The organism is Pseudomonas sp. C321, assembly GCF_055407105.1.
The window spans coordinates 170351-225929 of the sequence record NZ_JBUZRB010000007.1; the positions used below are offsets into that span (position 1 = coordinate 170351).

General features: G+C 59.1%; 55 protein-coding genes and 2 pseudogenes (2 of these 57 cut by a window edge). 17 read left to right on the forward strand and 40 right to left on the reverse strand.

Features of this window, described 5'->3' with window-relative positions; translation table 11 throughout:
• The 3 genes and pseudogenes from ACZRJ6_RS20825 to ACZRJ6_RS20835 all read right to left on the reverse strand — a co-directional run.
• A pseudogene (locus ACZRJ6_RS20825) lies at window positions 1–307 on the reverse strand (MCP four helix bundle domain-containing protein) (its annotated part extends 464 nt beyond the left edge of the window); the annotation flags it as partial.
• Between the two features lie 138 nt (window positions 308–445).
• On the reverse strand, window positions 446–910 hold the full coding sequence (locus ACZRJ6_RS20830; RefSeq protein WP_463969687.1) for a DUF3859 domain-containing protein: 465 nt from the start codon (window positions 908–910) through the stop codon (window positions 446–448).
• Between the two features lie 79 nt (window positions 911–989).
• Window positions 990–2054, reverse strand: coding sequence for an amidohydrolase family protein (locus ACZRJ6_RS20835; RefSeq protein WP_463969686.1), 1065 nt, complete (start codon window positions 2052–2054; stop codon window positions 990–992).
• 92 nt (window positions 2055–2146) lie between these two features.
• Here ACZRJ6_RS20835 and ACZRJ6_RS20840 point away from each other — a divergent pair, with 92 nt between their 5' ends.
• Window positions 2147–2575, forward strand: coding sequence for an OsmC family protein (locus ACZRJ6_RS20840; RefSeq protein WP_463969685.1), 429 nt, complete (start codon window positions 2147–2149; stop codon window positions 2573–2575).
• Window positions 2576–2639: 64 nt separating this feature from the next.
• On the forward strand, window positions 2640–3512 hold the full coding sequence (locus tag ACZRJ6_RS20845) for a pirin family protein (protein WP_463969684.1): 873 nt from the start codon (window positions 2640–2642) through the stop codon (window positions 3510–3512).
• Window positions 3513–3639: 127 nt separating this feature from the next.
• On the opposite strand, the gene ACZRJ6_RS20850 is transcribed toward ACZRJ6_RS20845, so the two are convergent.
• From ACZRJ6_RS20850 to ACZRJ6_RS20865, 4 genes are all read right to left on the reverse strand, one after another.
• Entirely contained in the window at window positions 3640–4368 is a 729-nt protein-coding gene (locus tag ACZRJ6_RS20850; RefSeq protein WP_463969683.1) for a dienelactone hydrolase family protein, read from the reverse strand.
• Window positions 4369–4434: 66 nt separating this feature from the next.
• Complete coding sequence (gene htpG / locus ACZRJ6_RS20855) at window positions 4435–6339, reverse strand: molecular chaperone HtpG (protein WP_463969682.1); 1905 nt, start codon at window positions 6337–6339, stop codon at window positions 4435–4437.
• Window positions 6340–6429: 90 nt separating this feature from the next.
• Window positions 6430–6894, reverse strand: coding sequence for a PaaI family thioesterase (locus ACZRJ6_RS20860; RefSeq protein ID WP_463969681.1), 465 nt, complete (start codon window positions 6892–6894; stop codon window positions 6430–6432).
• Window positions 6891–7367 carry a PaaI family thioesterase gene (locus ACZRJ6_RS20865; protein WP_463969680.1) on the reverse strand — a complete coding sequence of 159 codons (477 nt, stop codon included), beginning with the start codon at window positions 7365–7367 and terminating at the stop codon, window positions 6891–6893. The genes ACZRJ6_RS20860 and ACZRJ6_RS20865 overlap by 4 nt, the downstream gene beginning before the upstream one ends.
• Before the next feature lie 157 nt (window positions 7368–7524).
• Here ACZRJ6_RS20865 and ACZRJ6_RS20870 point away from each other — a divergent pair, with 157 nt between their 5' ends.
• Window positions 7525–7776, forward strand: coding sequence for a hypothetical protein (locus ACZRJ6_RS20870; protein ID WP_133099059.1), 252 nt, complete (start codon window positions 7525–7527; stop codon window positions 7774–7776).
• A gap of 91 nt (window positions 7777–7867) precedes the next feature.
• Here the strand turns inward: ACZRJ6_RS20870 and ACZRJ6_RS20875 are convergent, their stop codons facing one another.
• The 12 genes from ACZRJ6_RS20875 to sdhC form a co-directional block, all read right to left on the reverse strand.
• Window positions 7868–8269, reverse strand: a complete 402-nt coding sequence (locus tag ACZRJ6_RS20875; protein ID WP_463969679.1) for an MAPEG family protein — start codon at window positions 8267–8269, stop codon at window positions 7868–7870.
• Window positions 8266–9006, reverse strand: coding sequence for a DUF599 domain-containing protein (locus tag ACZRJ6_RS20880; protein ID WP_463969678.1), 741 nt, complete (start codon window positions 9004–9006; stop codon window positions 8266–8268). The genes ACZRJ6_RS20875 and ACZRJ6_RS20880 overlap by 4 nt, the downstream gene beginning before the upstream one ends.
• 144 nt (window positions 9007–9150) lie before the next feature.
• Entirely contained in the window at window positions 9151–10464 is a 1314-nt protein-coding gene (gene brnQ / locus ACZRJ6_RS20885; protein WP_463969677.1) for a branched-chain amino acid transport system II carrier protein, read from the reverse strand.
• A gap of 354 nt (window positions 10465–10818) precedes the next feature.
• Window positions 10819–11700 (reverse strand): succinate--CoA ligase subunit alpha, encoded by an 882-nt coding sequence (gene sucD / locus ACZRJ6_RS20890; RefSeq protein WP_463969676.1) that lies wholly within the window; start codon window positions 11698–11700, stop codon window positions 10819–10821.
• Window positions 11700–12866, reverse strand: a complete 1167-nt coding sequence (gene sucC, locus ACZRJ6_RS20895; protein ID WP_133099064.1) for an ADP-forming succinate--CoA ligase subunit beta — start codon at window positions 12864–12866, stop codon at window positions 11700–11702. The genes sucD and sucC overlap by 1 nt, the downstream gene beginning before the upstream one ends.
• 201 nt (window positions 12867–13067) lie before the next feature.
• Window positions 13068–14504: a dihydrolipoyl dehydrogenase gene (gene lpdA, locus ACZRJ6_RS20900; RefSeq protein ID WP_149411451.1), complete on the reverse strand. Its 1437-nt coding sequence runs from the start codon at window positions 14502–14504 to the stop codon at window positions 13068–13070.
• A gap of 100 nt (window positions 14505–14604) precedes the next feature.
• Window positions 14605–15822, reverse strand: coding sequence for a 2-oxoglutarate dehydrogenase complex dihydrolipoyllysine-residue succinyltransferase (gene odhB / locus ACZRJ6_RS20905; RefSeq protein WP_463969675.1), 1218 nt, complete (start codon window positions 15820–15822; stop codon window positions 14605–14607).
• 44 nt (window positions 15823–15866) lie between these two features.
• Complete coding sequence (locus ACZRJ6_RS20910; protein WP_463969674.1) at window positions 15867–18698, reverse strand: 2-oxoglutarate dehydrogenase E1 component; 2832 nt, start codon at window positions 18696–18698, stop codon at window positions 15867–15869.
• Between the two features lie 260 nt (window positions 18699–18958).
• A complete protein-coding gene (locus tag ACZRJ6_RS20915; protein ID WP_133099068.1) occupies window positions 18959–19663 on the reverse strand; it encodes a succinate dehydrogenase iron-sulfur subunit in 705 nt (234 codons plus the stop codon).
• 11 nt (window positions 19664–19674) lie between these two features.
• Complete coding sequence (gene sdhA / locus ACZRJ6_RS20920; protein ID WP_463969673.1) at window positions 19675–21450, reverse strand: succinate dehydrogenase flavoprotein subunit; 1776 nt, start codon at window positions 21448–21450, stop codon at window positions 19675–19677.
• Window positions 21451–21453: 3 nt separating this feature from the next.
• Entirely contained in the window at window positions 21454–21822 is a 369-nt protein-coding gene (gene sdhD, locus ACZRJ6_RS20925) for a succinate dehydrogenase, hydrophobic membrane anchor protein (RefSeq protein ID WP_084381144.1), read from the reverse strand.
• On the reverse strand, window positions 21816–22190 hold the full coding sequence (gene sdhC / locus ACZRJ6_RS20930) for a succinate dehydrogenase, cytochrome b556 subunit (protein ID WP_133099071.1): 375 nt from the start codon (window positions 22188–22190) through the stop codon (window positions 21816–21818). Before sdhC ends, sdhD begins: the two co-directional genes overlap by 7 nt.
• Before the next feature lie 364 nt (window positions 22191–22554).
• Here sdhC and gltA point away from each other — a divergent pair, with 364 nt between their 5' ends.
• Window positions 22555–23844: a citrate synthase gene (gene gltA / locus ACZRJ6_RS20935; RefSeq protein WP_133099072.1), complete on the forward strand. Its 1290-nt coding sequence runs from the start codon at window positions 22555–22557 to the stop codon at window positions 23842–23844.
• A gap of 211 nt (window positions 23845–24055) precedes the next feature.
• Here the strand turns inward: gltA and ACZRJ6_RS20940 are convergent, their stop codons facing one another.
• The 3 genes from ACZRJ6_RS20940 to ACZRJ6_RS20950 form a co-directional block, all read right to left on the reverse strand.
• Window positions 24056–25714, reverse strand: a complete 1659-nt coding sequence (locus tag ACZRJ6_RS20940; RefSeq protein ID WP_463969672.1) for a cation acetate symporter — start codon at window positions 25712–25714, stop codon at window positions 24056–24058.
• Window positions 25711–26022, reverse strand: coding sequence for a DUF485 domain-containing protein (locus ACZRJ6_RS20945; protein ID WP_463969671.1), 312 nt, complete (start codon window positions 26020–26022; stop codon window positions 25711–25713). Before ACZRJ6_RS20945 ends, ACZRJ6_RS20940 begins: the two co-directional genes overlap by 4 nt.
• 237 nt (window positions 26023–26259) lie before the next feature.
• Window positions 26260–27111, reverse strand: coding sequence for a glycine betaine ABC transporter substrate-binding protein (locus tag ACZRJ6_RS20950; protein ID WP_463969670.1), 852 nt, complete (start codon window positions 27109–27111; stop codon window positions 26260–26262).
• Between the two features lie 331 nt (window positions 27112–27442).
• Here ACZRJ6_RS20950 and ACZRJ6_RS20955 point away from each other — a divergent pair, with 331 nt between their 5' ends.
• Window positions 27443–28993: a glycoside hydrolase family 17 protein gene (locus ACZRJ6_RS20955; protein ID WP_463969669.1), complete on the forward strand. Its 1551-nt coding sequence runs from the start codon at window positions 27443–27445 to the stop codon at window positions 28991–28993.
• Between the two features lie 37 nt (window positions 28994–29030).
• Here ACZRJ6_RS20955 and ACZRJ6_RS20960 read toward each other — a convergent pair whose 3' ends face one another.
• Entirely contained in the window at window positions 29031–29402 is a 372-nt protein-coding gene (locus ACZRJ6_RS20960) for a hypothetical protein (protein ID WP_463969668.1), read from the reverse strand.
• Between the two features lie 235 nt (window positions 29403–29637).
• On the opposite strand from ACZRJ6_RS20960, the gene ACZRJ6_RS20965 reads away from it, so the two are divergent.
• Both ACZRJ6_RS20965 and ACZRJ6_RS20970 read left to right on the forward strand, forming a co-directional pair.
• Window positions 29638–30936, forward strand: a complete 1299-nt coding sequence (locus ACZRJ6_RS20965) for a serine/threonine protein kinase (RefSeq protein WP_463993556.1) — start codon at window positions 29638–29640, stop codon at window positions 30934–30936.
• Window positions 30929–31717 (forward strand): MlaA family lipoprotein, encoded by a 789-nt coding sequence (locus tag ACZRJ6_RS20970; protein ID WP_463969666.1) that lies wholly within the window; start codon window positions 30929–30931, stop codon window positions 31715–31717. The genes ACZRJ6_RS20965 and ACZRJ6_RS20970 overlap by 8 nt, the downstream gene beginning before the upstream one ends.
• A 60-nt stretch (window positions 31718–31777) precedes the next feature.
• Here the strand turns inward: ACZRJ6_RS20970 and ACZRJ6_RS20975 are convergent, their stop codons facing one another.
• Window positions 31778–32692 carry a DUF808 domain-containing protein gene (locus tag ACZRJ6_RS20975; protein WP_463969665.1) on the reverse strand — a complete coding sequence of 305 codons (915 nt, stop codon included), beginning with the start codon at window positions 32690–32692 and terminating at the stop codon, window positions 31778–31780.
• 134 nt (window positions 32693–32826) lie between these two features.
• Between ACZRJ6_RS20975 and ACZRJ6_RS20980 the strand changes: the two genes are divergently transcribed.
• Window positions 32827–33432, forward strand: coding sequence for a TetR/AcrR family transcriptional regulator (locus ACZRJ6_RS20980; RefSeq protein WP_463969664.1), 606 nt, complete (start codon window positions 32827–32829; stop codon window positions 33430–33432).
• Window positions 33433–33484: 52 nt separating this feature from the next.
• Here the strand turns inward: ACZRJ6_RS20980 and ACZRJ6_RS20985 are convergent, their stop codons facing one another.
• On the reverse strand, window positions 33485–33925 hold the full coding sequence (locus ACZRJ6_RS20985; RefSeq protein WP_463969663.1) for a GlcG/HbpS family heme-binding protein: 441 nt from the start codon (window positions 33923–33925) through the stop codon (window positions 33485–33487).
• Between the two features lie 267 nt (window positions 33926–34192).
• On the opposite strand from ACZRJ6_RS20985, the gene gcl reads away from it, so the two are divergent.
• The 8 genes from gcl (at window position 34193) to ACZRJ6_RS21025 (ending at window position 43668) form a co-directional block, all read left to right on the forward strand.
• The gene (gene gcl / locus ACZRJ6_RS20990; RefSeq protein WP_463969662.1) at window positions 34193–35968 is read left to right on the forward strand and encodes a glyoxylate carboligase; all 1776 of its coding nucleotides are present in this window, start codon (window positions 34193–34195) and stop codon (window positions 35966–35968) included.
• Between the two features lie 56 nt (window positions 35969–36024).
• Complete coding sequence (gene hyi, locus ACZRJ6_RS20995; protein WP_463969661.1) at window positions 36025–36807, forward strand: hydroxypyruvate isomerase; 783 nt, start codon at window positions 36025–36027, stop codon at window positions 36805–36807.
• Window positions 36808–36867: 60 nt separating this feature from the next.
• Window positions 36868–37755: a 2-hydroxy-3-oxopropionate reductase gene (locus ACZRJ6_RS21000; protein ID WP_463969660.1), complete on the forward strand. Its 888-nt coding sequence runs from the start codon at window positions 36868–36870 to the stop codon at window positions 37753–37755.
• Between the two features lie 172 nt (window positions 37756–37927).
• Window positions 37928–39223 carry a glycerate kinase type-2 family protein gene (locus ACZRJ6_RS21005; RefSeq protein ID WP_463969659.1) on the forward strand — a complete coding sequence of 432 codons (1296 nt, stop codon included), beginning with the start codon at window positions 37928–37930 and terminating at the stop codon, window positions 39221–39223.
• The gene (pyk, locus tag ACZRJ6_RS21010) at window positions 39213–40628 is read left to right on the forward strand and encodes a pyruvate kinase (RefSeq protein ID WP_463969658.1); all 1416 of its coding nucleotides are present in this window, start codon (window positions 39213–39215) and stop codon (window positions 40626–40628) included. The genes ACZRJ6_RS21005 and pyk overlap by 11 nt, the downstream gene beginning before the upstream one ends.
• Window positions 40629–40813: 185 nt before the next feature.
• Window positions 40814–41692 carry an urea transporter gene (locus ACZRJ6_RS21015; RefSeq protein WP_463969657.1) on the forward strand — a complete coding sequence of 293 codons (879 nt, stop codon included), beginning with the start codon at window positions 40814–40816 and terminating at the stop codon, window positions 41690–41692.
• A gap of 31 nt (window positions 41693–41723) precedes the next feature.
• The gene (locus ACZRJ6_RS21020; protein ID WP_463969656.1) at window positions 41724–42548 is read left to right on the forward strand and encodes an ion transporter; all 825 of its coding nucleotides are present in this window, start codon (window positions 41724–41726) and stop codon (window positions 42546–42548) included.
• Between the two features lie 106 nt (window positions 42549–42654).
• A complete protein-coding gene (locus tag ACZRJ6_RS21025) occupies window positions 42655–43668 on the forward strand; it encodes a sulfate ABC transporter substrate-binding protein (protein WP_463969655.1) in 1014 nt (337 codons plus the stop codon).
• Window positions 43669–43741: 73 nt separating this feature from the next.
• On the opposite strand, the pseudogene ACZRJ6_RS21030 reads toward ACZRJ6_RS21025, so the two are convergent.
• Window positions 43742–43948: pseudogene (locus tag ACZRJ6_RS21030) on the reverse strand (hypothetical protein); the annotation flags it as partial.
• Between the two features lie 225 nt (window positions 43949–44173).
• On the opposite strand from ACZRJ6_RS21030, the gene ACZRJ6_RS21035 reads away from it, so the two are divergent.
• Complete coding sequence (locus ACZRJ6_RS21035; protein WP_463969804.1) at window positions 44174–45328, forward strand: MFS transporter; 1155 nt, start codon at window positions 44174–44176, stop codon at window positions 45326–45328.
• Between the two features lie 4 nt (window positions 45329–45332).
• On the opposite strand, the gene ACZRJ6_RS21040 is transcribed toward ACZRJ6_RS21035, so the two are convergent.
• From ACZRJ6_RS21040 to phnD, 14 genes are all read right to left on the reverse strand, one after another.
• Window positions 45333–45737: a type II toxin-antitoxin system HicB family antitoxin gene (locus ACZRJ6_RS21040; protein WP_133099095.1), complete on the reverse strand. Its 405-nt coding sequence runs from the start codon at window positions 45735–45737 to the stop codon at window positions 45333–45335.
• Between the two features lie 23 nt (window positions 45738–45760).
• Window positions 45761–45949: a type II toxin-antitoxin system HicA family toxin gene (locus ACZRJ6_RS21045; protein ID WP_463969654.1), complete on the reverse strand. Its 189-nt coding sequence runs from the start codon at window positions 45947–45949 to the stop codon at window positions 45761–45763.
• 177 nt (window positions 45950–46126) lie between these two features.
• The gene (gene phnP / locus ACZRJ6_RS21050; RefSeq protein ID WP_133099097.1) at window positions 46127–46876 is read right to left on the reverse strand and encodes a phosphonate metabolism protein PhnP; all 750 of its coding nucleotides are present in this window, start codon (window positions 46874–46876) and stop codon (window positions 46127–46129) included.
• Entirely contained in the window at window positions 46867–47430 is a 564-nt protein-coding gene (gene phnN, locus ACZRJ6_RS21055) for a phosphonate metabolism protein/1,5-bisphosphokinase (PRPP-forming) PhnN (protein ID WP_463969653.1), read from the reverse strand. The genes phnP and phnN overlap by 10 nt, the downstream gene beginning before the upstream one ends.
• Window positions 47430–48575 carry an alpha-D-ribose 1-methylphosphonate 5-triphosphate diphosphatase gene (locus tag ACZRJ6_RS21060; RefSeq protein ID WP_149411424.1) on the reverse strand — a complete coding sequence of 382 codons (1146 nt, stop codon included), beginning with the start codon at window positions 48573–48575 and terminating at the stop codon, window positions 47430–47432. Before ACZRJ6_RS21060 ends, phnN begins: the two co-directional genes overlap by 1 nt.
• Window positions 48565–49284 carry a phosphonate C-P lyase system protein PhnL gene (gene phnL, locus ACZRJ6_RS21065; protein ID WP_463969803.1) on the reverse strand — a complete coding sequence of 240 codons (720 nt, stop codon included), beginning with the start codon at window positions 49282–49284 and terminating at the stop codon, window positions 48565–48567. Before phnL ends, ACZRJ6_RS21060 begins: the two co-directional genes overlap by 11 nt.
• Window positions 49284–50099 carry a phosphonate C-P lyase system protein PhnK gene (phnK, locus tag ACZRJ6_RS21070; RefSeq protein ID WP_463969652.1) on the reverse strand — a complete coding sequence of 272 codons (816 nt, stop codon included), beginning with the start codon at window positions 50097–50099 and terminating at the stop codon, window positions 49284–49286. Before phnK ends, phnL begins: the two co-directional genes overlap by 1 nt.
• Window positions 50096–50962 carry an alpha-D-ribose 1-methylphosphonate 5-phosphate C-P-lyase PhnJ gene (locus ACZRJ6_RS21075; protein WP_463969651.1) on the reverse strand — a complete coding sequence of 289 codons (867 nt, stop codon included), beginning with the start codon at window positions 50960–50962 and terminating at the stop codon, window positions 50096–50098. The genes phnK and ACZRJ6_RS21075 overlap by 4 nt, the downstream gene beginning before the upstream one ends.
• Window positions 50955–52031 (reverse strand): carbon-phosphorus lyase complex subunit, encoded by a 1077-nt coding sequence (locus tag ACZRJ6_RS21080; RefSeq protein WP_350615240.1) that lies wholly within the window; start codon window positions 52029–52031, stop codon window positions 50955–50957. Before ACZRJ6_RS21080 ends, ACZRJ6_RS21075 begins: the two co-directional genes overlap by 8 nt.
• A complete protein-coding gene (phnH, locus tag ACZRJ6_RS21085; RefSeq protein WP_463969650.1) occupies window positions 52031–52621 on the reverse strand; it encodes a phosphonate C-P lyase system protein PhnH in 591 nt (196 codons plus the stop codon). The genes ACZRJ6_RS21080 and phnH overlap by 1 nt, the downstream gene beginning before the upstream one ends.
• On the reverse strand, window positions 52621–53058 hold the full coding sequence (gene phnG, locus ACZRJ6_RS21090; protein WP_463969649.1) for a phosphonate C-P lyase system protein PhnG: 438 nt from the start codon (window positions 53056–53058) through the stop codon (window positions 52621–52623). Before phnG ends, phnH begins: the two co-directional genes overlap by 1 nt.
• 11 nt (window positions 53059–53069) lie before the next feature.
• Window positions 53070–53774, reverse strand: coding sequence for a phosphonate metabolism transcriptional regulator PhnF (gene phnF, locus ACZRJ6_RS21095; RefSeq protein WP_178114422.1), 705 nt, complete (start codon window positions 53772–53774; stop codon window positions 53070–53072).
• 36 nt (window positions 53775–53810) lie between these two features.
• Entirely contained in the window at window positions 53811–54593 is a 783-nt protein-coding gene (phnE, locus tag ACZRJ6_RS21100; RefSeq protein WP_463969648.1) for a phosphonate ABC transporter, permease protein PhnE, read from the reverse strand.
• A gap of 52 nt (window positions 54594–54645) precedes the next feature.
• Window positions 54646–55579, reverse strand: partial view of a phosphonate ABC transporter substrate-binding protein gene (gene phnD, locus ACZRJ6_RS21105; RefSeq protein ID WP_463969647.1) — the 3' portion only. It continues 68 nt past the right edge of the window; only the last 934 of its 1002 coding nucleotides appear in the window; its start codon lies off the right edge, out of view; its stop codon occupies window positions 54646–54648.

Consider the following 55579-nt stretch of genomic DNA (forward strand, 5'->3'; position numbering starts at 1 on the left):
GATACAGCGACTGAGCAGTGTGCAGGCCGTTTTTAATGTCGATGAGTTTTTGTTCATTTTGCGCCAGCGCCAGGGGGTCTCGATTGACCAGCAAGCGCAAGGTCAAGGCCCGCACCCGCAGCAGGTCCTGACTCATTTCCCCGACCGCCATCACACTGGGCAGCCAGTTGGTTTCCACCTGATCCGACTGTTCACGCATATTGGCCATCTGCTGCAAGGCGAATCCGCCCAGGGCAAATACCATTAACGCCAGCAAACCAAACCCCAGTCCTGCACGGGGGGCGATATTCAGACTTCTGACACTCATGTTTTGGTTCCTTCCAAAAGCGCTGCAGCCACCTGCTGCGGGTTGCTCTTGAAAGGTATCGGCGCCTTGTGAACTTTGCGTAAGACGAAAACGCGATATCAAAACGCCTTAGCCGCTTGCGGCCAAAGCTGTAGCGATTCAGCGGACGGTAAAGCTCTTTTGCGTCAGCAGGCGATCACCCTGGAACACCATGAAACGCCATTCTCCCGGCACCACTTCGTGGCTCTCGGTGAACTCGTAGGCCATCACATCCTGAGGCGCGCCGGGCACCAGCTTCTGCGTGATTTCAAACTTGTCATGGCGAACACCGTCGGGCGTACGGATGCCGGGGGTAAAGTAGAGCAGGGTCAGCGGCGTGTCTTCAGCCACTTTGCCGACCAACTGATAGCGCAGGCCGAACTTGGTGCCCAGCTTGGCGGGGACCACTTCGGTGGATTGGATCTGTTCGTTGCTGCGGCGCAACACGCGCTCCCCCGATTGCAGTGCGGCTTTTGGGCCGTCAAACACGCCATATTCCACCGGGCCTTCGATACGGACTTCGGCACTGGCCAGGCTGCTAATCATCATCAGCGCCGCCAGGGCGCTTGTACGGGTGAAATGCATGGTGCGCTCCTTAATTAAGATGGCGGGAGCTTATGACACGGGTGTGACGGGAAGATGACCGCAGGAGCTGTCAGCCTCGCTAAGGCTCGACAGCTCCCACATTGGGCAAAATCGCCAGAAAGTTATCTCGGGCGACTTTTCTCGCAACGTCTTCAGGCAATGCATCAAGAAACGGATCAAAGCTGCGCATCTTCTTACCCAGTTTGCTGAAACGCCCTACCACGTCGGAACCCAGCATAAAGCGCTCAGGGAAGCGCTCCACCAGCTTTACCCACTCGGGACGAGGCTTTCCCGCGCCATCCAGCAAGTAAGGCGTGAGCACGCTCCAGGACAGGTCAATGTACAGGTTGGGATACGCCTCCAGCATCCGCGTCAGGGTCGGCAGGAGGAACTCCAACTGCGTCTGGTGGCGATGGATCTCCATGCTGGTGCCAGCGTGGGCCCAGATAAACCGTGTATGGGGGTGATTGCGCAGCGGTTCTTCCATTTCCGCCAGGTACAGCGGATTGCGCTCACGCTTGGAAGTGATATTGGAATGCAGCATCACTGGCAGATCATTTTCGGCGGCCAAATGATAAATCCGAGTCATGGCTTCGTTGTTGGCCCGTGGGGTATCGCCCGATGTCAGGGCGGTCAGGTCATCGTGGCGAGTGAAGACTTCCCCAATGCCCTGCCACAGGCCGGGATTGAGGTCGAGCATGCGCTGGATATGGGAGGCGGAATTCTTGTCGTTGGGGTTGAAACCTGTAAGGAACGGGTGGAAATGCTGGCGTTGTTCGAGTGTCAGTTTATTCACTGCCGCCGCGACGATTACATCCGTGGCGCTGTACCAGTAGGCATCGGCGTCGTCACCAGCGTAGTAGCGCGGACGTTTGGGCTCGTCTTCGTGCCATTTCTTTGCCACTGGGACGCCGGAAAGCATCACATGCTCAATGCGATTCTCAGCCATGGCCTTGAGCAACTTGTCCATGCCTGCCGTCTCCTGGAAGAAATCGACGTAATGCAGGTGCGCGTCGCTGTAGCTGTAGTCGCGCGCTTGGGTGGCAACGCTGATGGTGACCAGCAACAGGGTAATACTCAAGCGGGTCCAAGGCACGGGGAAACCTCGATAAGGACGAATACAGGTAGACCCCTGGCCGCCCATCCGGGTTCAGCGACAAAAAAGCAGGGAACACCCAGGTGCCAGCATGCTCTATAACTGCATGACCTTCATCCTGCCACCTAATGAGGTTCGCCATGCCTGTTACCGTGAATACCGAATCCGACAAAGGCTTTCGCCACAGCATCGAGATTGCTGATGGCAATGAAAAGCATGAGCTGTTTACCGACCTGCCCAAGAGCCTGGGCGGCGAAGACTCCGCGCCCTCCCCTCATGACTACTTCGACGCGGCCCTCGGCGCCTGCAAGGCCTTGACCCTCAAGCTCTATGCGCAAAAAAAGGACATCCCGCTGACCGGAGTCACCGTCGAAGTCACCCACGACAGCAGCGAAGAGCAAAAGGGCAAATACAAACTCAACGTCAAGCTGACCCTCAAGGGCGTGCTGACCGACGACCAACGTGACGAACTGCATCGCGTGGCCGATCGCTGCCCGGTACACAAGCTGATGACCACTACCGAAGTCATCATCGAGACCAAGCTCTCGGAAGGCGCCTTCAGCCAATAGCACCAACATCCCATCGAGCGGGTTATGCTCAGCCTCATCAACCCCGCTCAGATTGGGACGTACCATGACCACTGTGACTGTGATTCGCCCTCGCGCCGAGGATGTCGAGGGCCAACCGATCCTGCGCCCGTTGCCTTCAAGGCAATGCCGCAGCGTCGGACCTTTCGTGTTCTTTGACCATATGCTGGAAACCCGCTACGCACCGGGCAGCGGCATGAATATTCGGCAGCATCCCCATATTGGTCTCTCCACCCTCACCTACCTGTTTGAAGGCGAACTCCTGCACAAGGACAGCCTGGGTTCCGATCAAGTGGTCAAGGCCGGAGATGTCAGCTGGATGACTGCCGGCAGCGCCATTGCCCACGTTGAGCGAACGCCTGAAGCCCTCAAGGCCAGAGGTTTCAGCCTGCATGGGTTACAGGTGTGGCTGGCCTCTCCCAAGGAACACGAACAAGGGCCGGGGCATTACAGCCATCACTCGGCCGCCAGCCTGCCCATGAGTGACAACCTTGGGGTAAAAATCCGCCTGATTGCCGGCAGCGGCTTCTGCCTGGAGTCGCCGGTGCCGGTGTTGTCGCCAACCCTGTACGCCGAGGTGCAGATGCAGACGGCCACGACCTTGCTGATCCCCCATGAGCATGAGGAGCGGGCGGTGTATGTGCTGGAGGGTGAGGCGCAGCTTGATGACGAGGCCTTGGAGGTCCATAGCCTGGTGGTTTTACCGGCAGGCGAAACAATGGCGCTGTTTGCCGAAACTGATTGCCATCTCGTGGTATTCGGTGGCGCGCCGCTGGATGGGCCGAGGCGAATCAATTGGAATTTTGTCGCCAGTGATCCGGCGCTGATCGAACAGGCTCGGCAGCGTTGGGCGGCCGGGGATTGGCCGACGGTGCCGGGGGAAAGTGAGCGGATTGAGTTGCCTGGGAACAAGGCTTGAAAAATTTGTGGGCTGCTGATGGGCTGGGTACATATCCGTTATTTCGGTCAGGGCGTAACTCTAATCCGCCGTTACCGCAGAAGCGGATATGTACTCAATCGCGCCTCTAAAACCGCCCCCCAAGCGATCAGCCCTTGAACACTTCATCCAGCAAGTTATGCATCGACAAAAACGCGCGGCCAGCCGTCTTGGCGTCATACATCATCTTGCCCGGCACATTCGCATCGGGATCGGTAAAGGAATGCACCGCCCCACCGTAGCTCAGCAGTTGCCAATCCACACCCGCAGCGTTCATTTCATCTTCAAACGCCGGCAGTTGCTCTTTGGGCACCAAAGGATCGGATGCACCATGCAGTACCAGCACCGAGCCCTTGATGTTCTTCGCATCGGCTGGATTCGGCGTGTCGAGGGTGCCGTGGAACGAAACGGCAGCCTTCAACGACGCGCCGGTACGGGCCAGCTCCAGGGAGCAGCACCCACCAAAGCAGAAGCCAAACGTCGCCAGCCTTGAGGTATCGACCGCCGCTTCCGTCTGCCCTTGCAACTGCTCAAGGGCCGCCTGCATACGTTTGTTCAGCAATGCCCGGTCATTTTTCAACGGCATCATCGCGGCACCCGCTTCATCGCCGCTTGAAGGGCGAACGCTTTGCCCGTACAGATCTGCGATCAGCACCACGTAGCCCTTGCCGGCCACGGTCTTGGCGATATCCTCGGCACCCGCACTGACGCCCATCCAGTTCGGTGCCATCAACAGGCCCGGTAGCGGCCCCTTGTGGCTGGCATCAAAGGCCAGACGGCTTTCATAAGACTGGCCATCAATCTGATAGACCACGGAACGCACGGTGACTTGGCTCATCATTTACTCCAGTTGAGATCACTAGAACGAAAAACCCCGCCGAAGCGGGGTTTTCTAACAGCGGTGTTAAACCGACAGTTCAACCAACAACTTGTTCAGTCGGCGCACATAGGCGGCCGGGTCTTTCAAGCTGTCCCCCGCAGCCAGGGCTGCCTGGTCGAAGAGGATGTGCGACAGGTCGCCAAAACGCTCTTCGCTCTGCTCGGCATCGAGCTTCTCGATCAGCGGGTGCGCCGGGTTGAATTCGAAGATCGGCTTGGAATCCGGAACCTTCTGACCGCTGGCTTCCAGGATCTGACGCATCTGCATGCCCAGGTCCTGCTCGCCAATGGCCAGGATCGCCGGAGAATCGGTCAGACGATGGGAAACCCGCACTTCGCTGACGGCATCGCCCAGGGCGGCCTTGATTCGTTCAACCAGACCTTCTTTGGTCTTGGCGACTTCCTCGGCGGCCTTCTTGTCTTCTTCCGAATCCAGGTTACCCAAGTCCAGGTCGCCACGGGCCACGTCGACAAAACTCTTGCCGTCGAAATCGCTGAGGTAGCTCATCAGCCACTCGTCGATACGGTCAGTGAGCAGCAGCACTTCGATGCCTTTCTTGCGGAAGACTTCCAGGTGCGGGCTGTTCTTGACCTGGGCATAGGTTTCGCCGCTCAGGTAGTAAATCTTGTCCTGGCCTTCCTTGGCGCGTGCCAAGTACTCGGCCAAGGAAACGTTCTGCTCGCCGTCGTCGCCCTGGGTGGAGGCAAAACGCAGCAGACCGGCGATTTTTTCCTTGTTGGCGAAATCCTCTGCTGGGCCTTCTTTCATGACCTGGCCGAAGTTTTTCCAGAAGCCCTGGTATTGCTCAGGCTCGTTCTTCGCCAGTTTTTCCAGCATGTCGAGCACGCGCTTGGTCAGCGCCGACTTCATGGAGTCGATGATCGGGTCTTTCTGCAAAATCTCACGCGACACGTTCAGCGACAGGTCGTTGGAATCAACCACGCCTTTGATAAAGCGCAGGTACAGCGGCAGGAAGGATTCCGCCTGATCCATGACAAACACGCGCTGTACGTACAGCTTCAGGCCTTTCGGCGCTTCGCGTTGGTACAGGTCAAACGGAGCACGGGCCGGTACGTAGAGCAGCGAGCTGTATTCCAGCTTGCCTTCGACCTTGTTGTGGCTCCAGCTCAGCGGGTTCTCGTAGTCATGAGCGATGTGCTTGTAGAACTCCTGGTATTCCTCGTCTTTGACTTCGGTACGAGGACGGGTCCACAGGGCACTGGCGCGGTTGACGACTTCCCATTCCTGGGCAGGAGCCTCTTCACCTTCGGCCGCCGCTTGTTCTTTCGGCAACTCAATCGGCAGGGCGATGTGGTCGGAGTACTTCTTGATGATGTTGCGCAGACGCCAGCCATCGGCGAATTCGTCTTCACCGGATTTCAGGTGCAGGACAATGCGAGTCCCACGGTCAGCCTTTTCGACGGTGGCGACTTCAAACTCGCCCTCGCCCTTGGAAGACCAGTGCACGCCTTCGCTGGCAGCGAGCCCGGCACGGCGGCTGAACACTTCAACCTCGTCAGCAACGATGAAGGCCGAGTAGAAGCCCACGCCGAATTGGCCGATCAGGTGCGAATCTTTCTTCTGGTCGCCCGACAGGTTCTTCATGAAGTCAGCGGTGCCGGATTTGGCGATGGTCCCCAAGTGGGTGATCACATCGTCGCGGCTCATGCCGATACCGTTGTCTTCGAGGGTGACGGTTTTCGCGTCTTTGTCGTAGCTCACACGGATTTTCAGTTCCGCGCCGCCTTCCAGCAATTCTGGCTTGGACAGGGCTTCGAAACGTAATTTGTCGACAGCGTCAGAGGCGTTCGAGATCAATTCGCGAAGGAAGATTTCCTTGTTGGAATACAGCGAATGGATCATGAGGTGCAGCAGTTGCTTCACCTCGGTCTGGAAGCCCAGGGTTTCCTTTTGAGTTTCCACACTCATGGTCATCAAACTCCAACTTGGATGGCAGTGGCCGCGCCCTTGAGGGTTGGCGGCGGGTTGTCATCAAAGTTGGGGGCTAAGAGCAGGATTTCAAGGGCTATCATGCTCCTGGATCTTGAAATGGGCCCGAGCGGTGGCGATAGGTTCTGCCTGGGTGCTTTGCCAAGCGGTAATCGCCACATTGGCCACCCGTCGGCCCTGACGCCACACCTGGCATTTGGCGTAGGTGTCGCGAAACTGCCCGGCACGCAGGTAATCGAGGGAAAAGTCGATGATTTTCGGCATGCTTTTTTCAAGCCCGGGCGCACCGGTAAATACCAGCAAATGCAGCGCCGCCGACAGCTCCATAAAGCCTGCGATTACGCCGCCATGGATCGCTGGCAATATCGGGTTACCAATGTTGTCCTTGTTGGCGGGCATGCGGAACAGCAACTCGTCCCCCAAGCGGGTGCATTCAATGCCGATCAGCTTGGCGTAGGGAATCAGGTTGAGTAACGCCTCGTAGTCGCCGCGATTGTGGGCCTGTTCCATCCGGGTCCTGAATCGGTGGGTCATGCCTGTTCTCCCTTGATGGTGCTACCGAGACCTTGCGTGCCTTTGAGTCGCTTGCCCATGCGCATGAAGGTGCCCACCACATGGGCAATCGGTTGCTGCGGGTCATCCTGGTAGGCAAAACCACGGGTGAAGATCACGTCGGTGGTCACCCGGTAACATTGGGCAAAGCCGAAAACCGGTTGGTGGGGCTCAGCCGGGTGCATGTAGTCGATGCGCAAGTCCAGGGTCGGACACACCTCGAACTCCGCAAGAACGCACAAAGTGGCCATGCCACAGGCCGTGTCCATCAAGGATGTGAGGGCACCACCATGGATCACCCCGGTTTGTGGGTCCCCGACGATATGCGCGCTGTACGGCAGAAGCAGGGTCATGCCGTCCGCGCTGGCGTCATGAACCTCGATACCCAGCACCTGACAATGGCGCAAGGCTGAAACAAAGCGTACCGCACGCTCTAAAATAGGGTTGTCGGTCATTCGATAGAGACTCTTATTAGTGTTGATCCGGCGGAGTTTGTCCCCCCGAAGAAAGTTCCTTTGCGACGCGGCTTATATATCTGTGGGATTAAAGGAACTAATACGCGCACCTTAGGCTCGAAAGGCCAGTAGATATCTTCACTAAGGAGAAACACCCATGCGCAAGACTTTAGCTGTTTCCTTGATGTTGGCCGCTGCCCTTGGCCTCGCTGCCTGCGATAAAAAATCCGAGGACAAAGCTCAGGATGCCAACCAACATGCTGAACAAGCTCAAGAAAAAATGAGCGAAGCTCAGAATAAAGTGAACGACGCTGCAAAAGAAAACGCTGAAGCTGCCAAAGCCAAAGCTGAATCTGACGCAGCAGCGGTCAAAGAAAGTGCTCCTGCTACGCCTGCAACCGGTTCTTGAGTCTGACGACTTGAATACCGTGGTTTGAAAAGCCATGTTGCAAAGTAAAGCCCGCCTTAGAGCGGGCTTTACTTTGCCTGGTGCTTTTTTCTCAGAGGAGAAAAGTACGAAAGGTCGGACTAAGCATCAGTAATAGCGAACAGAGTAAACCGACGAACCAGACCAGGCTGCGCTGCCACGCCAGATCAGCCCAATAGCACAGTAAATAAACCACTCGCGCGACCACAAAGATGATCGCCAGCCAGTCAATCAGGTAGCCCTGGGTCTGAGTGGTATGGGCCATCAACACCCCCACCGCAAACAACATGAACGCTTCAAAGCTGTTTTGATGAGCGGCCACTGCCCGCGCACCAAACCCGGTCAATTGCGCCTGCTGACGACGCGGTTCGCGATTGTCGTAACCGCCCTGCTCTTTCATGGCCCTGGCCACGGGCATGCGCGCCACGAAGATCAGCAGCGCGCTGATAAACACACACCAGAACGGAATGTTCACAACGTCGCCTCCTTGGAGGATTCAGGCAAAGGTGCCTCTGTAGGGGTATAGACCATGACTTCCAATACGTCGGAATGAAATTCCCGGCGGTACAGCACCAACACCACTCCAGTGCTCATCAGCATGAACAGCCACGGACTGACGAACCACGCCAGCATGGTCATGCCGAAGTAGTAGGAGCGCAGGCCCAAGTTGAACTGGTTGGCCGCCATCGAAATCACCCGAGCTGCCCTCAAGGCAAACGCCTTGCGCTCCTGCTCGGAGACATACCGCTCGCCGACCATGGGGGCCGAACCGATCAGGATCGCCGCAAAGTTGTACTGGCGCATGCACCAACTAAAGGTGAAGAAGGCGTAGACAAACGCCAGGGCCAGGCACAACAGTTTGATCTCCGACATGCCCTGGGACGCTTGCTGGATCATGGGAATATCCGCCAGCAACGAGACCGCCCGCTCCGATGCGCCAAGCACAGTCAGAATACCGGCGAGGATAATCAGGGTGCTGGAAGCAAAAAACGAGGCGTTGCGCTCAAGGTTGCCGATCACGCTGGCGTCAGCGATACGATTGTCCCGCAACAGCATGCGGCGCATCCAGTCTTCGCGATACAGGTGCAGGACACTGGCCAGACAGGCCGTATCACGGCCTTTCCAACTGGCGTAACGAGTATAACCACCCCAGCAAATGGCAAACCAGAGCGCGGCAAGCAGATGGATCAAGTTGGCTTCGACGAACGACATGCGGGTCCTTGTAAGACATTGGCGAAAAGTGCTTTGTGCCTGTTCGACGTTAGCTCACGGAAAAAGACACTGCCTGACGCCCATAAAAAATGCCCCGGATCGTTTGATACGGGGCATTTCGATTTCAGCGTGTAACAAAGCGTTTTAGGCGATGGCTTCGCTGCGCTTGCCCAGCAGACGGTCAATCACCACCGCGACCACCAGGGTCATCACCGACGGCACCAGCCACGCCAGGCCCTGCTCGCTCAGCGGCAGATTGGCAAGTTGCGACGGCAGCCAGTCCGCCAGCCCCGCACCTTTCAAAGCGTCGATAGTGCCGAAGATGAACGACACCAGCATCACTGGGCCGACGATCCGGCCCTGTTCCTGCCAGAAGCCCTTGCAGAAGCTCAGCGCGACCAAGACGATGCACGGCGGGTAGATCGCGGTCAGTACCGGAATCGAGAAGGCAATCAGATTGGTCAGGCCCAGGTTCGACACCAGCAGCGAAAACGCGGCAAGGATGACCACCAGGGTTTTGTAGGACAGCGGCAGTACTCGGCTGAAATACTCCGCGCAGGCACAGGTCAGGCCTACTGCGGTCACCAGGCACGCCAGGGAAATCAGCACCGCAAGGAAGCCGCTGCCCAGGGAACCGAAGGTATGTTGAACGTAGGCGTGCAACACCGCGGCACCGTTGGCGGCACCAGCAGCCACTTCATGGCTGCCCGAACCGAGGCGGAACAGGCTGATGTACACCAACGCCAGGCCCACGCCGGCAATCAGCCCGGCAATGATCGCGTAACGGGTAATCAACTGTGGCGACTCGACGCCACGGGAACGAATGGCGTTGACGATAACGATGCCAAATACCAGGGCGCCCAGGGTATCCATGGTCAGGTAACCATTGATAAAGCCCTGGGAGAACGGCGCGGCGGCGTACTCAGGCGTGGCGACACCGACATCTCCGGCGGGCAAGGCAAAGGCGGCGATGCCCAGTGCCGCGAGGGCGATGATCTTCAGCGGCGCGAGGAAACGGCCAACGGTGTCCAGCAGACGCCCTGGATACAGGGAGATGAAGAACACCAGCAGGAAATACACCGAGCTATAGAGGAACAACGCCAGCGGGCTTTCACCGGTCAGTGGCGCCAGGCCGACTTCGAAGGACACCGTCGCGGTACGTGGCGTGGCGAACAAAGGACCCACTGCCAGGTAGCACGCCGCGGCCAGGATGCCACCGGCGACCTTGCCGATGGGGCTGCTCAACGCGTCCATAGCACCACCGACCTTGGCCAGGGCGATGACGGTGACCACTGGCAGTCCTACTGCGGTAATCAGGAAGCCCAGCGCCGCCATCCAGACATGAGGCCCGGACTGCAAACCAACAATAGGCGGAAATATGATGTTACCGGCGCCCACGAACAGGGCAAAAGTCATAAAGCCCAACGCCAGGATATCCTGGCTTTTCAACACTTTCATTTGAGGAAATACCACACTACTGAATCGGAATTTAGAGAGGGGCTTCCCTATGGATGAGGGAAATGCTATCAGCCCGGATGGGGACCGACCGGTCTAGCGCGGAACTTCCTTGTGGGGAGCGGACGCATAAAGAGGCAGCTAGCCTAACGAATTTGTCTGACAAACGCACTATTGCAGGGCGAACTGTCCGATAAGCGACATTTATATGTCGCATCCGTATATCTAAATATTGAAATGCAATCAAGTGTAGGAGCGGGCTTTCTCCCACATTTTTGATCTTCACCAACCTCCAGAATGCACAAAGGCCACCCGAAGGTGGCCTTTGCGTGGTGAAGCGTCAGTTAAGCGCGAGGCTTACTTGACAGCCCAACCGGTCAGCTCGGACAAAGCCTTGCCGATGTCTGCCAGCGAACGCACGGTTTTCACGCCTGCGTCTTCCAGGGCCGCAAACTTCTCGTCTGCTGTGCCCTTGCCGCCAGAGATGATTGCGCCAGCATGGCCCATGCGCTTGCCTGCAGGGGCAGTCACACCAGCGATGTAGGAAACAACCGGCTTGGTCACGTGTGCCTTGATGTAGGCAGCCGCTTCTTCTTCAGCCGAACCGCCGATCTCACCGATCATGACGATCGCTTCGGTCTTCGGGTCTTCCTGGAACAACTTCAGGATGTCGATGAAGTTGGAACCCGGGATCGGGTCACCGCCGATGCCGACGCAAGTCGACTGACCGAAACCGGCGTCAGTGGTCTGCTTAACAGCTTCGTAGGTCAGGGTGCCGGAACGGGAAACGATACCGACTTTGCCTGGCAAGTGAATGTGACCGGGCATGATGCCGATCTTGCATTCGCCTGGAGTGATCACGCCTGGGCAGTTAGGGCCAATCAGGACCACACCCAGTTCGTCGCACTTAACTTTAGCGTCGAGCATGTCCAGGGTAGGAATGCCTTCAGTGATGCAAACGATCAGCTTGATGCCGCCGAACGCTGCTTCAAGGATGGAATCCTTGCAGAAAGGAGCTGGAACGTAGATGACGCTAGCGGTGGCGCCAGTGACTTCTACGGCTTCTTTCACAGTGTTGAAAACAGGCAGGTCCAGGTGAGTGGTGCCGCCTTTGCCTGGAGTTACGCCGCCAACCATCTTGGTGCCGTACTCGATGGCTTGCTGGGTGTGGAAACTACCTTGCGAACCGGTAATACCCTGGCAGATAACTTTGGTGTCTTTATTGATCAGGACGCTCATTATTTGCCCTCCGCAGCTTTGACAACTTGTTGAGCAGCGTCGGTCAGGCTGGTAGCAGCGATGATGTTCAAACCGCTTTCTGCCAGTACTTTAGCGCCCAGTTCCGCGTTGTTGCCTTCAAGGCGAACAACAACCGGGATTTTAACGCCGACTTCTTTCACTGCACCAATGATGCCTTCGGCAATCATGTCGCAACGAACGATGCCGCCGAAGATGTTGACCAATACTGCAGCGACGTTGGAGTCGGACAGGATGATCTTGAACGCTTCGGTAACGCGTTCCTTGGTAGCACCGCCGCCCACGTCGAGGAAGTTGGCTGGTTTGCCGCCATGCAGATTGACGATGTCCATGGTACCCATGGCCAGGCCAGCACCGTTGACCATGCAACCGATGTTACCTTCCAGGGCTACGTAGTTCAGTTCGAACTTGGCAGCGTGCGCTTCACGCGGATCGTCTTGCGACGGATCGTGGAAAGTCTTCAGCTTAGGCTGACGGTACATGGCGTTGGCGTCGATGTTGATCTTGGCATCGAGGCAATGCAGATCGCCGTCAGCCTTAATCACCAGCGGGTTCACTTCCAGCAGGGCCAGGTCGTGATCCTTGAACAGCTTGGCCAGACCTACGAAGATCTTGGCGAACTGAGCAACTTGCTTACCTTCCAGACCCAACTGGAATGCCAGCTCGCGACCCTGGAATGGCTGAGCGCCAACCAGTGGATCGATAGTGGCCTTCAGAATTTTTTCTGGGGTTTCGTGAGCGATCTTCTCGATGTCCACACCACCTTCGGTGGAAGCCATGAACACGATGCGACGGCTCGAACGGTCAACGACAGCGCCCAGGTACAGCTCTTTAGCGATATCAGTGCACGATTCAACCAGGATCTTGGTGACTGGCTGGCCATTGGCATCAGTCTGGTAAGTCACCAGACGCTTGCCCAACCACTGTTGAGCGAAGGCCTTGGCGTCTTCTTTGCTGCGAACCAGCTTCACGCCGCCCGCTTTACCGCGACCACCAGCGTGGACCTGGGCTTTGACAACCCACTCGGTGCCGCCGATTTTGTCGCAAGCTTCTGCTGCTGCTTCCGGGGTGTCTACTGCGTAACCCTTGGATACTGGCAGGCCGTACTCAGCGAACAGCTGCTTACCCTGATACTCATGAAGATTCATGCTTATTACCGTCTTCGTTAGGTACTGCGCATTCGGTGCTGCACTAGTGTTAGTGCCGCACCACCTGTGACTGCTGCTTGCCCAGCTTCGCAGCCCTTAGGCTTGCAAAGCTGCGCAAGACTGCGTCCAGCGGATATTCCGCGGTGAGTCTTGCGCACAAGGCTCACGACGGGCAACCGCCGTGGTTTCTTATTATCTTGCTTAGCGCTTCTTCTTGTTGGCGATGTGGATGGCATGGCCATTCACTGCCAACGCAGCTTCGTGCAGCGCTTCGGACAGGGTCGGATGGGAGAAGACCATCATACCGATATCCTCGGCGCTGGTGCCGAATTCCATACCGATTGCGCCCTGCTGAACCAGTTCTGCTGCGCCTGGGCCAATCACGTGGACGCCCAATACGCGGTCAGTCTTGGCATCAGCGATGACTTTGACGAAACCACCGGTGTCGTTGGCTGCCATGGCACGGCCAGAAGCGGCAAACGGGAAAGTGCCGACGTTAACTTCAACGCCTTCAGCTTTCAACTGCTGTTCGTTCTTGCCGACCCATGCAATCTCTGGATGGGTGTAGATAACCGACGGGATCAGGTCGTAGTTCATCTGAGTCTTGTGACCCTTGATGCGCTCGACAACCATGATGCCCTCTTCGGAAGCCTTGTGCGCCAGCATCATGCCGCGAACCACGTCGCCAATGGCGAAAACGCCCGGTACGGTGGTGGCGCAGTGATCGTCAACGTGCACAAAACCGCGCTCGTCGAGGTTCACACCGCTGTCGGCAGCCAGCAGATCAGTGGTCACCGGACGGCGACCAACGGCTACGATCAGCTTGTCGAAAGTGATGGTCTGTTCGCCATTCTTGTCGGTGTAGGTCACAACGACTTCTTCGCCGTTGACCTTGGAACCGGTCACACGAGCGCCCAGCTTGATGTCCAGACCTTGTTTGGTCAGGGTCTTCAAGGCTTCTTTGGACACAGCGCTGTCGGCAGCCAGCAGGAACGTGTCCAGGGCTTCCAGGACGGTCACTTGCGAACCCAGACGCGACCAGACCGAACCCAGTTCCAGACCGATCACGCCAGCGCCGATCACGCCCAGACGTTTTGGAACTGATTGGAACTCCAGGGCGCCGGTCGAATCAACGATCACGTTCTGGTCAACTGGAGCAGGTGGAATGTCGATTGGACGCGAACCTGGAGCCAGGATCACGTTCTCGGCTTCGATGATTTCGACCGAACCGTCAGGCTTGGTGATTTCAACTTTCTTGCCGGCCAGCAGTTTGCCATGACCTTGCAGGGAAGTGACGCCATTGGCCTTGAACAGGGTTGCAACGCCGGAAGTCAGGCCTTTAACAATGTTGGCCTTGCGGCCGACCATTGCTGGTACGTCCATGGTCACGCCAGCGTGGTTGATGCCGTGGATGGCAAAACCAACTTGGGCTTCGTGGAATTTCCAGGAGCTGTCCAGCAGCGCCTTGGAGGGAATGCAACCGACGTTCAGGCAAGTACCGCCCAGGGCCAGTTTGCCTTCCTTGTCGGTGTATTTTTCGATGCAAGCAGTCGAGAGGCCCAGTTGCGCGGCCTTGATGGCGGCAACATAGCCGCCAGGGCCTGCACCAATCACTACAACGTCAAATTTCTGAGACATGAAAATAGATCCTCTATTTAGCGACAAGCTTCAAGCGTCAAGCTGTAAGCCAAGCTGCTTTTACTTGCAGCTTGCAGCTCGCAACTTGACGCTGCTTCTATCAGATATCCAGGAGCAGACGAGCCGGGTCTTCCAGCAGGTTCTTGATGGTCACCAGGAAAGTCACGGCTTCTTTACCATCGATCAGGCGGTGATCGTAGGACAGCGCCAAGTACATCATCGGACGGATGACCACTTGACCGTTGATCGCCATAGGACGCTGCAGAATGTTGTGCATGCCCAGGATCGCAGCTTGTGGTGGGTTGACGATCGGGGTCGACATCATCGAGCCGAAAGTACCACCGTTGGTGATGGTGAAGGTACCACCGGTCATCTCATCGATGGTCAGCTTGCCGTCACGAGCCTTCTTGCCGAAGGTGGCGATGCCGCCTTCGATTTCAGCCAGGCTCATCAGTTCGGCGTTACGCAGAACCGGCACCACCAGCCCACGCTCGCTGGAGACAGCAACACCGACGTCAGCGTAGCCGTGGTAAACGATGTCGGCGCCGTCGATGGAAGCGTTGACTGCCGGGAAGCGTTTCAGCGCTTCGGTAGCCGCTTTTACGAAGAACGACATGAAGCCCAGGCGCACACCGTTATGGCTCTTCTCAAAGAGATCCTTGTACTTCGAACGCAATGCCATGACTTCGGTCATGTCGACTTCGTTGAAGGTAGTCAGCATCGCCATGTTCGACTGGGCTTCAACCAGACGCTTGGCCACGGTGGCACGTACGCGGGTCATCGGCACGCGTTTCTCGGTGCGATCGCCTGCCGCGAACACAGGAGCGGCAGCAGCAGGTGCAGCAGCCTTGGCAGGCGCGGCAGCCGGAGCGGCTTTCTTGGTAGCAACAGCAGCGACTACGTCTTCCTTGGTCACACGACCGCCTTTGCCAGTACCGGCAACGGAAGCGATGTTGATGCCGTTTTCTTCAGCCAGCTTGCGAGCAGCCGGTGCAGCAACAGGATCGTCTTCGCCAGCGTCGGCTGGAGCAGCAGCTTGTGCGGCAGCCGGAGCAGCAGCGGCTGGAGCGGCAGCAGCGCTACCCTCTTCGATCGAGCCCAGTACCTGGTTGGACAGAACGGTGTCGCCTTCATTGGCAACGATGGCGCCCAGGACGCCGTCGGCTTCGGCCAACACTTCCAGCACAACCTTGTCGGTTTCGATGTCAACGATCAAGTCGTCACGCTTGACAGCGTCACCTGGTTTCTTGTGCCAGGTGGCAACGGTGCCATCGGCAACCGATTCCGGGAATGACGGGGCTTTGATTTCGATAGCCATTATCTGTGGGTCCTTAAAATTCGGTTTCAGTCAGCGCGAAGGCGTTAAACAGTGAAAGCATCTTGCAGCAGTTTTGCCTGCTGCTCGGCGTGCATCGATGCATAACCACAAGCAGGTGCAGCAGAAGCGTCACGGCCCGCGTACTCAAGTACGAGCGACTTGTCGTGACCGCCAATGATGCGGCGCATGTGATGCTGGCTGCAGTACCAGGCACCCTGGTTCATCGGCTCTTCCTGACACCAAACGATATGTTTGAGGTTGGAGTAACGAGCCAGGACTTCAATCAAGTCGTCCTCAGGGAATGGGTACAGCTGCTCAAGACGCACGATGGCGATGTCGTCACGACCTTCGGCACGGCGTTTTTCCAGCAGGTCGTAGTAGACCTTGCCGCTCGCCAGTACGATACGCGTGACCTTTTTCGGGTCATGGGCATCGATTTCCGGAATAACGGTCTGGAACGAACCTTCGGCCAGATCTTCCAGGGTCGAGATGGCCAATTTATGACGCAACAGCGACTTTGGAGTCAGGACTACCAGTGGTTTACGCAGGGGACGAATCACCTGGCGTCGCAGCAAGTGGTAGATCTGAGCCGGCGTAGTGGGTACGCACACCTGAATGTTGTGCTCGGCGCACATCTGCAGGTAACGCTCCAGGCGAGCCGAAGAGTGCTCCGGACCCTGACCTTCATAACCGTGCGGCAGCAGCATGGTCAGACCGCAGAGACGGCCCCATTTGTGCTCGCCGCTGGTGATGAACTGGTCGATAACCACCTGGGCACCGTTGGCGAAATCGCCGAACTGGGCTTCCCAGATCACCAGCGCCTCAGGCGTGGTGGTCGAGTAACCGTATTCGAAGGCCAGTACTGCTTCTTCGGACAGGAACGAATCGTACAGGTCGAAACGTGGCTGGCCCTTGTACAGGTTTTGCAGCGGGATGTAGGTACCCGCGTCTTTCTGGTTGTGCAACACAGCGTGACGGTGCGAGAACGTACCACGGCCGATGTCCTGGCCGGTCATGCGAATCGGGTGGCCTTCAAACGCCAGGGTCGCGTATGCCATGGTTTCGGCATAACCCCAGTTGATCGGCAGGCCGCCGGCTTGCATTTTCTGACGGTCTTCGTAGATCTTCGATACTTGACGCTGAACTACAAAGCCATCCGGGATTTCCAGCAGCTTGGCGGACAATTCCTGCAAGGTCTTCAGATCAAAAGTGGTGTCGTGACGCGCAGTCCAGGCGTGACCCAGGTACGGACGCCAGTCAACGAACAGTTCTTTGTTCGGTTCCTTGACCAGGCTTTTTACAACATGCAGACCGTTGTCCAACGCGTTGCGGTACTCGTCGATCTTGCCTTGAACACGCGCATCATCTACCACACCGGCCAGGGTCAGGCGCTCGGCGTACAGCTCACGGGTGGTGCGCTGCTTGGCGATTTGCTGGTACATCAACGGCTGGGTGCCGCTCGGCTCATCCGCTTCGTTGTGACCGCGGCGGCGGTAGCAAACCAGGTCGATTACCACGTCACGCTTGAACTGCATGCGGTAGTCGATGGCCAACTGGGTCACAAACAATACGGCTTCCGGATCATCACCATTTACATGGAGGATCGGCGCCTGGATCATTTTCGCAACGTCAGTAGCGTACTCGGTGGAACGCGAGTCTTCCGGGTTGCTGATGGTGAAGCCAACCTGGTTGTTGATGACGATGTGAACGGTACCGCCAGTCTTGAAGCCGCGGGTCTGCGACATCTGGAAGGTTTCCATGACCACGCCTTGACCGGCGAATGCCGCATCACCGTGGATGGAAATAGGCAGGACCTTTTCACCGGTCGGATCGTTACGACGATCCTGACGGGCACGCACCGAACCCTCGACCACTGGCGAAACAATTTCCAGGTGGGAGGGGTTGAATGCCATGGCCAGGTGGACTTCGCCGCCTGTGGTCATCACGTTGGACGAGAAGCCCTGGTGGTATTTAACGTCACCGGAACCCAGCTCGACCTTCTTCTTGCCTTCGAACTCATCGAACAGATCGCGCGGATTCTTGCCGAAAGTGTTAACCAACACGTTCAGACGACCACGGTGGGCCATGCCGATGACGATTTCCTTGGTGCCGTAGGAACCGGAACGCTGGATCAACTCGTCGAGCATCGGAATCAGGCTCTCGCCGCCTTCCAAACCGAAACGCTTGGTACCCGGGTATTTGGTACCCAGGTATTTTTCCAGGCCTTCAGCTGCAGTGACGCGCTCAAGCAGGTGGCTCTTGAGGTCGGCGGAGATCACCGGACGGCTGCGCACGCTTTCCAGACGCTGCTGGAACCAGTGGCGCTGCTCGGTATCGACGATATGCGTAAACTCAGCACCAATGGTGCGGCAATATGTCTGCTGCAACGCTTCGTGAATTTCGCGTAGGCTCGCCTCCTCCTTGCCGAGAAACAGATCGCCGGCACGGAAGGTCGTATCAAGATCGGCATTGGTCAAGCCGTAATGATTGATCGACAGGTCTGCAGGTGCAGGACGCTGCCACAGCCCCAGCGGGTCAAGCTGGGCTGCTTGGTGGCCACGCATACGGTAGGCCTGGATCAGTCGCAATACTTCAACTTGCTTCTTCTCATGCTCACTGCTCACGCTTGCGGCGGAAACCGGCTGGGCGCGGCGCTGGTTCTTTGCCAGCAGCACGAAATGATCGCGAATCGTCGAGTGCGATACATCGGTGGCAGCGTTGCCGTCAGCGGGCAACGTCTGAAATTTGGTGCGCCATTCTTCTGGCACAGCGTTAGGGTCGTGCAGGTAGAGCTCATAAAGCTCTTCCACATAGGCAGCGTTACCACCTGAAAGATAGCCGCTGTTCCACATGCGCTGCATCACGCTTTCTTGCATGCTTGGTCACCCTCGGTTAGGGGACACCACCGGCGAAGACACCGAGTCTGCTTGCAAAGTCCGAGTGCAGCGACCAAAACAAGCCACTTAGGATCACGCTGATAGTCCGGGTACCAACCCGGATGCCCCTGCTTGTCTCATTTCTTCAAAATAAGAGCCGCGCTTTGTAAGTCGCTGCTCAGGTTAAGACTACGGCGCCGGTTGAAGCCTGCGCCGCAGCATCTACGGGCACAACGGTCCTGCTTTTACTACAACGTCAGTTACACGCCGCTTTGCAGCAACATGCTACGTACGTGACCAATGGCCTTAGTCGGGTTCAGGCCTTTAGGACATACGTTGACGCAGTTCATGATCCCACGGCAGCGGAATACGCTGAACGGGTCATCCAGTGAAGCCAGACGCTCGGACGTTTGGGTGTCACGGCTATCTGCCAGGAAGCGATACGCTTGCAGCAGTGCAGCCGGGCCCAGGAACTTGTCCGGGTTCCACCAGAAGGACGGGCAGGAAGTCGAGCAGCAAGCGCACAGGATGCACTCGTACAGACCGTCCAGCTTCTCGCGCTCTTGCGGGGTCTGCAGACGTTCGATGGCCGGAGCCGGCGTGTCGTTCTGCAGGAATGGCTTAACCTTCTCGTATTGCTTGTAGAAGATGCTCATATCGACGACCAGGTCACGGATTACCGGCAAACCTGGCAGTGGACGAACGATCAGCTTGTTGCCTTTGACGACAGCGGACAGCGGCGTGATGCACGCCAGGCCGTTTTTGCCGTTGATGTTCATGCCGTCGGAACCGCAGACACCTTCACGGCAAGAGCGACGATAGGAGAAACCTTCGTCCTGCTCTTTGACCAGCGCCAGCACGTCCAGCACCATCAGGTCTTTACCACCGGTATCGACCTGGAATTCCTGCATGAACGGCGCAGCGTCCTGATCAGGGTTGTAGCGATAAACACTGACTTTCAACATGGCGGCCACCCTTAATAAGTCCGAATCATTGGTTCAAACGTAGGGACTGTTTTTGGCGAGAAGTTCACGGCACGCTTGGTTACGCGCTTGTCACCCGGGAAGTACAGGGTGTGGCACAACCAGTTAACGTCGTCGCGCTCTTCGAAGTCTTCACGGGCGTGAGCGCCGCGGGACTCTTTGCGAACTTCTGCGGCGATGGCAGTTGCTTCAGCCACTTCCAGCAGGTTTTGCAATTCAAGGGCTTCGATACGAGCGGTGTTGAACGCCTGACTCTTGTCGTTGATCTTGACGTTGGCGATACGGACACGCAGATCAGCGAGCTGGGCGATACCCTTCTGCATGTATTCGCCGGTACGGAACACACCGAAGTAGTTCTGCATGCAGCTTTGCAGCTCTTTACGCAGGGTAGCAACGTCTTCACCGTCAGTGCGCGAGTTCAGGCCATCGAGACGTGCCAGGGCAGCGTCGATGTCGGACTGGCGAGCACGTGTGTAATCGACGCCTTCCTTGAGAGTCTGCTCCAGGAACAGGCCAGCAGCACGACCGAACACCACCAGGTCGAGCAGCGAGTTGCCACCCAGACGGTTGGCACCGTGAACCGATACGCACGCCACTTCACCTACGGCGAACAGACCAGGAATGATCTGATCAACGCCATCGGCGTCCTGGGTGATCGCCTGGCCGTGAATGTTGGTGGCAACGCCGCCCATCATATAGTGGCAGGTTGGAACAACCGGGATCGGCGCAACAGCCGGATCGACGTGGGCGAAGGTCTTGGACAACTCCATGATGCCCGGCAGACGGCTGTGCAGTACTTCTTCACCGAGGTGATCGAGTTTCAGCATCACGTGATCGCCATCGGGACCACAGCCGTTGCCGGCGATGATCTCTTTAACCATGGAACGGGCTACAACGTCACGACCGGCAAGGTCTTTGGCGTTCGGAGCATAACGCTCCATGAAGCGCTCGCCGTTCTTGTTGATCAGGTAACCACCTTCACCACGGCAACCTTCGGTCACCAGTACACCGGCGCCGGCGATGCCAGTCGGGTGGAACTGCCACATTTCGATGTCTTGTACCGGAACACCTGCACGCAGGGCCATGCCGATACCGTCACCGGTGTTGATCAGGGCGTTGGTGGTGGACGAGTAGATCCGACCTGCACCGCCGGTCGCCAATACGGTGGCGTTGGCGCGTACATAGGAGGTTTCGCCGGTTTCGATGCAGATAACGATCATGCCGACAAAGGCACCATCTTCGTTCTTCACCAGGTCGACACCGTAGTATTCGTTGAGGAATACGGTGCCAGCCTTCAGGTTGGCTTGATACAGGGTGTGCAACAGCGCGTGACCGGTACGGTCGGCTGCAGCGCAGGTACGGGCGGCCTGGCCACCCTTACCGAAATCTTTCGACTGACCGCCGAACGGACGCTGGTAGATGCGGCCCTGTTCGGTACGGGAGAACGGCAGACCCATGTGTTCCAGTTCGAAGACTGCTTCCGGGCCTACGGAACACATGTATTCGATAGCGTCCTGGTCACCGATATAATCGGAACCCTTGACGGTATCGTACATGTGCCAGCGCCAGTCATCGTTTGGATCGGCGGAGGCGATGGCGCAGGTGATGCCACCCTGGGCCGAAACGGTGTGGGAACGGGTCGGGAACACCTTGGTGATCACGGCAGTCTTGTGACCGCCCTGGGCCAGTTGCAGCGCAGCACGCATGCCGGCACCGCCGCCGCCAATGATGATGGCGTCGAATGAAAGTGTATTAACTGTGTTAGCCATGAATCAGATACCCCAAAGAATCTGCACACCCCAGACGAAGTAAGCGAACATCGCGACGCCGCATACTGCCTGGAAGAGGAAACGTACTGCAGTCGCGGACTTGCCCAGCGCCATCGGCGTCAGGTAGTCAGTCGCGATAGTCCACATGCCGACCCAGGCGTGAGCGCCCAGGGCCACAAGGGCCAGCAGACTGAAGATACGCATCCCGTTGTGGGAGAACAGGCCGTGCCATTGGGCATAGTCGATACCCGGATTGGCAACGAGGTATCCGATCAGGAAGATGAAATAAGCCGCGAGAACGACCGCAGACACACGCTGCGCCATCCAGTCATAGAGGCCCGAACGCGACAGGTTCGTAACGCTGGTTACCATATCCAAACTCCCGCCAGAACGATCATCACCAGGGAAATGGCGATAACGATTTTCGAGCCCAGCTTGCCGCCTTCCAGCGTCTCACCGATACCCATGTCCATGATCAAGTGGCGAACACCGGCCACCAGGTGATACAGCAGAGCGGACAGGAGGCCCCACGCCACGAACTTGGCCAGCGGACTGGTCATGCATGCCTTCACCTCAGCGTACCCCTCTTCCGAACCCAGGGATTTGCTCAATGCATAAAGCATGATGCCCAGGCCGAGAAACAGGATGATGCCGGAAACACGGTGCAGGAATGACGTCACGCCGGTGATGGGGAGTTTGATGGTCCTTAGGTCTAGGTTTACAGGTCGTTGGCTATTCACGGCTTTTTTTCACACTGAAGAGCCCCTAACAATCAGGGCAAAGTTGTTGGGGGGTGCACTGGTCAGGTAAGCACCACCCAGGGAGTGCGACCCCCAATGAAAACAAGCCCAAAAGCCCTTGGCGGTCGGTGGCCGAGTATAGACAGTTAGGCAACTAATGACAACGCGCGCACCTCACCCTAATAGCTGATTGCGCTGTTGGGATAAAAGGCGTAAACGGCAGGTAATTTCGAGGAAAAAGTACGGTTAAAGCCTTCTGGAGCAAGACTTTAGGCAAATTGACATTCGAATTTATCTCACTATAGTGGTGCGGGCCCTGCGTGGGGGGTCTGTCTGATGATTTGAAGCATAAATAGGAGGCCACATGGCTGACAAAAAAGCGCAGTTGATCATCGAGGGCGCAGCCCCCGTCGAGCTGCCCATTTTAACCGGCACCGTTGGTCCTGATGTTATCGACGTACGGGGCCTGACGGCCACGGGCCGTTTTACATTCGACCCAGGCTTCATGTCGACCGCCTCTTGCGAGTCGAAGATCACCTATATTGATGGTGATAATGGCATCCTGCTACATCGGGGCTACCCGATCGAACAGTTGGCCGAGAAGTCGGACTACCTGGAAACCTGCTACCTGCTGCTAAATGGCGAATTGCCAACAGCCGAGCAGAAAGCCCAGTTCGTCAGCACCGTGAAGAATCACACCATGGTGCATGAGCAGCTGAAGACATTCTTCAACGGCTTCCGCCGCGACGCCCACCCGATGGCTGTCATGTGTGGCGTGGTTGGCGCCCTGTCGGCCTTCTACCACGACTCCCTGGACATCAATAACCCGCAGCATCGCGAAATTTCCGCGATCCGCCTGGTTGCCAAGATGCCGACCCTGGCAGCGATGGTTTACAAGTACTCCATGGGCCAACCCATGATGTACCCGCGCAACGACCTGACGTACGCGGAAAACTTCCTGCACATGATGTTCAATACCCCGTGCGAGATCAAACCGATCAGCCCGGTGCTGGCCAAGGCAATGGACCGGATCTTTATCCTCCACGCCGACCACGAACAGAACGCCTCGACTTCTACCGTACGCCTGGCGGGCTCTTCGGGTGCCAACCCGTTTGCCTGTATCGCCGCCGGTATCGCCGCACTGTGGGGCCCTGCCCACGGCGGTGCGAACGAAGCCGTATTAAGCATGCTCGATGAAATCGGCGATGTGTCGAACATCGACAAGTTCATCGCCAAGGCCAAGGACAAGAACGATCCGTTCAAGTTGATGGGCTTCGGTCACCGGGTCTACAAGAACCGCGACCCGCGCGCCACCGTGATGAAGAAGACCTGCGACGAAGTACTGAAGGAACTGGGGATCAACAACGATCCGCAACTCCAACTGGCCATGCGCCTGGAAGAGATCGCCCTGACCGACCCGTACTTCATCGAACGCTCGCTGTACCCGAACGTCGATTTCTACTCCGGGATCATCCTCAAGGCTATCGGCATTCCAACCAGCATGTTCACCGTGATCTTCGCCTTGGCGCGGACCGTGGGCTGGATCTCCCACTGGAAAGAAATGCTCTCCAGCCCGTACAAGATTGGCCGCCCGCGCCAGCTGTACACCGGCTACGAGCAGCGTGATATCTCCAAGCTGGAAGACCGCAAATAAGCAGTGTCTTGCGATAACCGCTTAGCTGCACCGAATACGGCCTCCTCTGGGAGGCCGTATTTGTTTGTGCAGGATTTGTGTTGGGGGGACACTTGCCCCCTTTGCCACAAAAGCCCGTCAACCACAAATTAACCACCCATAAAAAATGCCCCGATCTCTCGACCGGGGCATTTTTATGGGTGCAGCTTATGCAGCTGTCTTTCGACAACCCTTAGTGAGAAACCGCCCCACTCGCCCCCAGACCGGTCTGCGAACGCACGAACTGCGGGTAGAACAGCGCCCGCTCTTTTTCCGCCGCCGTCGACTTGTCGGTGATGGAGAAGAACCAGATCCCGACGAACGCAATGATCATAGAGAACAGTGCTGGATACTCGTAAGGGAAGATGGCTTTTTCATTGTGCAGGATCGAGACCCAGATGGTTGGACCAAGGACCATCAGGCCAACGGCACTGATCAGACCCAACCAGCCACCAATCATCGCACCGCGAGTGGTGAGATTTTTCCAGTACATGGAAAGCAGCAACACCGGGAAGTTACAGCTGGCGGCAATGGAGAACGCCAGACCAACCATGAACGCGATGTTCTGGCTTTCAAACAGGATGCCCAGGCCGATAGCCAGCACCGCCAGGGCGATGGTGGTGATCTTCGAGACGCGAATCTCATCCTTCTCGTTGGCCTTGCCTTTCTTGATCACGCTGGCATACAGGTCATGGGACACCGCCGAAGCACCCGCCAGGGTCAAACCGGCAACCACCGCGAGAATGGTGGCGAAGGCCACGGCTGAGATAAAGCCCAGGAAGATGCTGCCACCCACCGCGTTGGCCAGATGCACCGCCGCCATGTTGTTGCCGCCCAACAAGGCACCTGCCGCATCCTTGAAGGCCGGGTTGGTGCTGACCAGCAGAATCGCGCCGAAGCCGATGATAAAGGTCAGGATGTAGAAGTAGCCGATAAAGCCAGTGGCATACAGCACGCTCTTGCGAGCTTCCTTGGCATCGCTCACGGTGAAGAAGCGCATCAGAATGTGAGGCAGGCCAGCGGTACCGAACATCAGTGCCAGACCGAGGGAGAATGCCGAAATCGGATCTTTCACCAGGCCGCCCGGGCTCATGATCGCTTCACCTTTAGGGTGAACCTTGATCGCCTCGGTAAACAGCATGTTGAAGTCGAAGTTGACGTGTTTCATCACCATCAGCGCCATGAACGAGGCACCGGACAGCAGCAACACCGCCTTGATGATCTGCACCCACGTGGTCGCCAGCATACCGCCGAACAGCACGTACATGCACATCAGGATACCCACCAGGATCACCGCCACATGGTAATCAAGGCCGAACAGCAGTTGAATCAGCTTGCCGGCGCCAACCATCTGCGCGATCAGGTAGAACGCCACCACTACCAGGGAACCGCAAGCCGACAGGCTGCGGATCTGGGTTTGCCCGAGGCGATAGGACGCCACGTCGGCAAAGGTGTACTTACCCAGGTTACGCAGGCGCTCGGCGATCAGGAACAGAATGATCGGCCAGCCCACCAGGAAGCCGATCGAGTAGATCAGGCCGTCGTAGCCGGAGGTGAACACCAGCGCGGAAATCCCCAGGAAAGACGCCGCCGACATGTAGTCGCCGGCAATCGCCAAACCGTTCTGGAACCCAGTGATTTTACCGCCAGCCGCATAGTAGTCAGCCGCCGACTTGTTACGTTTGGACGCCCAGTAAGTAATGCACAACGTCGCACCAACAAAGGCTACGAACATCAGGATCGCTGCAACGTTCAGCGGTTGTTTATGCACTTCACCGGTCAACGCTTCCGCCGCCCAAACAGCAGGAGCGAAGACCGAAGCGCCGAATACAGCCAATAGACGACGGATCATTGCGCAGCCTCCTTGAGAATCGCATTGTTCAGCTCGTCGAATTCGCCGTTGGCGCGTCGTACATAGATAGCGGTGAGGACGAAGGCTGAAACAATCAGCCCGACCCCGATCGGGATTCCCCAGGTAATGGACGAACCGGGGCTGATCTTGGCCCCCAGTATTTGTGGCCCATAGGCAATCAACAGGATGAATCCGGAGTACAGCCCAAGCATGATCGCCGAGAGAATCCAGGCGAACTTTTCCCTTTTACTAACCAGCTCCTTGAAGCGCGGGCTGTTTTGAATCGAGAGGTAAATGCTGTCGTTCATTGTTTTTATCCTCGCAGCACAGATTATTGTTGGAACGTATCCACTTTATGCAGCTGCGGGACAGGTTCCAGACGACCTTAGTATTAGAAGGCGTGTAGCGAGGAGTTGTCAGGGCGCAGAAACAATTGTAGGAGCGCGCTTGCTCGCGAAAAACACCAGGACAACGCGTCCATTCAGGCACCACGCGTCATCGTTGAAGTCCATCGCGAGCAAGCTCGCTCCTACATGTTTCAGGTATTACGGAGCGGTCCACTCAGCGACACGCTCAGGGTGCTTGGCGACCCAATCCTTGGCCGCTGCATCAGGCTTGGCGCCCTCTTGGATGGCCAGCATCACTTCGCCGATTTCATCCTTGGAGGCCCACTGGAATTTTTTCAGGAAGGCCACGACTTCAGGCGCTTTCTTCTCCAGGCCCTTGCTGCCGATGCTGTTCACAGTTTCGGCAGCACCATAAATCCCTTTTGGATCGTCAAGGAAGCGCAGTTTCCACTTGGCGAACATCCAGTGTGGCACCCAGCCGGTGACCGCAATGGATTCCTGCTTGTCTTCGGCACGGGTCAGTTCGGCGATCATCGCGGCGCCGGAGCTGGCTTGCAGCTTGTAGTCCAGGCCATAGGCCTTGATGGCTTCGTCGGTCTTGAGCATCACACCTGAACCGGCATCGATGCCGACGATCTTGTTCTTGAAGCTGGTGTCATCCTTGAGGTCGGCAATGGACTTGGCCTTGACGTACTCCGGTACGATCAAGCCAATCTTGGCGTCCTTGAAGTTGGGGCCGTAGTCGACCACCTTGTCCTTGTTTTTGGCCCAGTATTCACCGTGGGTCACCGGCAGCCAGGCCGAGAGCATAGCGTCGAGTTTGCCGGTGGCCACTCCTTGCCACATGATCCCGGTGGCGACCGCTTGCAGTTTCACGTCATAACCGAGCTTCTGCTTGATCACTTCTGCCGCCACGTGGGTGGTAGCGACACTGTCCGACCAGCCATCCACATAGCCGATGCTCAGGGTTTTGCTGTCGGCGCTGGCCAGTGTGGAGCTCATCGCAAGCACCAGTGCGGCACCTGCGCCCAAGAGTCGTCGCATCTTCATCGTTACTTCCCCGAAAGTGCTGCGCCCGACGGATGCCGAGCGACGTCAACCTGTTGTTATGTGGTGCACCGCGCCCCCTTCACGCGCATCGATCATGCTGTCGCGACATCAGTGGAGTACTGACACTTCGATCATCAACCTGCTGCCACGAGCGACCTGCTCTGACTGCGACCTCAGGTAAGCAGGAAACGACATCACATCGCCAGCAGGTCGAGTTATAGGACACTAGGTAACAATCCCGCCCGAACTTTGCATGTCAAAGTTATGCAGCCCCACTGGCGCCGACCAAATACGGGTAAGATGCGCGGCTTTGCCCCCAGACGGCCAGACCATGCCCGCGACCGCCCGCTTCCCTGCCCTGCCCTATTTATTCGCCTTGCTGCTGGGCCTCTTTGCCCTAGGTGGCTATTGGTACGGCCTCGGCCAACCGGTGCTGCTGCCGGATGTCGCCAGCGCCAGTCACAAGTTGCAATGTGCGTCCTACACACCGTTCGACAAAGACCAATCGCCTTTCGACCAGCCGTTCAAACTGCGCCCTGAGCGCATGGATGCCGACCTCGCGCTGCTGTCCACCCGCTTTGAATGCATTCGCACCTACTCGATGAGCGGCCTTGAAGCCCTGCCGGATCTAGCGCGCAAGCACGGCTTGAAGCTGATGATCGGCGCCTGGGTCAACAGCAACCCGGTGGATACCGCCAAGGAAGTCGACCTGCTGATTGCCTCCGCCAATGCCAACGCCGACGTGGTCACGTCAGTGATCGTCGGTAACGAAACCCTGCTGCGCAAGGAAATCACCGCCACCCAGCTGGTGAAGCTGATCCAGCGGGTCAAGAGCCAGATCAAGCAGCCCGTCACCTACGCCGATGTGTGGGAATTCTGGCTACAACACCCGCAAATCGCTCCAGCGGTGGATTTCCTGACCATTCACTTGCTGCCGTACTGGGAAGATGACCCGGCGGGGATCGACCAGGCACTCCGGCATGTCGGCGATATCCGCCAGACCTTCGGCAACCGCTTCGCCCCTAAGGACGTGATGATCGGCGAGACCGGTTGGCCGAGCGAAGGCCGCCAGCGCGAAACCGCCGTGCCTAGCCGAGTCAACGAAGCCAAGTTTATCCGCGGTTTTGTCGCCATGGCCGAATCGAATGGCTGGCACTACAACCTGATCGAAGCCTTTGACCAGCCATGGAAGCGCGCCAGCGAAGGTGCGGTGGGCGGTTACTGGGGCTTGTTTGATGCCGATCGCCAGGACAAGGGCGTGCTGGCCGGGCCGGTCACCAATGTGCCGTACTGGCCGATGTGGCTGGGCGTTGGCGGGATAATCCTGTTGGGCACGCTGGTGTTGGGTGGGCGCGTTCGCAGCACACGCGCCGCCCTGCTGTTGCCGTTGCTGGGCGCGGTGGCGGCTTGCTCGATTGGTAGCTGGAGCGAGTTGACCCGTGTCACCGCGCGCTTTACTGATGAATGGATCTGGGCTGCGTTGCTGGTGGCCTTGAACCTGCTGGTGCTGGCCCATGCAGCCCTGGCCCTGAGCACCCGTGAAGGTTGGCGCGCGCGCAGTTTCAACTGGCTGGAACAGCGCGCCGGCTGGCTGGTGGCGCTGGCTGGCTTTACCGGTGCGGTGATGATGCTGGCGCTGGTGTTTGACCCGCGCTATCGCAGCTTCCCGAGCGCGGCATTGCTGCTACCGGCACTGGTGTATCTGGTGCGTCCGGTCACGGGGCCGCGTCGGGAGATTGCCTTGCTCGCGTTCATCATCGGTGCCGGCATTGCACCGCAGTTGTATCGCGAAGGGTTGATGAACCAGCAGGCCCTGGGTTGGGCGTTGGTGAGTGTATTGATGGTCGCGGCGTTGTGGCGTTGCTTGCGGGTTCGCAAATAAGGCTTCTGGGCGAGGGGGCTTGCCCCCTCGCCACAGGTTACTCGGCGGTCCGCGGTGCCCTGACCAAGCGTAATCCGGCAATAACTACGGCGAACACTGCAAACGTGGTGTTGTACAACGCCAACGCCGAAAACCCGAACACCAATCCCAGCACCGCCAAGCCCCACCCGGCACGCCCCGGCACAAAAAACGCCAGCACCGACGTCACCAGCGCCGCCCAGCCCATCACTTTGAAGTGAATCATCAGGCCCAGGTTCGAGCGCACCTGGCATTCCCAGCGGCTAGCCTCATCAGCGCAAATGCCGACCCACTGCCCGTCCTCCATAAAACCGTAACGCGCCCCATAACTGGCGGCCAGCCATAACGGTAGGGCAATAAGCAGCAGAATCAGCGGCAAGCGGCGGGACATGGGGCACTCCGATAGGCGAAAACGGCGCCCAGCTTAATCGCCCGGTAGCGGTTGGCAAGGCTTGTACGCAGATAAGTGTTCAACAAAGCGTGCCAAAGTGTATCGTCTAGCTACTATTATTCCGACTCTCGCTGTTTTTACCGACTTTTTGTGCCGACGGCTGGCACTTCGGTGGCAGCGCCGTGGTCATAGCCTGCGAACTTCATTCAGCACCTTTCCTCTTAGGGATTAAGTCATGCTCCGTTCCTTACGCTGTGCGGCCCTGTTGGGCGGCCTTTTTTTGAGTGCGTCAGCACTGGCGGTCGATGTCGACCCCGCCAGCTATGGCTACCCTTTGACCAACCCGTTCGAAGCGACCATCGCCACCACGCCCCCTCATCTTCGGCCTGAACTGCCGACCGATGACGAGATCGATCAGTCCGACTACAGCCTGACGATGCGTCCAGAACGTCAATTCAGCCTGCCCGACAACTTCTGGGCGGTAAAGAAACTCACCTACCGCATGGCCAAGCAAGACCATGCCGCGCCGCTGATTTTCCTGATCTCCGGTACTGGTGCGCGCTACGACAGCACCATCAACGAATACCTGAAAAAGCTCTATTACAAGGCCGGCTACCATGTGGTCCAGTTGTCGTCGCCCACCAGCTTCGACTTCATCAGTGCTGCGTCGCGCTTCGCCACACCGGGCATCACCAGTGAAGACGCCGAGGACATGTACCGGGTAATGCAAGCCGTGCGCGCGCAACACCCGCGCCTGCCGGTCACCGAGTACTACCTCACCGGCTACAGCCTGGGGGCCCTGGACGCAGCATTCGTCAGCAAGCTGGACGAGACCCGGCGCAGCTTCAACTTCAAGAAAGTGCTGCTGCTCAACCCTCCGGTCAACCTCTACACCTCGGTCACCAACCTCGACAAGCTGGTACAAACCGAGGTCAAGGGCATCAACAACAGCACCACGTTCTATGAACTGGTGCTGAACAAGCTGACCCGCTACTTCCAGCAAAAGGGCTACATTGATCTCAACGACGCCCTGCTCTACGACTTCCAGAACTCCAAACAGCACCTGACCAACGAACAAATGGCGATGCTGATCGGCACCACGTTCCGCTTTTCGGCGGCCGATATTGCCTTTACCTCGGACCTGATCAACCGCCGCGGCCTGATCATTCCACCGAAATACCCGATCACCGAAGGCACCAGCCTTACACCGTTCCTCAAGCGTGCGCTGCAATGCGACTTCGACTGCTACCTGACCGAACAAGTGATCCCGATGTGGCGCGCCCGTTCCGATGGCGGCAGCCTGTTGCAGTTGATCGACCAGGTCAGCCTCTACGCCCTCAAGGATTACCTGCGCGACAGCCCGAAAATTGCGGTCATGCACAACGCCGATGATGTAATCCTCGGCCCTGGCGACCTCGGCTTCCTGCGTAAAACCTTCGGCGATCGCTTGACCGTCTATCCACTGGGCGGCCACTGCGGCAACCTCAATTACCGCGTCAACGCCGACGCCATGCTGGAGTTCTTCCGTGGCTAAATATCTCCTGCTTATTGCTGCGTTACTCTGCACAGGCGTCGCCAATGCCGACAACAGCAAGGCCCACACACCCACCGTGGTCGATGAAGACGGCTTCAAGGAACCGCTGAGCAGGCTCAAGTTCAACCCAGGCCTGGACCAGCGCGAATTCGAACGCTCGACGCTGAACGCTCTCAACGTCTACGACCCGCTGGAGTCGTGGAACCGTCGGGTGTACCACTTCAACTACCGCTTCGACCAATGGGTGTTCCTGCCGGTGGTCGACGGTTACCGCTATGTCACCCCGAGTTTCCTGCGCACCGGCGTCAGCAATTTTTTCAACAACCTGGGTGACGTGCCCAACCTGATGAACAGCCTGCTGCAGCTCAAGGGCCATCGCTCCCTGGAGACCACCGGGCGCCTGCTGCTCAACACCACCCTCGGCATCGCCGGCCTGTGGGACCCGGCCACCGCCATGGGCCTGCCGCGCCAGAGCGAAGACTTTGGCCAGACCCTGGGTTTCTACGGTGTGCCGGGCGGCGCCTACCTGATGCTGCCGATCTTCGGCCCGTCGAACCTGCGAGACACCGGCGGCCTGCTGGTGGACTACAGCGCCGAATCCCAGATCAACTTCCTCAATGTGTCCAAGGTCAGCGAAAACCACCCGGAAATCTGGGCCCTGCGCGCCGTCGACAAGCGCTACCAGACCAGCTTCCGCTACGGTCAGATGAACTCGCCGTTTGAGTATGAGAAAGTGCGCTACGTGTACACCGAGTCACGCAAGTTGCAGATTGCCGAGTAACGGCAAGCGCGCACAAAAAAGGCCATTCGATTGAATGGCCTTTTTTATGGCGGCGAGGTCCTAGGCTTTCACTGCTTTCCAGGTCTTGCCGACAACGCTGACAACACCCAACACCAGCGCCCCGGCAATAATCCCCGCCACCGCATTGAGCAAGGTCGGCATCAACCAGGCCAAACCTCCGGTGCTCTGGCTGACGGTTTCAATCCAGTGATGCGCCACCGGCACGCCATGGGTGAGGATGCCGCCACCGACCATGAACATTGCAGCCGTGCCGATCACCGACAGGCTTTTCATCATGTAGGGCGCGGCGCGCAAAATTGCCCCGCCAATACTGCGGGCCACCTGGCCGGGCTTTTGGGTGAGCCACAGGCCCAGGTCGTCGAGCTTGACGATGCCAGCTACCAGCCCATACACGCCGACAGTCATGACGAGGGCAATGCCCGACAAGACGATGACTTGCTGCATCAGCGGCGCATCGGCCACGGTGCCCAGGGTGATGGCAATGATTTCTGCCGAGAGGATAAAGTCGGTGCGGATCGCGCCCTTGATCTTGTCCTTCTCGAAGGCCACCAGATCAGTGGCCGGATCGGCCACTGCCTGCACCAGTTGCGCATGTTCGGCCTGGTCTTCGGCCTTGCTATGGAGGAACTTGTGGGCCAGTTTCTCAAAGCCTTCGAAACACAGGTAAGCGCCACCGAGCATCAATAGCGGCGTGACAGCCCAGGGTACGAAGGCGCTGATGAGCAATGCGGTGGGTACCAGGATCAGTTTGTTGACAAACGAGCCCTTGGCTACCGCCCATACCACCGGAATTTCGCGCTCGGCGCGCACACCGGAAACTTGCTGGGCGTTAAGGGCCAAGTCATCGCCCAACACGCCAGCGGTTTTCTTGGCGGCCATTTTTGTCATCAGCGCGACGTCGTCGAGAACGGCGGCGATGTCGTCGATCAGTACCAGTAAGCTGCTTCCTGCCATGAATCAGGCGTCCTTAATGTGGGATAGTGGCGAGCATAGCGCGGCGCAAGGCATTGCGGGCACATTCTTGAGGCTCGCGGATAGCCGGTGCTACCATGCGCAACCGCCTGTCTTGGCAAGGAAACTCCTGGTCTATGAGCACCATTCGCGAGCGCAACAAAGAACTGATCCTGCGGGCTGCCAGCGAGGAGTTTGCCGACAAGGGGTTCGCCGCAACCAAAACCAGTGACATCGCCGCCAAGGCCGGGCTGCCCAAACCCAACGTCTATTACTACTTCAAGTCCAAGGACAACCTCTACCGCGAGGTGCTCGAAAGCATTATCGAGCCGATCCTGGCCGCCTCCACGCCATTCAATTCCGACTGCGATCCTAGGGAAGTGTTGACGGCGTACATCCGCTCGAAAATCTGTATCTCGCGCGACCTGCCCTTCGCCTCCAAGGTCTTTGCCAGCGAAATCATGCACGGCGCGCCACACCTGAGCCCCGACCTGGTGGAACAACTCAACGCCCAGGCCAAACACAACATCGCGTGCATCCAGACCTGGGTAGATCGCGGACAGATCGCCGCCATCGACCCCAACCACCTGATGTTCAGCATCTGGGCCGCAACGCAGACGTATGCCGACTTCGACTGGCAAATCTCGGTGGTGACCGGAAAAGAAAAGCTGGACGAGGCCGACTATGAAGCGGCAGCGCAGACGATTATTCGGTTGGTGCTCAAGGGCTGTGAGCCCGACTGATGGACCGCAGCGCCTGCGCCAGTCGCGATGGGGCCCTTCCAGTCACCTCAAGTCAGGCTGACACACCCGCATCCGCCAGCAACCCCACCCCCTCGATCGCACTGATCGCACACTGCTCATCAATGTCCGAAGTATCCCCGCTGATCCCAATCGCCCCCAGCACCACCCCATCCTGATCCTTGATCAACACCCCTCCCGGCGCCGGCACCACGCTGCCCTGCCCCAGGCTGTTCAACGCCGCAATAAACGCCGGCCGCTGCTGCGCATCCAACGCCAACAACCGCGAGCCCTTGCCCAGGGCAATCGCCCCCCAGGCCTTGCCGATGGCGATCTGTGGGCGCAGCAAGCTCGCACCGTCTTCGCGCTGCAGGGTGATCAAGTGCCCGCCGCTGTCGAGCACCGCGATGGTCAATGGTGCAGCGGCAATAGTGCGGCCTGCGGCGATGGCCTGGCTGGCCAGGTTGACTGCGACTTTCAAGGTTAAAGCGCTCATGGGTGCCGTCCTTATCTTGTTATTGGGAAAGCCGTGGGGCTCTGAATGATCAGAAGCCGGACAAACAAATAGAACACAATAGATTAATTTTTTGTATACAATATTTCAAAATATGCGCACCACACGTCGAAATAATCCCGTCTAAAAGGCTTCCGACGAACGTAAAGGCCAACGAATAAAATGGATTGACCTGCGCCGCTCGCCGTGAATACACTTTGACGAAACACCACTTGTATACAATTACAAAACGCAAGAGGCACCAAAACAATGAGCAAAATGAGAGCAATCGAAGCCGCCGTTCTGGTGATGCGTCGCGAAGGGGTCGACACGGCCTTTGGCATCCCGGGCGCCGCGATCAACCCGCTGTATTCGGCCTTGCAGAAGCTCGGCGGCATCGATCACGTCCTTGCTCGCCACGTTGAAGGCGCCTCGCACATGGCCGAGGGTTACACCCGCACCAAGGCGGGCAACATCGGTGTGTGCATCGGCACTTCGGGGCCAGCCGGTACTGATATGGTCACTGGGTTGTACAGCGCCTCAGCCGATTCGATCCCGATCCTGTGCATTACCGGGCAGGCACCACGGGCGCGAATGCACAAGGAAGACTTCCAGGCCGTGGACATCACCAGCATCGTCAAGCCGGTGACCAAATGGGCGACCACTGTCCTGGAACCTGGCCAGGTGCCCTATGCCTTCCAGAAAGCTTTCCATGAAATGCGCTCCGGCCGCCCCGGCCCGGTGTTGATCGACTTGCCGTTCGACGTGCAGATGGCCGAGATCGAATTCGACATCGACGCCTATCAACCGCTGCCCCTGACCAAGCCATTGGCGACCCGCATCCAGGTGGAAAAAGCCCTGGCCCTGCTGGATCAGGCTGAGCGCCCATTGCTGGTCAGCGGTGGCGGCGTGATCAACGCCGACGCCAGCGACCTGCTGGTGGAGTTCGCCGAATTGACCGGCATCCCGGTGATCCCAACCCTGATGGGCTGGGGCACCATCCCCGACGATCACCCGCAGATGGTCGGCATGGTCGGGCTGCAAACTTCCCACCGCTACGGCAACGCAACGATGTTGAAATCGGACGTGGTGCTGGGCATCGGCAACCGCTGGGCCAACCGCCACACCGGTTCGGTGGAGGTGTACACCGAGGGCCGCAAATTCATTCACGTCGATATCGAGCCCATGCAAATCGGCCGTGTATTCACCCCGGACCTGGGCATCGTTTCCGACGCCGGCTGCGCCCTGACCCTGTTTATTGAAGTAGCCCGCGAGTGGAAAGCCGCCGGCAAGCTCAAGGACCGCAGCGCCTGGCTCCACGATTGCCAGCAGCGCAAAGCCACCCTGCACCGCAAGACCCACTTCGACAACGTACCGGTCAAGCCGCAACGGGTGTACGAAGAGATGAACCAGGTGTTCGGCAAAGACACTTGCTACGTCAGCACCATCGGCCTGTCGCAGATTGCCGGCGCGCAGTTCCTGCATGTCTACAAGCCTCGGCACTGGATCAACTGTGGCCAGGCAGGCCCGTTGGGCTGGACCATTCCGGCGGCGCTCGGCGTGGTCAAGGCTGACCCGACCCGCAAGGTCGTGGCACTGTCCGGCGACTATGATTTCCAGTTCATGATCGAGGAGCTGGCGGTGGGCGCGCAGTTCAAGCTGCCGTACATCCACGTAGTCGTGAACAACTCCTACCTGGGGCTGATTCGCCAGGCCCAGCGCGGTTTCGAAATGGACTACTGCGTGCAGCTGTCCTTCGACAACCTCAACGCACCGGAACTCAACGGTTATGGCGTCGACCACGTGGCTGTCGCCGAAGGTCTGGGTTGCAAGGCCCTGCGGGTATTCGAGCCAGATCAGATCCAGCCGGCCTTGCGCCGCGCCCAGGAAATGCTCGAAGAATTCAAGGTGCCGGTGATCGTTGAGATTATTCTGGAGCGGGTGACCAATATTTCCATGGGCACCGAGATCAACGCCGTCAACGAATTCGAAGACCTGGCGCTGGTGGGCAATGACGCACCCACCGCGATTTCGCTGCTCGATTAATGATTGTTCGTTCCCGCGTAATCCGCGGGAACGATGACGCTTTTGAGGAAACCGCCATGCCGCGTTTTGCTGCCAACCTGTCCATGCTGTTTACTGAACAGGACTTTCTTGCCCGCTTCAAAGCGGCTGCCGACGCCGGCTTCAGTGGCGTGGAATACCTGTTCCCCTACGAATTCAGCTCTGCCGAAATCAAGGCGCAACTGGATGCCAATGGCCTGACCCAAGTGCTGTTCAACCTGCCGGCCGGTGACTGGGCCAAGGGCGATCGGGGCATTGCCTGCGATCCGGGTCGGGTCGAGGAATTCCGCGCCGGTGTGAAGCTGGCCATCGCCTACGCCCAAGTGCTGGGCAACACCCAGATCAACTGCCTGGCAGGGATTCGTCCACAAGGTGTCGATGAGGCCACGCTGGAAAAGACCTTCGTCGCCAACCTCAAATACGCCGCCGACAAGCTGCAAGCGGTGGGTATCAAACTGGTGATGGAAGCCATCAATACTCGCGATATTCCCGGCTTCTACCTCAACAACACAGCGCAAGCCTTGTCGATTCGCGAGCAGGTAGGCAGCGCCAACCTGTTCCTGCAATACGACATCTATCACATGCAAATCATGGAAGGCGACCTGGCCCGGACCATGGCCGCGCACCTGGGCGAAATCAACCATATCCAGCTGGCAGACAACCCTGGGCGCAATGAACCGGGCACCGGTGAGATCAACTACCGGTTCCTGTTCGAACATTTGGATCGCATTGGTTATCAGGGGTGGGTGGGCTGTGAGTACAAGCCGTTGACCACTACCGAAGCGGGTTTGGGTTGGCTGAAAAGCCACAATGCCATCTGACTGATCGTTCCCGCCCTCCCCATGGGAACAATCAACATCGAATAAAAAGAGGATTTCTTCATGGCTAAAATCGGATTTATCGGCACCGGCATCATGGGCCAGCCCATGGCGGCAAACCTGCAAAAGGCAGGTCATCAACTGTTCCTTTCCGAGCACTTCGGCAAAGCGCCAGAAGAACTGATCGCCGCGGGTGCCGTGGCCCTGGCCAACCCGCAGCAAGTGGCCCAGGAAGCTGAATTCATCATCATCATGGTGCCCGACACCCCGCAGGTCGACGACGTGTTATTCCGCGCCGATGGGGTTGCCGCAGGTTTGGGGCCGAACAAAGTCGTCATCGACATGAGCTCGATTTCGCCAACGGCCACCAAGGCCTTCGCCGCAAAAATCAACGAGACCGGCGCGCAATACCTCGACGCCCCAGTGTCCGGTGGTGAAGTTGGTGCCAAGGCCGGCACCTTGAGCATCATGGTCGGTGGCGAGCCACAAACCTTTGAACGGGCCTTGCCGCTGTTCCAGAGCATGGGCAAGAACATCACCTTGGTAGGCAGCAATGGCGACGGCCAGACCGCCAAGGTGGCCAACCAGATCATCGTTGCCCTGAACATCCAGGCGGTGGCCGAAGCGTTGTTGTTCGCCTCGAAAAACGGCGCCGACCCGGCCAAGGTGCGTGAAGCGCTGATGGGCGGGTTTGCCTCCTCGAAGATCCTGGAAGTGCATGGCGAGCGGATGATCAAGGGCACCTTTGATCCGGGCTTTCGCATCAGCCTGCACCAGAAGGATCTGAACCTGGCCCTGGCCGGTGCGAAAGAGTTGGGGATCAACCTGCCCAACACCGCCGGCACCCAGCAAGTGTTCAGCACCTGCGCGGCCATTGGCGGCAGCAACTGGGACCATTCGGCGCTGATCAAGGGGCTGGAGCATATGGCGAATTTTTCGATTCGTGAGTAAGAGCTAGCTTGCTCGCGATGGCCGTCAACGATGACGCTGGGTGCCTGAATAAACCCGGCGTCCTCAGGTTTTTCGCGAGCAAGAACTAGGCGTCCCCCTCGCGCCTACAGGTAGCCGTGTTTGCGCCTGAAGTTTGTGCATCCCTAATAACAAAAATCCCGGGAGCCCGCTTATGTCGGTCGATCCGCAACACCTGCTTCGCGAGCTGTTTGCCACAGCCATCGACGCTGCCCACCCCCAGCAAGTCCTCGAACCTCATCTGCCCGCCGACCGCACCGGCCGCATCATTGTCATCGGCGCGGGCAAGGCGGCCGCCGCCATGGCCCAGGTTGTCGAAAATTGCTGGCAAGGTGAAGTCTCAGGCCTGGTGGTCACCCGCTACGGCCACGGCGCACCCTGCAAAAAAATCGAAGTAGTCGAAGCCGCCCACCCGGTGCCGGACGCCGCTGGCCAAGCCGTCGCCAAGCGCGTACTGGAACTGATCAGCAACCTGGAGGAAGACGACCGCGTCATCTTTCTGTTGTCCGGCGGAGGCTCTGCTTTGCTGGCCCTGCCCGCCGCCGGCATCACCCTGGCCGACAAGCAATCGATCAACAAGGCCCTGCTCAAATCCGGCGCCACCATCGGTGAGATGAATTGCGTGCGCAAGCACCTCTCGGCGATCAAGGGCGGGCGCCTGGCCAAGGCATGCTGGCCGGCGACGATCTACACCTACGCGATTTCCGATGTGCCGGGCGACCAGGCCACGGTCATTGCTTCCGGCCCCACCGTCGGCGACCCAAGCACCTCGCAACAGGCACTGGCGATTCTCAAGCGCTACCAGATTGAAGTCCCCGCCTCGGTGCGCAGTTGGCTGCAAAACCCCGAGTCGGAAACCGTCAAACCCGGCGATCCGTGTCTGGCCCGCAGCCATTTCCAACTGATCGCCCGCCCGCAACAATCCCTGGAGGCGGTGGCGGTAAAAGTACGCCAAGCCGGGTTCAGCCCGCTGATCCTCGGCGACCTGGAAGGCGAAGCGCGGGACGTGGCCAAAGTCCACGCCGGTATCGCCCGGCAAATCGTCCAGCACGGCCAGCCGCTGGCGGCGCCGTGCGTGATTCTCTCCGGCGGCGAAACCACCGTCACCGTACGCGGCAATGGCCGTGGCGGGCGCAACGCCGAATTCCTCCTGAGCCTGACCGACAGCCTCAAGGGCCTACCCGGTGTCTACGCCCTGGCCGGTGACACCGATGGCATCGACGGCTCCGAAGACAATGCCGGGGCGATCATGACCCCCTGCAGCTACGCCCGTGCCGAAGCCCTGGGCCTGAGCGCCAGCGATGAGTTGGACAACAACAATGGCTACGGTTACTTCGCCGCGCTCGACGGGCTGATCATCACTGAGCCGACCCGCACCAACGTCAATGATTTTCGCGCCATTGTGATCCTTGAAAGCCCTGACAGAGAGTCTCCTGACCATGACGCCTGACAAGAAGGTCAAAATCCTCGCCACCCTGGGACCGGCTACCCACGGCATCGATGACATCCGCGAGTTGGTGAAAGCTGGGGTCAACATCTTTCGCCTGAACTTCAGCCACGGCGATCACGCCGATCATGCCCTGCGCTACCAGTGGATTCGCGAGGTGGAGAAACAACTCAACTATCCCCTCGGCATCCTCATGGACCTGCAAGGGCCGAAGCTGCGAGTCGGGCGTTTTGCCGAGGGCAAGGTGCAGTTGATTCGTGGCCAGGCCCTGCGCCTTGATCTGGACAGTACTCCCGGCGATCAACGTCGGGTCAACCTGCCCCACCCGGAAATCATCGCGGCCCTGGAGCCCGGCATGGACCTGTTGCTGGACGACGGCAAGCTGCGTTTACGGGTGATCACCAAGTACGCCGATGCCATCGACACCACCGTGCTCAACGGTGGCGAACTGTCGGACCGCAAAGGCGTGAACGTGCCACAAGCCTTGCTGGAACTGAGCCCGCTGACCGCCAAGGACCGCCGCGACTTGAGCTTCGGCCTGGAGTTGGGGGTGGACTGGGTGGCGCTGTCCTTTGTGCAACGTCCGGAAGATATCCGCGAAGCCCGTGAACTGATCGGCGACAAGGCCTTCCTGATGGCCAAGATCGAGAAGCCCTCGGCAGTGCAGCGCTTGCAGGAAATCGCCGAACTGAGCGACGCGATCATGGTCGCCAGAGGGGATCTGGGGGTGGAGGTGCCGGCTGAGAGCGTGCCGCAGATCCAGAAAGACATCATCACCACCTGCCGCCAACTGGGTAAGCCGGTGGTGGTGGCCACGCAGATGCTCGAATCCATGCGTTTCTCACCGGCGCCGACCCGCGCCGAAGTCACCGACGTGGCCAACGCCGTGGCTGAGGGCGCTGATGCAGTAATGTTGTCGGCAGAAACCGCCTCCGGGGAATACCCGCTGGAAGCGGTGCAGATGATGAGCAAGATCATCCGCCAGGTGGAAAACGGCCCGGATTACCAGACGCAACTGGACGTCAGCCGGCCCAAGGCCGACGCCACGGTATCGGACGCCATCAGCTGTGCGATCCGCCGTATCAGCAGCATCCTGCCGGTGGCGGTACTGGTGAACTACAGCGAGTCCGGCACCTCCAGCCTGCGGGCGGCTCGGGAGCGGCCATCGGTACCCATCCTCAACCTGACACCAAACCTGTCAACGGCGCGGCGCTTGAGCCTGGCCTGGGGCGTGCATTCGGTGGTCAACGATCGGCTGCGGCAGGTGGATGAGGTGTGTTCTACAGCACTGGAGATTGCCCAGGCACAAGGGATGGCGAAGCGTGGGGATACCTTGGTGATTACCGCGGGGGTGCCGTTTGGGCTGCCGGGGTCGACCAACTCGCTGCGTATCGAGACGTTGATCTAACCCACTTTTTCAACCACCCCTTGCGTAGCAGCTGTCGAGTGAAACGAGGCTGCCTCCGAGGACACAGTCCTCGTAAAACCTGTGCTCGCAGTTTGGCTGAAACACCGGGGCGCCTGGTTTACGGCTGCTTCGCAGCCGGACGCGGCCTCGTTTCACTCGACCGCTGCTACGACATGGCAAACATCATGCAGAACATTACCCAATGCCCCGACTGGGCCGAAGCCCTGCTCAACGGCTTCAGCCAGATCTTCCTCCAGCGCTATCCGCTATGTGGCTTGCTGTGCCTGCTGGCGATTCTGTCGTGCGCGCCGGCGCTACTCGGCGGCGCATTGCTGGGCGGTGTCGCGGGTCTGCTGACGGCCCAGCGCCGGGGCTATCCCAAGGCCGAACGCCAAGCCGGACTCTACAGCTATAACGGCGTGCTGCTGGGCTTACTGATCAGCCAGCATTTCGTCTGGTCGGCCCTGTTGCCGCCGTTGATTCTGGCCTGTGGCGGCCTCAGCGCGATCCTCACCCGGCAATGGCTCAAGCGCGCGGCGAACCCCGATGACCTGCTGGCCTACACCGCGCCCTTTGTTGGACTGGGCTGGCTGTTGCTAGGCACTACTGCGCCAACGACTGTTGCATGGAGTGAACCCGGCACTTGGGCATTGCTCAGTGCACCGTTTACAGGACTTGCGCAAATTATCCTGCTGGATCAACCCCTGGCTGGTCTGTTAATCCTGCTCGGTCTATTGCTCGCCAATCGTCGCGTCGCGCTGTGGGCATTGATCGGCGCCAGCGCTGGCGTAGTACTCGCCCTGTTGCTGGACGAATCCGCCAGCGCCCTGCTTGGCCTGCACAGCTATAACCCGGCGCTAGCGGCTTTAGCATTGAGCCAGCAGCGTCGCCAACCCTGGCTGCCACTGATGGGCATCCTCCTGGCAATCGTCCTCACCCCTGGCTTTGCGGCCCTGAACCTGCCCCCTCTGACCGCGCCATTTATCCTCGCCTGCTGGCTGGTGCACGCCAGTCGCAGGGTTATACAAAGGGCCAGCGTGGACAGCCCGTTCGAATCCCCCTAGGCTTCGCTGAATATTGATTCAGGCGACCTCCATGGACAGCAACAACAATTGGCGTCAGCGGCTCTACGTCATGGTTTTCCAAAGCGACACCGCAGCCGGGCGCCGTTTCGACAGCATCCTGCTGCTGATCATCCTGGCAAGCCTGGTGGTCATAATCCTCGACAGCATCGACGAGGTGCACCAGCACTACGCGAGCGTGCTGGCCTACATCGAATGGGGCTTCACCATCATCTTCGCCATCGAGTATGTGTTGCGGCTGTATTGCTCGCCCAAGCCGTTGCGCTATGCCTTCAGTTTCTACGGGCTGGTGGACTTGCTGGCCATCGTCCCCGGCATCCTCGCCCTGTATTACAGCGACGCCCAGTTCCTGCTGATTATCCGCATCATCCGCATGCTGCGGATCTTCCGGGTGCTCAAGCTCAGCCCCTACCTCATGCAAGCCAATTACCTGATGTCGGCGCTGCGCGGCAGCAAGCAGAAAATCGTGGTGTTTCTGCTCAGCGTCTGCACATTGGTGACGGTATTCGGCACCTTGATGTACGTGATCGAAGGCCCGGAACATGGTTTCACCAGCATCCCCAAGGGCATCTATTGGGCGATCGTCACCCTGACCACCGTGGGCTTTGGCGACATCGTGCCCAAGACACCGTTGGGCCAGGTGATTTCGTCGCTGGTAATGATCACCGGTTATTCGATCATCGCCGTGCCCACCGGGATTTTCACCGCGGAACTTGCCAACGCCATGCGCGGCGAACAGCTGCAAAAGGACTGCCCGGTGTGCAAGAAAAACAGTCATGAACCCAACGCGGCGTTTTGCTCACGATGCGGTAATAGCCTTTTCAAAAAAATGGAATAAGCAAAGTTCTTTTTAATCTTTAAGCGTCTATGCCGCCCCAGCTATAGTCGCTGGCATATTGCCCTTACTTAACAAGTCGACTTCACCCTACAACAAGGAATGAGCAGTGAAAAAACTCGTTAGCGCCTCTCTTCTGGCCGCCGGCCTCGTACTGGCTGGCGTCGTCCAGGCTGCACCGACCACCCTGCTCAACGTCTCCTACGACGTGATGCGCGATTTCTACAAGGACTACAACGCCGCCTTCCAGAAACATTGGGAAGCCGAGCACAAGGAAAAGATCACCCTGCAGATGTCCTTCGGCGGCTCCAGCAAACAGGCGCGCTCAGTGATCGACGGCCTGCCGGCTGACGTCATCACCATGAATATGGCCACCGACATCAACGCCCTCGCAGACCACGGCAAACTGGTGCCGGACAACTGGGTCACCCGCCTGCCGAACAACAGCGCGCCGTTCACCTCCGCCACCGTGTTTATCGTGCGCAAGGGCAACCCCAAGGCCCTGAAAGACTGGCCGGACCTGCTCAAGGATGGCGTGCAAGTGATCGTGCCCAACCCGAAAACCTCCGGCAACGGCCGCTACACCTACCTGTCGGCCTGGGGTTACGTACTGAAGAACGGCGGCGACGAGAACAAGGCCAAGGCCTTTGTCGGCAAGCTGTTCAAACAAGCGCCGGTGCTCGATACCGGCGGCCGTGCAGCCACCACCACCTTCATGACCAACCAGATCGGCGACGTGCTGGTGACCTTTGAAAACGAAGCGGAAATGATCGCCCGTGAATTCGGCCGTGATCAGTTCGAAGTGATCTACCCAAGCGTCTCCGCCGAAGCCGAGCCGCCAGTGTCGGTGGTCGACAAAGTCGTCGACAAAGTCGTCGACAAGAAAGGCACTCGCGCCGCTGCCGAGGAATACCTGAAGTACCTGTGGTCGCCAGAAGGCCAGGAAATCGCCGCCAACAACTACCTGCGTCCACGTGACCCGGCAGTGCTGGCCAAGTACACCGACCGCTTCCCGAAAGTCGACTTTTTGTCGGTTGAGAAGACCTTCGGCAACTGGCGCGATGTGCAGAAAACCCACTTCAATGATGGTGGGGTGTTTGATCAGATCTACACCGGGCAGTAATCCGCTCTAACTGACGAAATGCAGGCAAGTGTTGCACTTGCCTGCATCGCTATCGCAAGACTTGGCGTAGCAATTACATCGGCGGCGTCACGCCATCCTTGCCTGCCGAAACAGACTGCGCGGTAATGGTTCCGTCTGCACCCTGTGACGCAAACAACACCACCTTGACCCCCGCCTCCAACAAACTCCGATCACCCGGTTCCAGGTTGACGATCGGCACATCATCCGGCCCGACGATCTTCTGCTCACCGCCCTTGTATTTGACGGTCAACGTCCGGCCTTCATGGCAGTCGACTTCCTGCTTTTGCAGTTGCGACTAAATATATCATTGACATTCGGCCCGAAAGTTAACGTTTCAGTCATTAATACCCGGCATGAGTGTTATCACCGTAAACGGCCTACTCCCGCCTGGGCCTTGTCTTTATTCTCGCACGCCACTTTCCTTCGCTTTTATGAGAACGCCATGAACGCTACTCCGCAAAGTACAAACACCATGACCCGAGGCATGGTGATGCTGTTTGCGTTCTGTTGCGGCGCCATCGTCGCCAACATCTACTACGCGCAACCGATCATCGAGCTGATCGCCCCGGACATCGGCCTGACGCCGGCCATGGCCAGCCTGATCGTGTCCCTGACTCAGGTCGGTTACGCCTTGGGCCTGTTCTTTCTGGTTCCCCTGGGCGACCTGCTGGAAAACCGCCGGCTGATGATCATCACCACCGTGGTGGCCATCGCCAGCCTGCTGGGCGCGGCGTTCACCGAACAGCCGAACCTGTTCCTGCTGGTGTCGCTGCTGATCGGCTTCAGCTCGGTATCGGTGCAAATCCTGATTCCATTGGCCGCGCACCTGGCGCCGGCCGAGTCCCGTGGACGGGTAGTCGGTAGCATCATGGGCGGCTTGCTGTTGGGCATTTTGCTGGCACGGCCGGTGTCCAGCGTGGTGGCCGATCACTTCGGCTGGCGAGCGATGTTCATGGTGGCCGCCGCACTGATGGCCGCCATCAGCGTCGTGCTGCTGTTGACCGTGCCCAAGCGCCAACCGGATCACTCTGCCAGCTATGGCCAGTTGCTGCGCTCCCTGGGCACCTTGCTGCGCCATCAACCGCTGCTACGTCAGCGGGCGTTCTATCAGGGATGCATGTTTGCCACGTTCAGCCTGTTCTGGACCGCAGTACCCCTGGAGCTCTCACGCAACCACGGCCTGACCCAAAGCCAGATCGCCCTGTTCGCCCTGGTCGGTGCCCTGGGCGCCATCGCCGCCCCCATCAGCGGACGCCTGGCGGATGCCGGCCACACCCATCGCGCCTCGCTGCTGGCGATGGTGTTTGCCGCGTTGAGCTTCCTGCCAGCCTTCGTACATCCGATCTACAGCGTGATTGGCTTGGCGGTGACAGGTGTGGTCCTGGACTTCTGCGTGCAGATGAACATGGTCCTCGGCCAACGCGCCATCTACGCCCTCGACGCCAACAGCCGCAGCCGCCTGAACGCGCTGTACATGACCAGCATCTTCATCGGCGGCGCCTTCGGCTCGGCAATAGCCAGCAGCGTGTATGAACAGGGCGGCTGGCTGGGGGTGGTGCTGCTGGGCAGCGCGTTCCCACTAGTGGCACTGTTGCGGTTTTTGAGTGCCTCCAGGCAAGGGGTTGTAGCGGCGGCGTAAGCCCTTACAACCGAACCAACTTCTCCAACGCCGCATCCGCCAGAAATGACGAGCGGCTTTTGACCTTATGCTCACGCACATACCGGTCAATGCGCTGAATGACATAACCGGGCAAGGTCACGTTGACCTTTTCGGTCTTGCCCAGATAAGGCGTGATATCCAACTCCAGCATCCCCCAGCCCATCCCAGCGTATTCCTCATTGCTGTGGTGCGCGGCAACCGACGTCGGCATGGGAATGGCCCGGCCTTCTGCGGCGATCTCTTGCAGCATGATGTGCGCCACTTCAATGGCGGCGTTGTAAGCCTCTTCAAAACTGTCCCCGGCCGTTACCGCACCTGGGATATCGGGGATCTGAATACCGGTAGCGATATGATCGTCGCCCCATTCGATACAGATTGGGTATTGCATGAAAAACCTCCTGAAAAACCGACCTAAAACGAAAACAGCCCGGCACGCTTCCTGATACTCCTGACGGTACCCAAGGGAAGATCCTTCTTGGGATGGCGCACCGGTATCGTGTACGGGCTATAGCGGTGGGTGAAAACATGATGACTGCCCGTGACCCGATCCAGCACCCTGCCTGCCTCTTGCAACTCCTTTATCACTAGCCTGCTTTGCACCACAGCCTCCTTGCTTCCGGCCGAATAAAAACAACCCTAGAGTTATCTTTACTCAAGCGCAGAAATCATCAGACCGACTGGCGGCTGTTTTACTGATTGTTAAAATGGTGCTGATAAAGGAGGGACGATTTATTTAAAACTGGAGTTGGCCGGCAGGTTTTGAATTGAGGCGTGCGGCTAAACCACCCGTCCATCCCATCCGACCGTCACGTGGCGCGGCAACTCACTTCGATGCTGCAACAACCAGGCATCCAGGGTATGCCCCACATGGGTCAATACCCCCAGTTGCGCGCCCACTTCATCAATGCACTGCAACGCCAGCGTCAGATCATTGTGATTACGCGGCGCCAGGGGTTGCGGCGGCATGGAGCAGTCGAGCACCAGCACATCCAGGGGCGCACGCTGTAGCCAGGCGCTAGTGGCGGGTGGCAAGCCAACAGTGTCGGTCAGATAAGCGATGCGGCGGCCTTCCCCTTCAAGCAGATAACCAAGGGTCGGTTTGGAGTGTTGTAGCGGCAACGCGGTGACGGTCAGCTCACCAAACTGGCGGGTTTCGAATTCGGCAAACGGCTGGCTGAAATCGAGGATGCCGGGGTGTTTGTAGAGATCGGACAGGCCTTGCGAATCCATCGGCCCATGCACCGGAATCACCAGCCCCTGGCCCCAGCGCAGATGCAGCAGGCCTTGGGCGTGATCGGCATGGTAATGCGTCTGGAAAATCCCGTTGAAGCTGCGTGGCGGGAAGCGTTCGGTGAGGTCGGGCAAACCGCTGTCGATCAGCCAACGCTGGTCACCGCATTCGATCAGCGCGCTGCACGGCCGGCGACGCAGGTTTTCATCGCTGCGGGCAAGACCGCAGGCGGCGCATTCACAGCCATAGACCGGGACTTGGCGGGCGTCGCCAGTGCCCAGCAGGGTCAGGCGCATGTGGGCTGTCCGTCGAGGCAGCCCAGCAGGCGCTCTACCGTGTGATCCAACTGGCCGGAGTTGTCGAGCAGGAACACTCCCGGTGCGGCAATCAAGCCCTCACTGAATCGGTCATTGCGCGCCAGTCGATCGTCAATGTCGGCCAGGGATTCGCGCGCCCGCGCCAGCAAACGCTGGCGCAACACCGCTTGATCAACCGTCAGCAACACCACCAGCAGCGTCGGATAACGTCGCCGGGTTTGCGCCAGATGAGCACGAGAGCCGTTGACCAGCACGTCCTCCCCCGCCGTCAGCCAATCGTCGATCTCCCGTGGGATGCCGTAAGACAATCCGTTGGCGTGCCAACTGAGGGCAAACGCGCCCTCGGCTTCAAGGGCAGTGAACTGTTCAGGGCTGACGCCTTGGGCGGCTTCACCCACGGCTTCTGCCGAGCGGGTGATGACGCGGCGCACGATACGGCAGCCGCGTTCGGCCAACCGCGTTCGCGCGGCATCCAGCAGGCTGTCCTTGCCCGAACCCGATGGTCCGATGAGATAGATCAACCTGCCCGCCATCAAAACACCCTCTTCGCTTGTCGCCAGACTTGTTGGACCACTGGCAGCCCGTCTTGCGTCCTGGCTTGCACCAGGTCTGCCCGCAGGCCAATGGCAATTTCGCCGCGATCGCTCAAGCCCGCTGCTCGTGCAGGCGCCAGGCTGATCATCTTGACCGCCTGGGGCAGATCGCAGTCGTTGTCCAGCGCGGCCAGTGCAAAGGCCGCTTGCAGCAGACTGGCCGGGTAGTAGTCACTGGAAAGTATATCCAGCAATCCCTCGGCGGCCAGGCCAGCGGCGGCCACATTACCCGAGTGGGAACCGCCGCGCACGATGTTCGGTGCGCCCATCAGCACCTTCATGCCCACTTGCTGGCAGCCACGAGCCGCTTCCAGGGTGGTGGGGAATTCAGCGATGGTCATGCCGTAGCGTGCCGATTCCTCGACATGGGCCAGCGTGGCGTCGTCATGGCTGGCCACCGACAGGCCGCGAGCCAGGCAATGCTCGACGATGGCGGCGCGGTAGCGGTCGCTGTACTCCCGTGAGTTGGCCATTTGCAGGATGATGAAGGCGTCCATCGTCTCGTCGTTCAAATGGTACTTGCCCATGTAGTACTCACGGTACTTGGATTGCAGCACGAACTGGCGCTGGCCCGGCGAGTGGTCCATCACCGACACTAGTTGCACCAGCGGGTTTTCCACCAGGTCGCGGAACACACTCAACGTATCGGGATGGCACAGCTCGCAGCGCAGGTGCAGTCGGTGTTCGGCGCGGGTCAGGCCAGCGCTTTCAGCCGAGGCAATGGCATCGAGCATCGCCGGCAGTTTCTGCATGCGGTTGCCCTTGGGATTGACGTCGCCGATGGACACCGCGTCGAACACCGTGGTGATGCCGGCGGCGATGATCTGCGCGTCGTGGCTAAGCACCGCCGAGGTGGATGGCCAATCCACGCCGGGGCGCGGGGTCATGTGTTTTTCCAGGTTATCGGTGTGCAACTCCACCAGCCCCGGCAGCAGGAAATCGCCATTCAAATCCTGGGCCTGAGGCAACTGGCTGCGGCCTTCAGCGATGTCGACGATCACCCCGTCACGCAGCACCAGGGAGCCGAGGAACACCCTGTCAGCGCTGACCAAGCGGGCATTGCTGAGGATCTGTTCAGCGAGCATGGGCGTATTCCTCTTCAGCGACGGCGGTGGGGGTCATGTCGAAATGACGGTCGGCCACTGCTTCACGGGCGGCGCGGTCATGAAAGATGCCGATCAGCGCAGCGCCGCCAGCCTTGGCTTCGTTCATCAGTTCCAGCACCACCTGGCGATTGCTGTCGTCCAGGGACGCGGTGGGTTCGTCCAGCAGCATCACTGGCCACTCCACCATGAAGCCGCGAGCGATGTTGACCCGCTGCTGCTCGCCACCGGAGAAGGTGCCCGGTGCCAGTTGCCACAGGCGCTCGGGGATGTTCAGGCGAGTGAGCAACAACTCGGCACGCGAGCGCGCCAAAGACTTGGACCAGCCACGGGCCAGGGCTGGCTCCATCACCACATCCAGGCACGCCACCCGAGGGATCACCCGCAAGAACTGGCTGACGTAGCCGAGGGTCTGCTGGCGCACCTGGAGAATGTCCCGAGGTGCGGCGCCCACCAGCTCCAGCCATGCACCGGCATGCTGCACACGGATGCTGCCGCCAGCCGGCAGGTAGTTGCCGTACAAGGTGCGCAGCAAGGTGCTTTTACCGGCTCCGGACTGGCCGTGCAGCACCAGGCATTCGCCGCCCTTTACGCTGAAATTCACCCCGCGCAGCACGTTGAGGACCACGCCATTTTGCTGGTGCAAAGTGAAGGTTTTCGAGAGGTCACGGACCTCGATCAAGGCGTTCATCATGGCTGCAGTACCGAAGACACCAGCAGTTGAGAGTAAGGGTGCTGCGGATCATCAAGGATCTGGTCCGTCAGCCCGGTTTCCACCACCCGTGAGCGGCGCATCACCATCAAGCGGTCAGCCAGCAGGCGCGCCACCGCCAGGTCGTGGGTGACAATCACCACCGCCAGGTCCAGCTCGCGTACCAGGCCACGCAACAGGTCGAGCAAGCGCGCCTGTACAGAAACGTCGAGGCCGCCGGTGGGTTCGTCCATAAACACCAGGCGCGGGCTCGAAACGAGGTTGCGGGCGATTTGCAGGCGTTGTTGCATACCGCCGGAGAATGTCCGGGGCAAATCGTCGATGCGCAGCGGGTCGATTTCAACCTGGCTTAGCCAATCGAGCCCGGCGCCCCGCAGTTGCTGGTAATTGCGCACACCTTGGGCCATCAGACGCTCGCCGATGTTGGCGCCAGCCGAGACGCCCATGCGCAGGCCGTCCCGTGGATTTTGTTCGACGAAGCCCCATTCGGTACGCAGCAAAGTACGCCGCTCGGCTTCACTGGCGCTGTACAAGTCGAGCCATTCGCCGCCCTTGCCGCGGCTCTCTTTTAAGCGATAGGCAATGCTCCCGGCCTGCGGCGGCAAGCGCCCGCTGAGCAGCGAGAGCAAGGTGGATTTGCCCGAGCCGGACTCGCCGACAATCCCCAGCACTTCGCCGGGGTACAGGTCGAAGCTCACACCCTGGCAGCCCTTTTCCGGGCCATACAGCAGCGACAAATCGCGCACTTGCAACAGTGGTTCGACAGGTTGTGGTTTCATCATGGGCTGATTCATTGGTTGCTCTCCTTGACCCGTTGGGCGCAGTACCAGGTGTCGGAACAGACAAAGCTCTGGGTACCGGCGTCGTCAAGAATCAGCTCGTCGAGGAAGGAATCGCGGCTGCCGCAAATGGCGCAGCACTGCTCCCACTTCTGTACTTCGAACGGGTGATCCTCAAAGTCGAGGCTGGTGACTTGGGTGTACGGCGGCACCGCGTACAAACGCTTTTCCCGGCCTGCACCAAACAGCATTAGCGCCGGGCTCATGTCGAGTTTCGGGTTGTCGAATTTGGGGATCGGCGAGGGGTCCATCACGTAGCGTTCGTCGACCATCACCGGGTAGGCGTAGCTGGTGGCGATATGGCCAAAGGTGGCGATGTCCTCGTAGAGTTTTACGTGCATCACTCCGTAATCGTTGAGGGCGTGCATGGTGCGGGTCTCGGTTTCCGAGGGTTCGATAAAGCGCAGCGGCTCCGGAATCGGCACCTGATAAACCATGATCTGGTCGGCCTGCAACGGGGTTTCCGGGATGCGGTGGCGGGTCTGGATCACCGTCGCGTCCGGCGTGCTTTCGGTGGTGGCGACGCCAGCGGTGCGGGCGAAGAAGCGGCGAATGGAGACCGCGTTGGTGGTGTCATCGGCGCCTTGGTCGATGACCTTAAGCACGTCGTCAGCACCCAAAATTGCGGCGGTCAATTGCATGCCGCCGGTGCCCCAGCCATAAGGCAACGGCATCTCGCGCCCGCCGAATGGCACCTGGTAACCGGGGATCGCCACGGCCTTGAGCAAGGCGCGGCGGATCATGCGTTTGGTCTGTTCGTCGAGGTAGGCGAAGTTGTACGCCGGGTCACGCGCGGGCGTCTGGGTCAGGTCATTCATGGCGGGTGCCCTCGGCCGGTTGGCGCAGTTTGCGGATCAGCTCCAGCTCGGACTGGAAGTCCACGTAGTGAGGCAATTTGAGGTGCGAGACAAAACCTGCGGCCTCGACGTTGTCGCAGTGGGCCAGGACAAACTCTTCGCGCTGCGCCGGTGAGACGATTTCTTCGTTGAACTCCTCGGCCCGCAACGAGCGGTCCACCAGCGCCATGCCCATGGCCTTGCGCTCGGCGTGACCGAAAGCCAAACCGTAGCCGCGGGTGAACTGCGCCAGCTCCGTGGCCGAGCCAACGAACTGGTTGACCATCTCGCACTCGGTCACTTCGATGCTGCCCAGGCAGATGGCGAAACCCAGCTCTTCGGGCTCGATCCACACCTCGACGTCGCCGATGCGAATTTCCCCGGCAAATGGGTGATTACGGCCGTAACCGCGTTGGGTCGAGTAACCCAGGGCCAGCAGAAAACCTTCGTCGCCACGGGCCAGGGCCTGCAGGCGTTGGGCGCGATTGGCCGGGTATTCCAGTGGGTCGCGGGTGATGTCGGCGACGGTGCCTTCGTTGTCGGACTCGTTTTTGATCAGGCCTTCTTTCGCCAACAATCCCAGCACTCGCGGGCAAGGTTCCAGGCTCGCGCCGGGAGTGGTCTGCGGCCCCGGATACTCACCTTCCGCCAGCAATGCGAAGTCCAGCAGACGATGGGTGTAGTCAAACGTGGGACCCAATAATTGGCCGCCGGGCACATCCTTGAACGTCGCCGACAAGCGCCGACTGAGTTGCATCGCCGAGGTATCAATCGCCAGGCTCGGGCTGAAGCGTGGCAACGTGGTGCGGTAGGCCCGCAGCAGGAAGATCGCTTCCACCAGATCCCCCGCCGCTTGCTTGATCGCCAGCGCGGCCAGTTCTTCGTCGTACAGTGAGCCTTCGCTCATCACCCGAGCCACGGCCAGGGGCAGTTGCTGGCGGATCTGCTCGACGCCAAGTTCGGTAATAGTGGTATCGCCCCGGCGTTTTTTCGCCAGCAGGCGGTGGGCATTGTCGATGGCCTGTTCGCCACCTTTGACGGCTACGTACATCAGGCAAGCTCCTCTGAGATTCGGGTGCTGCGGGGCAGGCCGATCAGGTGGTGACCGGCGGCGAACAGCACGTCCAGGCCACGGGGGAAGGCCTCGCGACGCTGGCGTTCCAGCCAGAAGCCGTGGGGCAGCGGCAGGCTGACCCGGCGCTGGCTCTTGATCCCCGGACCGCGCCAATTCAGCGGGCGACCGGCCTCCAGTTCGGGCAACTGGACCAGCAGCGTGCAGGACTGATCGGGGTAGCGATCATTACCGTGATCGAAACCGCTCAGGTCCAGCAGGTCCTGGGCATCGAGCAAGGCAAACGTTGCTTCTTCCCGGCGCGCAGTCAGCGGGCAACCGCAATGGAACGCCAGGTTGGCGCGAATCAGCGGCGTGTCGAAGGACGGCGCCAGCCACAGCGGCGTGTCCACATCCAATAAAGCCAGGCACAAGGCGTAAGTAGCGGGCGCCAGGCCGTCGAGGCTCGGTGCGGTGGATAAGGCCTGGATCGTGCCCGGTTCGGCCAAGGCCTTGAGCGCCCCACGAAAACCCCGCTGGGCATCCAACACAGGATCAACAAACGCCGGTTGCAACAGTTGGGCATTCATCAGTTTTCTCCTCGGACCAGGGTGAAGAACTCCACCTTGGTGGCAGCGGTTTCTGCCTCTTTCTGCGCCCGACGTGTGGCCTGGACATTGGCTAAAGAAGTGATCAATTCACTGAGCCAAAGGCTCGGCTGCGCACCCTGCAAATGCGCGTCGGCCAGGGCCGCCAACTCGGCGTGGACCTTGTCGCGCCCCGCCAGATAGCTGTAGCCGGTACGGCCATCGGCCAGGCGCACCACGCAGCGGGTCACGCTCATTTCGCCGACGTTGAACGGCGCGCCATTGCCACCCATGCGGCCACGCACCAGGGTCATGCCGACTTCGGGAGCGCGGATCAGTTGGTAGTCCACATCACGCAAGGCGTCTTCGTGAGGTTGCAGTTCACAGAGGCGCGCGCGGGCGAGCACGCCGATCCAGTATTGTCGCTTGGACGGGTTCATCTGGGTCTCCATCAGGTCACTACCTGGTACTGGAAGCGATCCGAACGGCTGGTGGACTGCGCAAGCTCCACCGGGTGGCCGTCGCGATCGCGGGAAAGGGTGAACACACTCAGCGCGGGTAAATGCCGAGGCATCATCAGCAGCGCGGCTTCGTCGCGGCTGGGCAAACGGGCACCGATCAGACTCAGGGTGCGGGTCAGCGGCAGGTCGCGTTCACGCAAGTAATGGCGCAGGGAGCCTCCGACGTAGTCCGCCAGCAGCGGTGCGCGGCTGGCGCAGTAGCGATGGCGGATCAGGCTGACGGGCTGGTGATCAAGCTTGCGCAGGGTTTGCAACTCGATCATCGGCGCCATCTCGGCGATGCCCAGATGCTCGGCTTCTTCGCGACTGGCGAAGCAATAGCGACGCTTGAGCAGCACCGCTTCCACGCCCAAGCCTTGGGCCGACAGTGACTGGCTGTAAGCGGTGTCGGCGCCCATCGGGTAAATCAGCGGCCGCTCCAGCACCTGGGTGCCTTTGCCTTGGCGGCGCAACAGGCTGCCTTCGAACACCAGTTCATCAATGGCCCGGCGCAGGGTGTGACGGTTGACGCCGAAGCGTTCGGCCAACTGCACCTCGGCGGGCAGGAAGTCGCCGGCCAGGTAGTCACTCAGCTCGCGGCGCAGGATGTCTGCGAGTTCGCGGTACACCGGCTCATCTTGTCTAGACAACTGCATGATTAAAAAAAAGCGCCCAAGGGCACCCCTCCAGAGTCAGATGAACCGCTTGCGCAGGCGCTGGGAAAGAACATCGATCATGCTCACCACCACGATGATCACCAGCAGCACTGCGCAGGTCTGCACGAACTGGAAGGCGCGGATATTCTCCCAGAGGATCACGCCGATCCCACCAGCACCAACCATCCCCACCACCGTCGCCGAGCGCACGTTGGCTTCAAAGCGGTAGAGCGCGTAGGACACCCACAGCGGCATCACTTGCGGGATCACGCCGTAGATCACCTCTTGCAAGGCACTGGCACCGGTAGCCCGAACCCCTTCCACCGGGCCTGGGTCGATGGCTTCGACGGCTTCGGCAAACAGCTTGGCGAGGACGCCAGTGGTGCTGATCCACAAGGCCAGAACACCGGCAAAAGGACCGAGGCCGACCGCAACCACGAACAACATGGCGAAGACCATTTCATTGATCGAGCGGAAGGCGTCCATCACCCGGCGTAGCGGTTGGTGAATCCACCATGGCGTAATGTTGTCGGCGCAGAGAATGCCCAGCGGCACCGAGCAGACTATCGCCAGCACCGTGCCCCAGAGGGCAATTTGCACGGTGACGATCATCTCCTTGAGGTAGGAGCGCCATTCATGGAAGTCCGGCGGGAAGAAGTCGGCGGCGAAGGTCGCCATGTTTCCGGAATCGCGGTACAGCGCCAGCGGGTTCATTTCGGCGCCGTTCCAGGCCCAGGCCAGCACGATCAGGAACAAGCCCCAACCGAGGTACTGGGGCCAGGTGCGCTTGCCGACAGCTTCAGCGTGCAGAGTGGTCATGGGTCTCTCTCAGAAGGCGGCGCGGTGCTTTTTTTTGCGCCGCGCCAGGGGATCAGCCGTTGGCTGCGGTCTTCTTGTCCAACTCGGTAATGCGCTGCTGCAACTTGGCGAGGTCGGCGTCGATATCGGCGAGTTTCTTGGCCTTGTCGGCGGCATCCAGCTTGGCATCGGCGGTGATGGTCGTGCGCTGTTTGAACAGTTCCAGCTGGCGGATCGGCAACAGTTGGTCATCGCTGGAAGCAAGGAACTTGCCCAGTTGCATGTTCTTCAGCACGACCTTCTCTTCATCGGTGTCGCCGTAGTTGAAGATGAAGTCGCGGATCTTGGTTTTCTCGCTGTCGGTCAACGCCTTGCTCCACACCAGCGGGTCGGCAGGGATCAGCGGCGACTTCCAGATCACCTTGAGCAGCGCGGCCTTGTCCGGCTGGGTTGCTTCCAGGCGGCCCCAGCTCTCGGTGTTGAAGGTGGCAACGTCCAACTGCCCCTTGGCAACGCTCAAGGCGTTGACCTCATGGCTGGAGTTGAGGGTGCGTTTGAAGGCAGTAGCGGCGTCGACGTGGTTCTTGGCGAACACGTAGTAGCCCGGCACCAGATAGCCCGAGGTGGAGTTCGGATCACCGTTGCCGAAGGTCAGGTTCTTCGCATTCTTGAGCATGTCTTCCACAGAGTTGATCGGGCTGTCCTTGCGCACGATCAGCACACTCCAGTAACCGGCGGCACCATCGGCAGCGGCGGTCTGGGCGAAGATCTCGCCGTTGGAGCGGTCCACCGCTTCCATGGCGGCCTTGTTGCCCAGCCAGGCGACGTCGACCTTGTTGAAGCGCATGCCCTGGATCAGTCCGGCGTAGTCGGAGGCGAATGTGGCGTTGATGGTCAGGCCGGTCTTCTTGTGCATGTCATCCAGAAACGGCTGCCAGATGCTCTTGAGGTTTTGCGAAGACTCAGTGGACATGATGCCGAAGTTGATGGCTTTGTCGGCCGCCTGG

Excerpts from the sequence above, each read along its gene's own strand:
- ACZRJ6_RS20830 (WP_463969687.1), bottom strand. The coding sequence starts at position 910 with ATGCATTTCACCCGTACAAGCGCCCTGGCGGCGCTGATGATGATTAGC.
- ACZRJ6_RS20835 (WP_463969686.1), bottom strand. The coding sequence starts at position 2,054 with ATGGGCGGCCAGGGGTCTACCTGTATTCGTCCTTATCGAGGTTTCCCC.
- ACZRJ6_RS20840 (WP_463969685.1), top strand. The coding sequence starts at position 2,147 with ATGCCTGTTACCGTGAATACCGAATCCGACAAAGGCTTTCGCCACAGC.
- ACZRJ6_RS20845 (WP_463969684.1), top strand. The coding sequence starts at position 2,640 with ATGACCACTGTGACTGTGATTCGCCCTCGCGCCGAGGATGTCGAGGGC.
- ACZRJ6_RS20850 (WP_463969683.1), bottom strand. The coding sequence starts at position 4,368 with ATGAGCCAAGTCACCGTGCGTTCCGTGGTCTATCAGATTGATGGCCAG.
- htpG (WP_463969682.1), bottom strand. The coding sequence starts at position 6,339 with ATGAGTGTGGAAACTCAAAAGGAAACCCTGGGCTTCCAGACCGAGGTG.
- ACZRJ6_RS20860 (WP_463969681.1), bottom strand. The coding sequence starts at position 6,894 with ATGACCCACCGATTCAGGACCCGGATGGAACAGGCCCACAATCGCGGC.
- ACZRJ6_RS20865 (WP_463969680.1), bottom strand. The coding sequence starts at position 7,367 with ATGACCGACAACCCTATTTTAGAGCGTGCGGTACGCTTTGTTTCAGCC.
- ACZRJ6_RS20870 (WP_133099059.1), top strand. The coding sequence starts at position 7,525 with ATGCGCAAGACTTTAGCTGTTTCCTTGATGTTGGCCGCTGCCCTTGGC.
- ACZRJ6_RS20880 (WP_463969678.1), bottom strand. The coding sequence starts at position 9,006 with ATGTCGTTCGTCGAAGCCAACTTGATCCATCTGCTTGCCGCGCTCTGG.
- brnQ (WP_463969677.1), bottom strand. The coding sequence starts at position 10,464 with ATGAAAGTGTTGAAAAGCCAGGATATCCTGGCGTTGGGCTTTATGACT.
- sucD (WP_463969676.1), bottom strand. The coding sequence starts at position 11,700 with ATGAGCGTCCTGATCAATAAAGACACCAAAGTTATCTGCCAGGGTATT.
- sucC (WP_133099064.1), bottom strand. The coding sequence starts at position 12,866 with ATGAATCTTCATGAGTATCAGGGTAAGCAGCTGTTCGCTGAGTACGGC.
- lpdA (WP_149411451.1), bottom strand. The coding sequence starts at position 14,504 with ATGTCTCAGAAATTTGACGTTGTAGTGATTGGTGCAGGCCCTGGCGGC.
- odhB (WP_463969675.1), bottom strand. The coding sequence starts at position 15,822 with ATGGCTATCGAAATCAAAGCCCCGTCATTCCCGGAATCGGTTGCCGAT.
- ACZRJ6_RS20910 (WP_463969674.1), bottom strand. The coding sequence starts at position 18,698 with ATGCAAGAAAGCGTGATGCAGCGCATGTGGAACAGCGGCTATCTTTCA.
- ACZRJ6_RS20915 (WP_133099068.1), bottom strand. The coding sequence starts at position 19,663 with ATGTTGAAAGTCAGTGTTTATCGCTACAACCCTGATCAGGACGCTGCG.
- sdhA (WP_463969673.1), bottom strand. The coding sequence starts at position 21,450 with ATGGCTAACACAGTTAATACACTTTCATTCGACGCCATCATCATTGGC.
- sdhD (WP_084381144.1), bottom strand. The coding sequence starts at position 21,822 with ATGGTAACCAGCGTTACGAACCTGTCGCGTTCGGGCCTCTATGACTGG.
- gltA (WP_133099072.1), top strand. The coding sequence starts at position 22,555 with ATGGCTGACAAAAAAGCGCAGTTGATCATCGAGGGCGCAGCCCCCGTC.
- ACZRJ6_RS20940 (WP_463969672.1), bottom strand. The coding sequence starts at position 25,714 with ATGATCCGTCGTCTATTGGCTGTATTCGGCGCTTCGGTCTTCGCTCCT.
- ACZRJ6_RS20945 (WP_463969671.1), bottom strand. The coding sequence starts at position 26,022 with ATGAACGACAGCATTTACCTCTCGATTCAAAACAGCCCGCGCTTCAAG.
- ACZRJ6_RS20950 (WP_463969670.1), bottom strand. The coding sequence starts at position 27,111 with ATGAAGATGCGACGACTCTTGGGCGCAGGTGCCGCACTGGTGCTTGCG.
- ACZRJ6_RS20955 (WP_463969669.1), top strand. The coding sequence starts at position 27,443 with ATGCCCGCGACCGCCCGCTTCCCTGCCCTGCCCTATTTATTCGCCTTG.
- ACZRJ6_RS20960 (WP_463969668.1), bottom strand. The coding sequence starts at position 29,402 with ATGTCCCGCCGCTTGCCGCTGATTCTGCTGCTTATTGCCCTACCGTTA.
- ACZRJ6_RS20965 (WP_463993556.1), top strand. The coding sequence starts at position 29,638 with ATGCTCCGTTCCTTACGCTGTGCGGCCCTGTTGGGCGGCCTTTTTTTG.
- ACZRJ6_RS20975 (WP_463969665.1), bottom strand. The coding sequence starts at position 32,692 with ATGGCAGGAAGCAGCTTACTGGTACTGATCGACGACATCGCCGCCGTT.
- ACZRJ6_RS20980 (WP_463969664.1), top strand. The coding sequence starts at position 32,827 with ATGAGCACCATTCGCGAGCGCAACAAAGAACTGATCCTGCGGGCTGCC.
- ACZRJ6_RS20985 (WP_463969663.1), bottom strand. The coding sequence starts at position 33,925 with ATGAGCGCTTTAACCTTGAAAGTCGCAGTCAACCTGGCCAGCCAGGCC.
- gcl (WP_463969662.1), top strand. The coding sequence starts at position 34,193 with ATGAGCAAAATGAGAGCAATCGAAGCCGCCGTTCTGGTGATGCGTCGC.
- hyi (WP_463969661.1), top strand. The coding sequence starts at position 36,025 with ATGCCGCGTTTTGCTGCCAACCTGTCCATGCTGTTTACTGAACAGGAC.
- ACZRJ6_RS21000 (WP_463969660.1), top strand. The coding sequence starts at position 36,868 with ATGGCTAAAATCGGATTTATCGGCACCGGCATCATGGGCCAGCCCATG.
- ACZRJ6_RS21005 (WP_463969659.1), top strand. The coding sequence starts at position 37,928 with ATGTCGGTCGATCCGCAACACCTGCTTCGCGAGCTGTTTGCCACAGCC.
- pyk (WP_463969658.1), top strand. The coding sequence starts at position 39,213 with ATGACGCCTGACAAGAAGGTCAAAATCCTCGCCACCCTGGGACCGGCT.
- ACZRJ6_RS21015 (WP_463969657.1), top strand. The coding sequence starts at position 40,814 with ATGCAGAACATTACCCAATGCCCCGACTGGGCCGAAGCCCTGCTCAAC.
- ACZRJ6_RS21020 (WP_463969656.1), top strand. The coding sequence starts at position 41,724 with ATGGACAGCAACAACAATTGGCGTCAGCGGCTCTACGTCATGGTTTTC.
- ACZRJ6_RS21035 (WP_463969804.1), top strand. The coding sequence starts at position 44,174 with ATGGTGATGCTGTTTGCGTTCTGTTGCGGCGCCATCGTCGCCAACATC.
- ACZRJ6_RS21040 (WP_133099095.1), bottom strand. The coding sequence starts at position 45,737 with ATGCAATACCCAATCTGTATCGAATGGGGCGACGATCATATCGCTACC.
- phnP (WP_133099097.1), bottom strand. The coding sequence starts at position 46,876 with ATGCGCCTGACCCTGCTGGGCACTGGCGACGCCCGCCAAGTCCCGGTC.
- phnN (WP_463969653.1), bottom strand. The coding sequence starts at position 47,430 with ATGGCGGGCAGGTTGATCTATCTCATCGGACCATCGGGTTCGGGCAAG.
- ACZRJ6_RS21060 (WP_149411424.1), bottom strand. The coding sequence starts at position 48,575 with ATGCTCGCTGAACAGATCCTCAGCAATGCCCGCTTGGTCAGCGCTGAC.
- phnL (WP_463969803.1), bottom strand. The coding sequence starts at position 49,284 with ATGAACGCCTTGATCGAGGTCCGTGACCTCTCGAAAACCTTCACTTTG.
- phnK (WP_463969652.1), bottom strand. The coding sequence starts at position 50,099 with ATGAATCAGCCCATGATGAAACCACAACCTGTCGAACCACTGTTGCAA.
- ACZRJ6_RS21075 (WP_463969651.1), bottom strand. The coding sequence starts at position 50,962 with ATGAATGACCTGACCCAGACGCCCGCGCGTGACCCGGCGTACAACTTC.
- ACZRJ6_RS21080 (WP_350615240.1), bottom strand. The coding sequence starts at position 52,031 with ATGTACGTAGCCGTCAAAGGTGGCGAACAGGCCATCGACAATGCCCAC.
- phnH (WP_463969650.1), bottom strand. The coding sequence starts at position 52,621 with ATGAATGCCCAACTGTTGCAACCGGCGTTTGTTGATCCTGTGTTGGAT.
- phnG (WP_463969649.1), bottom strand. The coding sequence starts at position 53,058 with ATGAACCCGTCCAAGCGACAATACTGGATCGGCGTGCTCGCCCGCGCG.
- phnF (WP_178114422.1), bottom strand. The coding sequence starts at position 53,774 with ATGCAGTTGTCTAGACAAGATGAGCCGGTGTACCGCGAACTCGCAGAC.
- phnE (WP_463969648.1), bottom strand. The coding sequence starts at position 54,593 with ATGACCACTCTGCACGCTGAAGCTGTCGGCAAGCGCACCTGGCCCCAG.